This window comes from Streptomyces sp. NPDC033270 (assembly GCF_055576575.1).
This window is the reverse complement of record NZ_JBVIRA010000011.1, coordinates 156,950-214,212: the sequence shown is the minus strand read 5'-3', so window position 1 is coordinate 214,212 and position 57,263 is coordinate 156,950. Positions and strand designations below refer to the sequence as shown.

The 57,263-nt window shown below is 71.5% G+C and carries 46 protein-coding genes and 1 pseudogene (1 of these 47 cut by a window edge); 21 read left to right on the top strand and 26 right to left on the bottom strand.

Annotation, left to right across the window (positions count from 1 at the left end; translation table 11 throughout):
- The 3 genes from uraD to ACZ5XZ_RS18030 form a co-directional block, all read right to left on the bottom strand.
- Positions 1-390, bottom strand: the 5' portion of a protein-coding gene (gene uraD / locus ACZ5XZ_RS18040; RefSeq protein WP_468978988.1) for a 2-oxo-4-hydroxy-4-carboxy-5-ureidoimidazoline decarboxylase. Its footprint begins 132 nt before the window's first position; only the first 390 of its 522 coding nucleotides appear in the window; it begins with the start codon at positions 388-390; its stop codon lies off the left edge, out of view.
- Between the two features lie 171 nt (positions 391-561).
- Entirely contained in the window at positions 562-942 is a 381-nt protein-coding gene (locus ACZ5XZ_RS18035) for a helix-turn-helix domain-containing protein (protein ID WP_468978986.1), read from the bottom strand.
- A complete protein-coding gene (locus ACZ5XZ_RS18030; RefSeq protein WP_468978984.1) occupies positions 939-1,208 on the bottom strand; it encodes a YkoF family thiamine-binding protein in 270 nt (89 codons plus the stop codon). The genes ACZ5XZ_RS18035 and ACZ5XZ_RS18030 overlap by 4 nt, the downstream gene beginning before the upstream one ends.
- Before the next feature lie 136 nt (positions 1,209-1,344).
- On the opposite strand from ACZ5XZ_RS18030, the gene ACZ5XZ_RS18025 reads away from it, so the two are divergent.
- From ACZ5XZ_RS18025 to ACZ5XZ_RS17995, 7 genes are all read left to right on the top strand, one after another.
- The gene (locus ACZ5XZ_RS18025) at positions 1,345-2,193 is read left to right on the top strand and encodes a TIM barrel protein (RefSeq protein WP_468978981.1); all 849 of its coding nucleotides are present in this window, start codon (positions 1,345-1,347) and stop codon (positions 2,191-2,193) included.
- 42 nt (positions 2,194-2,235) lie between these two features.
- A complete protein-coding gene (locus tag ACZ5XZ_RS18020; protein WP_468978979.1) occupies positions 2,236-3,132 on the top strand; it encodes a 2-hydroxy-3-oxopropionate reductase in 897 nt (298 codons plus the stop codon).
- A 4-nt stretch (positions 3,133-3,136) separates the two neighbouring features.
- On the top strand, positions 3,137-4,219 hold the full coding sequence (locus ACZ5XZ_RS18015; protein ID WP_468978976.1) for a thiamine pyrophosphate-binding protein: 1,083 nt from the start codon (positions 3,137-3,139) through the stop codon (positions 4,217-4,219).
- A 193-nt stretch (positions 4,220-4,412) separates the two neighbouring features.
- Positions 4,413-5,870: a catalase gene (locus ACZ5XZ_RS18010; RefSeq protein ID WP_468978975.1), complete on the top strand. Its 1,458-nt coding sequence runs from the start codon at positions 4,413-4,415 to the stop codon at positions 5,868-5,870.
- Between the two features lie 602 nt (positions 5,871-6,472).
- The gene (locus tag ACZ5XZ_RS18005; protein ID WP_468978974.1) at positions 6,473-7,222 is read left to right on the top strand and encodes a hypothetical protein; all 750 of its coding nucleotides are present in this window, start codon (positions 6,473-6,475) and stop codon (positions 7,220-7,222) included.
- A gap of 115 nt (positions 7,223-7,337) precedes the next feature.
- Positions 7,338-7,853, top strand: coding sequence for a GNAT family N-acetyltransferase (locus ACZ5XZ_RS18000; RefSeq protein ID WP_468978971.1), 516 nt, complete (start codon positions 7,338-7,340; stop codon positions 7,851-7,853).
- Positions 7,854-7,950: 97 nt separating this feature from the next.
- Entirely contained in the window at positions 7,951-8,331 is a 381-nt protein-coding gene (locus ACZ5XZ_RS17995; protein WP_468978970.1) for an MmcQ/YjbR family DNA-binding protein, read from the top strand.
- Between the two features lie 46 nt (positions 8,332-8,377).
- Here the strand turns inward: ACZ5XZ_RS17995 and ACZ5XZ_RS17990 are convergent, their stop codons facing one another.
- On the bottom strand, positions 8,378-9,418 hold the full coding sequence (locus ACZ5XZ_RS17990; protein WP_468978968.1) for a hypothetical protein: 1,041 nt from the start codon (positions 9,416-9,418) through the stop codon (positions 8,378-8,380).
- A gap of 161 nt (positions 9,419-9,579) precedes the next feature.
- On the opposite strand from ACZ5XZ_RS17990, the pseudogene ACZ5XZ_RS17985 reads away from it, so the two are divergent.
- Positions 9,580-9,658 (top strand): annotated as a pseudogene (locus tag ACZ5XZ_RS17985) (NUDIX hydrolase); the annotation flags it as partial.
- Positions 9,659-9,848: 190 nt separating this feature from the next.
- Here ACZ5XZ_RS17985 and ACZ5XZ_RS17980 read toward each other — a convergent pair.
- The 6 genes from ACZ5XZ_RS17980 to ACZ5XZ_RS17955 all read right to left on the bottom strand — a co-directional run bounded on the left by ACZ5XZ_RS17980 (position 9,849) and on the right by ACZ5XZ_RS17955 (position 18,644).
- Entirely contained in the window at positions 9,849-11,489 is a 1,641-nt protein-coding gene (locus ACZ5XZ_RS17980) for an AMP-binding protein (protein ID WP_468978966.1), read from the bottom strand.
- Entirely contained in the window at positions 11,486-11,704 is a 219-nt protein-coding gene (locus ACZ5XZ_RS17975; RefSeq protein ID WP_468979061.1) for a hypothetical protein, read from the bottom strand. Before ACZ5XZ_RS17975 ends, ACZ5XZ_RS17980 begins: the two co-directional genes overlap by 4 nt.
- Before the next feature lie 398 nt (positions 11,705-12,102).
- The gene (locus ACZ5XZ_RS17970) at positions 12,103-13,230 is read right to left on the bottom strand and encodes a tetratricopeptide repeat protein (RefSeq protein WP_468978965.1); all 1,128 of its coding nucleotides are present in this window, start codon (positions 13,228-13,230) and stop codon (positions 12,103-12,105) included.
- Entirely contained in the window at positions 13,227-14,612 is a 1,386-nt protein-coding gene (locus ACZ5XZ_RS17965; RefSeq protein WP_468978963.1) for an ATP-binding protein, read from the bottom strand. The genes ACZ5XZ_RS17970 and ACZ5XZ_RS17965 overlap by 4 nt, the downstream gene beginning before the upstream one ends.
- Before the next feature lie 163 nt (positions 14,613-14,775).
- On the bottom strand, positions 14,776-15,225 hold the full coding sequence (locus ACZ5XZ_RS17960) for a hypothetical protein (RefSeq protein ID WP_468978961.1): 450 nt from the start codon (positions 15,223-15,225) through the stop codon (positions 14,776-14,778).
- Positions 15,226-15,257: 32 nt separating this feature from the next.
- Positions 15,258-18,644: a hypothetical protein gene (locus ACZ5XZ_RS17955; RefSeq protein WP_468978959.1), complete on the bottom strand. Its 3,387-nt coding sequence runs from the start codon at positions 18,642-18,644 to the stop codon at positions 15,258-15,260.
- A gap of 379 nt (positions 18,645-19,023) precedes the next feature.
- Here ACZ5XZ_RS17955 and ACZ5XZ_RS17950 point away from each other — a divergent pair, with 379 nt between their 5' ends.
- Both ACZ5XZ_RS17950 and ACZ5XZ_RS17945 read left to right on the top strand, forming a co-directional pair.
- Positions 19,024-19,533, top strand: coding sequence for a hypothetical protein (locus ACZ5XZ_RS17950; RefSeq protein ID WP_468978957.1), 510 nt, complete (start codon positions 19,024-19,026; stop codon positions 19,531-19,533).
- Between the two features lie 413 nt (positions 19,534-19,946).
- A complete protein-coding gene (locus ACZ5XZ_RS17945; protein ID WP_468978954.1) occupies positions 19,947-21,485 on the top strand; it encodes an FG-GAP-like repeat-containing protein in 1,539 nt (512 codons plus the stop codon).
- Between the two features lie 104 nt (positions 21,486-21,589).
- Here the strand turns inward: ACZ5XZ_RS17945 and ACZ5XZ_RS17940 are convergent, their stop codons facing one another.
- The 3 genes from ACZ5XZ_RS17940 to ACZ5XZ_RS17930 form a co-directional block, all read right to left on the bottom strand.
- Entirely contained in the window at positions 21,590-23,131 is a 1,542-nt protein-coding gene (locus tag ACZ5XZ_RS17940) for an AMP-binding protein (protein ID WP_468978951.1), read from the bottom strand.
- A 171-nt stretch (positions 23,132-23,302) separates the two neighbouring features.
- Complete coding sequence (dmpI, locus tag ACZ5XZ_RS17935; protein ID WP_093486277.1) at positions 23,303-23,485, bottom strand: 4-oxalocrotonate tautomerase DmpI; 183 nt, start codon at positions 23,483-23,485, stop codon at positions 23,303-23,305.
- 255 nt (positions 23,486-23,740) lie between these two features.
- Positions 23,741-24,664: a LysR family transcriptional regulator gene (locus tag ACZ5XZ_RS17930; RefSeq protein WP_468978947.1), complete on the bottom strand. Its 924-nt coding sequence runs from the start codon at positions 24,662-24,664 to the stop codon at positions 23,741-23,743.
- A gap of 79 nt (positions 24,665-24,743) precedes the next feature.
- Between ACZ5XZ_RS17930 and ACZ5XZ_RS17925 the strand changes: the two genes are divergently transcribed.
- Positions 24,744-25,292 (top strand): GNAT family N-acetyltransferase, encoded by a 549-nt coding sequence (locus ACZ5XZ_RS17925; protein WP_468978945.1) that lies wholly within the window; start codon positions 24,744-24,746, stop codon positions 25,290-25,292.
- A 27-nt stretch (positions 25,293-25,319) separates the two neighbouring features.
- On the opposite strand, the gene ACZ5XZ_RS17920 is transcribed toward ACZ5XZ_RS17925, so the two are convergent.
- The 7 genes from ACZ5XZ_RS17920 to ACZ5XZ_RS17890 form a co-directional block, all read right to left on the bottom strand.
- Entirely contained in the window at positions 25,320-26,576 is a 1,257-nt protein-coding gene (locus ACZ5XZ_RS17920; RefSeq protein WP_468979059.1) for a GNAT family N-acetyltransferase, read from the bottom strand.
- A gap of 15 nt (positions 26,577-26,591) precedes the next feature.
- Positions 26,592-27,788: a winged helix DNA-binding domain-containing protein gene (locus ACZ5XZ_RS17915; protein ID WP_468978942.1), complete on the bottom strand. Its 1,197-nt coding sequence runs from the start codon at positions 27,786-27,788 to the stop codon at positions 26,592-26,594.
- 144 nt (positions 27,789-27,932) lie between these two features.
- Positions 27,933-29,126 (bottom strand): XdhC family protein, encoded by a 1,194-nt coding sequence (locus ACZ5XZ_RS17910; protein ID WP_468978939.1) that lies wholly within the window; start codon positions 29,124-29,126, stop codon positions 27,933-27,935.
- 40 nt (positions 29,127-29,166) lie between these two features.
- Complete coding sequence (locus ACZ5XZ_RS17905) at positions 29,167-30,654, bottom strand: NCS2 family permease (RefSeq protein ID WP_468978937.1); 1,488 nt, start codon at positions 30,652-30,654, stop codon at positions 29,167-29,169.
- 246 nt (positions 30,655-30,900) lie between these two features.
- Positions 30,901-33,291, bottom strand: coding sequence for a xanthine dehydrogenase family protein molybdopterin-binding subunit (locus tag ACZ5XZ_RS17900; RefSeq protein WP_468978935.1), 2,391 nt, complete (start codon positions 33,289-33,291; stop codon positions 30,901-30,903).
- A gap of 2 nt (positions 33,292-33,293) precedes the next feature.
- The gene (locus ACZ5XZ_RS17895) at positions 33,294-33,914 is read right to left on the bottom strand and encodes a (2Fe-2S)-binding protein (protein WP_468978933.1); all 621 of its coding nucleotides are present in this window, start codon (positions 33,912-33,914) and stop codon (positions 33,294-33,296) included.
- A complete protein-coding gene (locus ACZ5XZ_RS17890; RefSeq protein WP_468978931.1) occupies positions 33,905-34,792 on the bottom strand; it encodes an FAD binding domain-containing protein in 888 nt (295 codons plus the stop codon). The genes ACZ5XZ_RS17895 and ACZ5XZ_RS17890 overlap by 10 nt, the downstream gene beginning before the upstream one ends.
- Before the next feature lie 260 nt (positions 34,793-35,052).
- On the opposite strand from ACZ5XZ_RS17890, the gene ACZ5XZ_RS17885 reads away from it, so the two are divergent.
- The 3 genes from ACZ5XZ_RS17885 (at position 35,053) to ACZ5XZ_RS17875 (ending at position 39,160) form a co-directional block, all read left to right on the top strand.
- On the top strand, positions 35,053-36,714 hold the full coding sequence (locus ACZ5XZ_RS17885; RefSeq protein WP_468978929.1) for a PucR family transcriptional regulator: 1,662 nt from the start codon (positions 35,053-35,055) through the stop codon (positions 36,712-36,714).
- A 321-nt stretch (positions 36,715-37,035) separates the two neighbouring features.
- Entirely contained in the window at positions 37,036-37,890 is an 855-nt protein-coding gene (locus ACZ5XZ_RS17880) for a hypothetical protein (protein ID WP_468978926.1), read from the top strand.
- 394 nt (positions 37,891-38,284) lie between these two features.
- Positions 38,285-39,160 carry a hypothetical protein gene (locus ACZ5XZ_RS17875; RefSeq protein ID WP_468978924.1) on the top strand — a complete coding sequence of 292 codons (876 nt, stop codon included), beginning with the start codon at positions 38,285-38,287 and terminating at the stop codon, positions 39,158-39,160.
- Between the two features lie 114 nt (positions 39,161-39,274).
- Here the strand turns inward: ACZ5XZ_RS17875 and ACZ5XZ_RS17870 are convergent, their stop codons facing one another.
- On the bottom strand, positions 39,275-39,973 hold the full coding sequence (locus tag ACZ5XZ_RS17870; RefSeq protein WP_468978921.1) for a GntR family transcriptional regulator: 699 nt from the start codon (positions 39,971-39,973) through the stop codon (positions 39,275-39,277).
- Positions 39,974-40,134: 161 nt separating this feature from the next.
- Here ACZ5XZ_RS17870 and ACZ5XZ_RS17865 point away from each other — a divergent pair, with 161 nt between their 5' ends.
- Together ACZ5XZ_RS17865 and ACZ5XZ_RS17860 are read left to right on the top strand one after the other, a co-directional pair.
- Positions 40,135-40,974, top strand: a complete 840-nt coding sequence (locus ACZ5XZ_RS17865) for a (2Fe-2S)-binding protein (protein ID WP_468978918.1) — start codon at positions 40,135-40,137, stop codon at positions 40,972-40,974.
- A gap of 195 nt (positions 40,975-41,169) precedes the next feature.
- Positions 41,170-42,261 carry a DUF2637 domain-containing protein gene (locus tag ACZ5XZ_RS17860; protein WP_468978915.1) on the top strand — a complete coding sequence of 364 codons (1,092 nt, stop codon included), beginning with the start codon at positions 41,170-41,172 and terminating at the stop codon, positions 42,259-42,261.
- Between the two features lie 40 nt (positions 42,262-42,301).
- Here the strand turns inward: ACZ5XZ_RS17860 and ACZ5XZ_RS17855 are convergent, their stop codons facing one another.
- Positions 42,302-42,661 carry an ATP-binding protein gene (locus ACZ5XZ_RS17855; protein WP_468978912.1) on the bottom strand — a complete coding sequence of 120 codons (360 nt, stop codon included), beginning with the start codon at positions 42,659-42,661 and terminating at the stop codon, positions 42,302-42,304.
- A 325-nt stretch (positions 42,662-42,986) separates the two neighbouring features.
- On the opposite strand from ACZ5XZ_RS17855, the gene ACZ5XZ_RS17850 reads away from it, so the two are divergent.
- A complete protein-coding gene (locus ACZ5XZ_RS17850) occupies positions 42,987-46,154 on the top strand; it encodes an alpha-mannosidase (protein ID WP_468978910.1) in 3,168 nt (1,055 codons plus the stop codon).
- A 14-nt stretch (positions 46,155-46,168) separates the two neighbouring features.
- On the opposite strand, the gene ACZ5XZ_RS17845 is transcribed toward ACZ5XZ_RS17850, so the two are convergent.
- Both ACZ5XZ_RS17845 and ACZ5XZ_RS17840 read right to left on the bottom strand, forming a co-directional pair.
- A complete protein-coding gene (locus tag ACZ5XZ_RS17845; RefSeq protein WP_468978908.1) occupies positions 46,169-47,911 on the bottom strand; it encodes a pyruvate dehydrogenase in 1,743 nt (580 codons plus the stop codon).
- Positions 47,912-48,022: 111 nt separating this feature from the next.
- Positions 48,023-49,162: a protein phosphatase 2C domain-containing protein gene (locus ACZ5XZ_RS17840; protein WP_468978905.1), complete on the bottom strand. Its 1,140-nt coding sequence runs from the start codon at positions 49,160-49,162 to the stop codon at positions 48,023-48,025.
- A 147-nt stretch (positions 49,163-49,309) separates the two neighbouring features.
- Between ACZ5XZ_RS17840 and ACZ5XZ_RS17835 the strand changes: the two genes are divergently transcribed.
- Positions 49,310-49,792, top strand: coding sequence for a DUF456 domain-containing protein (locus ACZ5XZ_RS17835; RefSeq protein WP_468978902.1), 483 nt, complete (start codon positions 49,310-49,312; stop codon positions 49,790-49,792).
- A gap of 41 nt (positions 49,793-49,833) precedes the next feature.
- On the opposite strand, the gene ACZ5XZ_RS17830 is transcribed toward ACZ5XZ_RS17835, so the two are convergent.
- Both ACZ5XZ_RS17830 and rsgA read right to left on the bottom strand, forming a co-directional pair.
- Positions 49,834-51,417, bottom strand: a complete 1,584-nt coding sequence (locus ACZ5XZ_RS17830) for a DNA-3-methyladenine glycosylase 2 family protein (RefSeq protein WP_468979057.1) — start codon at positions 51,415-51,417, stop codon at positions 49,834-49,836.
- A gap of 142 nt (positions 51,418-51,559) precedes the next feature.
- A complete protein-coding gene (gene rsgA / locus ACZ5XZ_RS17825; RefSeq protein ID WP_468978900.1) occupies positions 51,560-52,687 on the bottom strand; it encodes a ribosome small subunit-dependent GTPase A in 1,128 nt (375 codons plus the stop codon).
- Between the two features lie 365 nt (positions 52,688-53,052).
- Here rsgA and ACZ5XZ_RS17820 point away from each other — a divergent pair, with 365 nt between their 5' ends.
- The 3 genes from ACZ5XZ_RS17820 to ACZ5XZ_RS17810 all read left to right on the top strand — a co-directional run bounded on the left by ACZ5XZ_RS17820 (position 53,053) and on the right by ACZ5XZ_RS17810 (position 57,048).
- The gene (locus ACZ5XZ_RS17820) at positions 53,053-53,745 is read left to right on the top strand and encodes a Crp/Fnr family transcriptional regulator (protein WP_468978899.1); all 693 of its coding nucleotides are present in this window, start codon (positions 53,053-53,055) and stop codon (positions 53,743-53,745) included.
- 142 nt (positions 53,746-53,887) lie between these two features.
- Positions 53,888-54,829 (top strand): hypothetical protein, encoded by a 942-nt coding sequence (locus ACZ5XZ_RS17815; protein ID WP_468978897.1) that lies wholly within the window; start codon positions 53,888-53,890, stop codon positions 54,827-54,829.
- Positions 54,826-57,048, top strand: a complete 2,223-nt coding sequence (locus tag ACZ5XZ_RS17810) for a hypothetical protein (protein ID WP_468978895.1) — start codon at positions 54,826-54,828, stop codon at positions 57,046-57,048. The genes ACZ5XZ_RS17815 and ACZ5XZ_RS17810 overlap by 4 nt, the downstream gene beginning before the upstream one ends.
- Positions 57,049-57,263: the final 215 nt, after the last annotated feature.

Sequence of the window (57,263 nt, the reverse complement as noted above, 5' to 3'; positions counted from 1 at the left end):
CATCTGCTCTCCGGTACGGCCGGAGGCGCAGATCAGGAAGACATGGCCGAACTTCTCCTGGTAGGCCAGGTTGAGTTCGAGCATCTCCGCCTTGAGCTCGTCGGAGGCGCCGGCCATCCCGCTCTGCTCGCGGTTCGAGGTCGGGTCCCCCGGCTTCGGCCGGCCGATGGGCGGGTGCCCGGCCATCGCCTCGGCCAGGTCCTGTGCGGTCAGCTCGGCCATGGCGGCGTCGCTGGCGGCGAACAGGGCGTCGGTGGTGGCGTAGGGGCGCTGGGCGAGAACCTTGTCGCCCCATGCCCGGCTGGCACACACCTCGTGCAGTGCGGCCCGAGCCGTACTGTCGTCGGCGGTGTTGAACCGGGTGAGCCCCGGGGTCTTGCTCGAAGACACGGGAAGCCTCCGTGGCCTGGTGCTGGACAGCTCTGGTTGGCTGGAAACAGCTAAGACCCCCGGCAACATCACGTCAACACTTTGTTGAAAAGTCGGTGACACAAAAGCCGCCGTCCGGGGGATGCGGGACGGCGGCTTCGGCGGTCGGGACGGTTCTTCGTCCGGATCGCCTCAGTCGGCGCCCTTCGCGGCATTCTCCCTGTTCAGATAGTTGTAGACGGTGAAGCGGCTGACGCCAAGGGCGCCCGCGACCGTCTCGACTCCGTGCCGGACCGAGAAGGCGCCGCGGGTCTCCAGGATCCGCACCACCGACTGCTTGGTCCTGCGGTCCAGATCGGCCAGCGGCATGCCGTGCCGGCGCTCCAGCTCGGCCAGGATGTGGTCGAGCGAATCCGACAGATGCGGGAGCCGCACGGCCACCCGGTCCTGCCCCTCCCAGGCCAGCACGACATCGTCGCCCTGGGCAAGGTCCGGCGCGACCATCTGTCCACCCATGGCGTCCACCAGCGGCTTGACCGCCTGGACGAACGGGTGGTCGGCGGGCTCGGTCACGTCGCGTCCCCCTCGCCCCGCCCGGCTTCCCCGATCACGTTGACCTGCAGGGAGACCCGGGTGGCGCCCGCCCGCAGGGTCTCGCGCAGCAGCGCGGACACCGCACCGAGCACCTGCTCGGCGTCGCCTTCGGCCGTATTGCCGAACGGACCGACATCGACGGCGTCCAGCTCGGCGCCGGTGACGATGTCGCGCGCCACCACCGCATGCGCAGGCGCCTCGTCCAGGTCGAACGGCTCCGTCGTGAACTCCACTCTCAATCGCACGCCGCTCAACCTACGCGCGGTTCGCCCCGACCACCAGAAATTGCCCCGGGGCCCCCTTGACAGCCTCGGAACGCGCCAGGCAATGTTCCATTAAGCAGAAAAACAGTTCCACTATCCGGAAGGAGCGCCGGCCTTTATGGGTTTCACGGACACGCGCTTCAACGTCAATCTGTCGATCCTGTTCACCGAGCTTCCGTTGCTGGAGCGGCCGGCGGCCGCGCGGGCGGCGGGTTTCACGGCGGTGGAGCTGTGGTGGCCGTGGGTGGACGCCCCGGTTCCGGAGCAGGCGGAGCTGGATGCGCTGCGGGCGGCGCTGGAGGATGCCGGGACGCGGCTGGTGGGGTTGAACTTCTACGCCGGTCAGCTGCCGGGCCCCGATCGCGGTGCGCTGTCGGTGCCGGGTGCGGAGTCGGAGCGGTTTCGGGCCAATGTGCCGGTGGCGATCGCTTTTGCCACGTCGCTGGGGTGCACCACGTTCAACGCCCTGTACGGCAACCGCGTCGAGGGCGTGGAGGCGGCGGAGCAGGACCGGCTGGCGCTGGAGAATCTGGTCTTCGCCGCCCGTGCGGTGGGGGAGGTCGGCGGGACGCTGCTGATCGAGGCGCTCAACGCGCCCGAGTCGCCCCTGTGCCCGATCGTCTCGGCCCCCAGGGCCATCGAGGTGATCGACGCGGTGAACGCGGCGACCGGGCTGGACAACGCCCGGTTCCTGATGGACCTCTACCACCTGTCGATGAACGGCGAGGACCTCGATGAGGTCATCGACCGCTACACGGCCAAGACCGCGCATGTGCAGATCGCCGACAACCCCGGCCGCGGTGCCCCCGGCACCGGCGAACTCGACTTCGACGACCTGCTCGACCACCTGAAGAAGGCCGGCTACGACGGCCTGGTGGGCCTGGAGTACAAGCCCGGCGACGGCCCCAGCGCCGGCGCCTTCGAATGGCTCCCGGCCCCGCTGCGCGCGGCCACCCCCTCCTCCTGACGCACCCGCTGACGCTCTCGTTTTGTTGAAAGAGGCTTTCCAATGAGCAACCTCCCCAAGATCGCGTGGATCGGGCTGGGCATCATGGGCTCGCCCATGGCCGAGAACCTGATCAAGGCCGGCTACTCGGTCACCGGCTACACCCTGGAGGCCGACAAGCTCCAGCGTCTGGCCGACAACGGCGGCACCGCGGCCGGCTCCATCGCCGAGGCCGTGTCCGACGCCGACATCGTGATCACCATGGTCCCGGCCTCCCCGCACGTCGAGGCCATCGCCTACGGCCCCGACGGCATCCTGGACAACGCCAAGCGCGGCGCCCTGCTGATCGACATGTCCTCGATCACCCCCCAGACCTCCATCGACCTGGCCAAGGCCGCCGCCGACAAGGGCATCCGCGTCCTGGACGCCCCCGTCTCCGGCGGCGAGGCCGGCGCCGTCGAAGCCGTCCTGTCGATCATGGTCGGCGGTCAGCAGGACGACTTCGACACCGCCCGCCCCGTCCTGGAAGCCCTCGGCAAGACCATCGTGCTGTGCGGCCCGCACGGCTCCGGCCAGACCGTCAAGGCCGCCAACCAGCTCATCGTCGCCGTCAACATCCAAGCCTGCGCCGAAGCGGTGGTCTTCCTGGAGAAGTCCGGCGTCGACCTCGCCGCCGCCCTCGACGTCCTCAACGGCGGCCTGGCCGGCTCCACCGTCCTGACCCGCAAGAAGGACAACTTCAAAAACCGCGACTTCAAGCCCGGCTTCCGCATCGACCTGCACCACAAGGACATGGGCATCGTCACCGACGCCGCCCGCACCGTCGGCGCGGCCCTCCCCGTCGGCACCGTCGTCGCCTCCCTCGTCGCCTCCCTGCGCGCCCAAGGCGACGGCGGCCTGGACCACTCCGCCCTCCTGCGCGGCGTCGAACGCCTCTCCGGACACACCACCGAAAGCTGAGTCCATGGCGGCGCAACGGATGCCCGCCATACGGGCGGCCGTCCAGATCATGAAGGAGGAGGGCGTCGACATCGCCTTCGGCTGCCCCGGCGCCGCCCTCCTCCCGCTGTACACGGCGATGGAGGAGGTCGGCGGCATCGGGCATCTGCCGGTGCGCCGCGAAGAGGCGGCCGCACACATGGCGTACGGCTGGACCCGTACCAGCGAGCGGGCCGGCGTCGCCGCGGTACCCGCGGGCCCGGGGGCATCGCGGCTGGTCACCGGCCTGTACGCGGCCCAGCAGGACGCCGTACCCCTGGTCTGCATCACCGGCCGGACGGGGACCGGCCCGCTGCGCCACACGGCCTTCCGGCCGCCGGACCTGGTCCGGCTGGCCGGTCCGGTGACCAAGCGCGCCGAGCGGATCGAGGATCCCGAGCGGATCCCGGGAGCCTTTCGCGAGGCCTTCCGCATCGCGCGGGAGGGCCGCCCCGGACCGGTCCTGATCGATGTCCCGGCCGATCTGGCCGCGGCGGAGATCGCGTACGACGCCGAGCGCGGCGCCGGGACCGGCCCGCGGCCTTCGGAGGCCGGAGCCGTACGTGCAGCGGCGCCGCGACCGCCGGCATCGGCCGACCTCGGCGGGCTCCGCGCCCCGGCGTCCGGGGCCCTGGCATCCGGCGCCCTGGCGGAGATCGCCGGGCTCTTCGGGCCGAACCCGTACGTGGTCAGCGGTTCGACGGGCAGTTACGCCCGCAGCGGCCCTCCCGGCTGGGAGGTGCCCGCCGCGATCGGCGTCCGCAAGGCACTGGACTCCCGGGGCGAGCCGGATGCCGAGGTCGTGGCGGTCGTCGACGGCCAGGGCCTGCCGCACATGGCCGAGGAGCTGGCGGCCGCGGTGCGGCACGAGGTGCCGTTCGTACTGATCATGATCACCCCGCTCGACCACGAGGCGGACTTCACCGACCACGTGAAGCTCGCCGAGGCGTACGGCTGTGCGGGCCGTGACGTCCTCGATCCGGCGGAGCTCCGCTCGGCGGCCGAGTGGGCCCGCAAGGAAGCCGTCTCCACGCGGCGGCCGGTCCTCATCGAGGTCCGGGCCGCGTAGGGCTTCCCACCCGCTTCCGGGCGGTGGCCGCGCCGACACCTGTCCTGTCGCGCCCAGGCGCGGCCGCCGCCCGGAATACCCACCCGCACACCCACCCAGGTTTGTTTCAACAAACTGTTGACGTTTGGTCGGAGCTGTTCTTACGCTCCGACATGCGGAAGCCAACTTCCGCGCTCTCGTACGGAAGGTCACCATGTCGAAGCCCACGCTGACGACCGAGTCCGGCGCCCCGGTCGCCGACAACCAGAACTCCTCCACCGCCGGCGTCGGCGGCCCGATCATCCTCCAGGACCAGCACCTGCTGGAGAAGCTCGCGCGCTTCAACCGCGAGCGCATCCCGGAGCGTGTCGTGCACGCCCGTGGCTCCGGCGCGTACGGCTACTTCGAGGTGACCGACGACGTCACCGGCTTCACCCGGGCCGACTTCCTGAACACCGTCGGCAAGCGGACCGAGACGTTCATCCGCTTCTCGACCGTCGCCGACAACCTCGGCGGCCCGGACGCGGCCCGCGACCCGCGCGGCTTCGCCCTGAAGTTCTACACCGAAGAGGGCAACTACGACCTCGTCGGCAACAACACCCCGGTGTTCTTCATCAAGGACCCGATCAAGTTCCCCGACTTCATCCACTCGCAGAAGCGCGACCCCTTCACGGGCAAGCAGGAGGCGGACAACGTCTGGGACTTCTGGGCCCACGCCCCCGAGGCCACCCACCAGATCACCTGGCTCATGGGCGACCGCGGCATCCCGGCGTCCTACCGCCACATGAACGGCTACGGCTCGCACACCTACCAGTGGACGAACGCCAAGGGCGAAGCCTTCTTCGTCAAGTACCACTTCAAGACGAACCAGGGCATCCGCAGCCTGAGCAGCGAGCAGGGCGCCGAGCTGGCGGGCAAGGACCCCAACAGCCACCAGACCGACCTGCTGCAGTCCATCGAGCGGGGCGTGTACCCCTCCTGGACCCTGTACGTGCAGATCATGCCGGCGGCCGAGGCGGCGAACTACCGCTTCAACCCGTTCGACCTGACGAAGGTGTGGCCGCACGCCGACTACCCGCTGCAGCGGGTCGGCCGCCTGGTCCTGGACCGCAACCCCGACAACGTCTTCGCCGAGGTGGAGCAGTCGGCGTTCTCCCCGAACAACTTCGTGCCCGGCATCGGCCCGTCCCCGGACAAGATGCTCCAGGGCCGGCTGTTCGCCTACGCCGACGCGCACCGCTACCGGCTGGGCGTCAACCACACCCAGCTGCCGGTGAACGCCCCCAAGGCGACCCAGGCCAACAACTACGGCCGGGACGGCCTCATGGCGGCCAACGGCTACGACCGGCACGCCAAGAACTACGAGCCGAACTCCTACGGCGGCCCGGTCCAGACGAACGAGGCGCTCTCCGCCCCGCTCGCCGTCTCCGGCCACACCGGCACCCACGAGGCCCCGGCGCACACCAAGGACGACGACTTCTTCCAGGCCGGTGAGCTCTACCGCCTGATGTCGGAGGAAGAGAAGAACCGGCTGGTGAACAACATCGCCGGCGGTCTCTCGCAGGTCAGCCGGGACGACGTGATCGAGAAGAACCTCGCGCACTTCCACGCCGCCGACCCCGACTACGGCAAGCGCGTCGAGGCCAAGGTCCGCGAGCTGCGCGAGGACTGAGCCGCGCGCCACGAGCTGCGCGAGGGCTGACGGGAGGTCAGTTCCCTTGCGCATCCGTGCCGGCCGGCCCGTTGAGGGGTGGTCGGCCGGCACGGAGAGGCAGCGCGAGCTCCGCGGTACGCGGGGAGGTCCCAGTGCGGTGGCCGTGCTCGTCCAATAGGGAGGGCGAGCCACCTTCCCCACCGCGGAGCCCGCCTGCTCCCCCACCCCCACAAGACTCCGTCCGGCGGTGCGATGTCCTGTCGCGCCCAACCCTCGCGCTGTCGGACGGAAACCACTGCACAGGGCCTGGCATCCGTACGGTCACGGATTCCGGGCCCTGTGCGTCGTTGAGGCTGTACGTCGTTGAGGCTGTGCGTCATTGAGGCTGTGCGTCGTCGGGGACACGGCAGGACGCGGCACGGCCCCCGGCGTGCCCGGGGCACCGGATGCGGGCGGTGTGCGCCCGCCGCGCGCCCCGCGTGCGCCCTGGCTCCCCTCCCCGTTCTCTCTGCGACCTGGCGCCGTCCGCGGAATTCGTCCCCCGACGGCCGGCTTTGGAGAGACGATGGGGTCCGCAGCAGAATCGACCTGTCTGCCGTCCCAACCCGCCAGGAGCGACCATGGCCGACAGCGTGCCGGTGCGGTGCCCCACGTGCCGCCGCGAGAACGCGTTCACCCCGCCCACCTTCCCGTGTGCCTGCGGTGCCCCGCTGACCATGCCCGTGCTGCGCGGCGGCGTGCCCGTCGAGATACTCCACCGCACCTGGCAGTCCTCCTGGGTCGAGGTGCGCTGCGAGGTCTGCGGCCGGCAGGACGAGTGGCCGGCACCGGAGTCCGGCTGCGCCTGCGGCACGGTCGTCCGGGTCCCGGTGGTCCCGGCGCCGACCCCGCCCCCGCCGAACTTCCCCTCGCCCGGCAGGCCCGCGGCCACGTCCGTACCGGCCTCGGCCACCGACACCGACACCCCGCGCGCCGTCCTGCGGCCCGCCTTCCGCCCGGTCACGATCCGGACGGCCCGCGACTGCGTCACCGCAGCAGAGCAGTATCTGAAGTGGCTGGGGTACGCCGATGTCGCCCGTACCCAGGAGCGCACCGCCTCCGGCGTGGACCTGCGCGGCACCGGCGTCGTCGCCCAGGTCGACCCCTCGACCCGCTCCACCAGACTCCGCGAGATCGAATGCGTCTGGCTCAACGGTCTCAACGACTCGGCCATCGCGGTGTTCTTCTCCCTCGCCGGCTACGCCCGCGACGCCCGGGCCCGCGCCGACGATCTGCACATCCCGCTGTTCGTCATGGACCTCACCGGCACCCCGCAGCCGGTCAACGACCCGGCCGACGAACTGATCAAGTACGGCGCGGCAGGCCGGTGAGGGCCGCCCGCGGAGCCACGTCGCACCGCAGGTCCGCGGAACCGCGTCGCTCCGCCGCCGTACGGGGCCGGGAAATCCGGTCGCCGCGGCGGGCGGGACCGGCGACACTGGCCCGGTGAACATCGACGTACCGGCCCCCGCCGAGCTGACCGTGCTGCGCGCCGTCGAACGCGCCGCCGGGGAGGCGTTCCGGGCGCTGGGCATGGCCCCGGTCGCGGACGACGAGCCGCCTGCGTTGGCCCTGTTGGCGGAGTATCAGCGCGCCGGGCGGGTGCTGGTCGCCTACGAGGGCGCTCTGCCCGTCGGCTATCTGCTGTGGGAGCCGGTCGATGGCGCCACGCATATCGAGCAGGTGTCGGTACATCCGGACCACGCCCGCCGCGGCATCGGCCGCAGGCTCATCGACCGGGCGGAGCGGGCCGGCGGGCCGTGCGCGCTGACGCTGACCACGTTCACCGAGGTGCCGTGGAACGCGCCGTACTACGAGCGCATCGGCTTCCGCACGATGGCCGACGCCGACCTCACGCCCGGCCTGCGGGCGATTCGCGCTCAGGAGGCGGCACTCGGCCTGGATCGCTGGCCGCGGGTGTGCATGCGACGGGCGCCCGGCCGGCCGGGCTCCGGGAGCTGACCGGCCGCCGGCCGGGTCGGTCGGTCGCGGCCGGTGCGGCAGCAGCACCGCTGTGACGGCCGGTCAGGTCGCCGGGTGTGCCGCCTATATTGGCGGGATGATCAACGCCCGTGCGCTCCGCTCCGCCTGTCTGGACTTCAACGGCGCGATCGAGGAGTTCCCCTTCCCACGGCATCCGGACGTGTCGACCTTCAAGGTCGGCGGCAAGATCTTCGCGCTGTCCACGCTGACGGCTCTGCCGCTGACCGTGAGCCTCAAGTGCGAGCCCGAGCTGGCCGAACGGCTGCGCGCAGCACACCCGGAGGTGGTGCCGGGCTATCACCTCAACAAGCGGCACTGGAACACGGTGTCCCTGGAGGGCTCCCTTCCCGACCGGTTGATCCTCGACATGATCGAGGACTCCTACGACCTCGTGGTGGCCTCGCTCCCCCGCGCGCAGCGGCTGCTGCTCGACTGGCCTGGAGAGCGGCAGCACTGAGCGACGGGCCGGGGCGGCCGAGCCCGCGGGCGGGCTCCAGCCGGTGCTATCCGGTCTTCAGGCCCAGGCCGTAGAACGTGACGTGATATCCGTCCACGTACGTGGCCTCGCCACCGACTATCAGGTCGGCGGGCGTGCCCACCCCCGCGGCACGTGCGGTGGCCACCAGCGTCTCGGCCAGCGCCCGGCCCTTGGGCTCACCGGGGCCGCCGGCGTCGATACGCCAGCGCGGGTCATCGTCGTCGGGCCACAACTCCCCCGTCCCGGGGTACTCGGTGACGGTGCCCCACCCCAGGGCCGCCGGGTCCGCGGCGTCCGGCGCGAAGCAGCCCAGCGAGAGCCGTTCCTGGCAGGTGATGTCGAAGAGGATCGGGGCCCCGCCCTCGGCCAACCGCCCGTAGACCGGCATGGCCAGCGACGTGCCGAGCGCGGTCGTCTCGGCCGGCAGGGTGTCCAGGAAGTCGCCGAGCGCCCTGGTCACCGTCTCCCAGCTCTGGGCATACCAGCCGCCGGGGAAGCCCAGGCCCGCGTTGGACGCGTCGTTGCGGCTGCCGAAGAAGCCGGTGATGGAGTGCTCCTCGCCGACGCCCTGGCGCCAGAACCAGTTCTCCACCGGATCGGTGGGCTGGAGGACCAGCTCGGGGCCGGTCTTCGCGGCGCGGAGTTCGAGGGTGTCGGGCCGGTCGCGCCAGCGCACGAACGGGGTGCCCCACAGCGGCCCGGAGTCGTAGAACGGACCGACGTCACCGTGCACGCCCATGATCGACGGCTCGCCGAGCACCGCGGTCAGCTCCTCGCGCACCGCGCGGAAGGCGGCGGCCTGACCGGCCGCGTCCGGCTCCGCGGGCCGCACCGGCACGGCGAGTTCGAGATAAGTCTCCCCGCCGGCGTAGCGCTCCTCGATCGAGCCGACCGGGCGCAGCCGGGCGTCGCCCTCGGCGCGCCCCGTGCCGATGACCGGCCCCGCGCCGGAGTCCTGCCAGGTCCAGCCGAGCCCGGCGACCAGCGCCCGCGCGCCCTCCGGCGTCCAGCCGCCGGCATCCGCGCCCCTGAGCCGCCGCGCCAGCTCCGCCACACTCTCGGTCATCGTCTTGTCCCCGCTTCCCCGTGGTACGTGCCCAGCGGCGCTTCCCCGCTGTTCGTTCACCCCTTCATCTTGCCGGGTGGGTCTGACAATCGATCGAGGCGGCCTGCCCGTCCGGTCGTCCGCGGGCGCGGCGCACCCTGCTGCGATGCGAACTCCCCCGGCGCGAGGAGACCGGCTGGCGCGACCTCGAACCGGGCCCGCTGCTGTGCGCCTGGGAGCACGACTTCACCCTGCACTCCGCTGCCGGCTCCGCTCCCGCAGGGGGAACCCCGGCCGGCGTCCCCGTACGCCCTCTGGGCTCCGCGGCTGCCCGGTCTGCCGGCCCCGTGGCGCGGCACGGCCGGCGGGGCCGCGGTACCCGAGCCGGTCGATCTGGGCTACGTCCCGAACAGGGCGGTGCGGTGAGCCCGCCCACCGCACCGCCCGCCCCTCATCGCGGTACCGGCCCCAGCTCCTGGGCCAGCCGCTCGCGCAGCTCGACCTTGCGCACCTTGCCGCTGACGGTCATCGGGAACGCGTCGAGGATCTCCAGGTACCGCGGGACCTTGTAGTGGGCGAGCCGGGAGCGGCAGTAGCGGGCCAACTCGTCTCGGGTGAGGGGGTCTTCGGGGTCGCGGAGGATGACGCAGGCGGCGATCTCCTCGCCGTATTTGCCGTCGGGGACGCCGACGACCTGGACGTCGGCGATCTTGGGGTGGGAGTAGAGGAACTCCTCGATCTCACGCGGGTAGACGTTCTCGCCGCCCCTGATGATCATGTCCTTGATGCGGCCGACGATCCGGACGTAGCCGTCGTCGTTCATCACCGCGAGGTCGCCGGTGTGCATCCAGCGCGCGGAGTCGATGACCTCGGCGGTGCGCTCGGCATCCTCCCAGTAGCCGAGCATCACGCTGTAGCCGCGGGTGCACAGCTCGCCCGGCGTGCCACGGGGCACGGTCACCCCGCTCCCCGGGTCGACGACCTTGACCTCGATGTGCGGCAGCACCCGTCCGACCGTGGCGGTGCGGTGCTCCAGGTCGTCGTCGCGGCGGGTCTGGGTGGACACCGGTGAGGTCTCGGTCATGCCGTAGCAGATGGACACCTCGGCCATGTGCATCTCGGCGACCACCCGCTTCATCACCTCCTCCGGGCACGGCGAGCCCGCCATGATGCCCGTGCGGAGCGAGGAGAGGTCGTACGAGCCGAAGTCGGGGTGGTTGAGCTCGGCGATGAACATCGTGGGGACGCCGTAGAGGGCGGTGCAGCGCTCGTCCTGGACGGCCTGCAGGGTGGTGGCGGCGTCGAAGGCCGGGGCCGGGATGACGATGCAGGCGCCGTGCGAGGTGATGCCGAGGTTGCCCATCACCATGCCGAAGCAGTGGTAGAAGGGCACCGGCAGGCACACCCGGTCGTGCTCGGAGTAGGCGAGGGTCTCGGCGACCCAGTAGCCGTTGTTGAGGATGTTGTGGTGCGAGAGGGTGGCGCCCTTGGGGAAGCCGGTGGTGCCCGAGGTGTACTGGATGTTGACCGGGTCGTCGGCGGTCAGGGCCCGCTCGCACTCGCCGAGCCGGGCGTGCGGGACGGCCGCGCCGGCGGCCAGCAGTCCGCCCCAGGTCGGGTCGCCGATGTAGACCACATCGCGCAGCGCCGGGCTCTCGGCGCGCACCTGCTCGATCATCCGGCGGTAGTCGCTGGTCTTGTGGTGGATCGCGGAGACCAGGACGGTGATGCCGGCCTGTTGGAGGACATAGGCCAACTCATGTACCCGGTAAGCGGGGTTGACGTTGACGAGGATCGCACCGATCTTGGCGGTGGCGTACTGGACGAGGACCCATTCGGCGCAGTTGGGCGCCCAGATGCCGACCCGGTCGCCCTTGCCGACCCCCTTCGCGAGCAGGCCGAGGGCCACCTCGTCGACGGCACGGCCCAGTTCGGTGTAGGTCCAGCGGCGGCCGCTCGCCGCCTCCACCAGCGCCTCACGGTCGCCGAACCGGGCGATGGTGCGGGCCAGGTCGGCGCCGATGGTGTGCCCCAGCAGCGGCCGCTCGGCGGCCCCGCTGGCGTACGACAGCTCCTGGTGCGACGGGCTCATCGGTGGTTCTCCTCCAAGTACTCGGCACCGCCGTCGCCCCGCGCGGTGCGCTCGCGCGGTGCGCTACGGCGGATCTTGCCGGAGACGGTCTTCGGCAGCTCGGCGAACTCCGGCCGCCGGATGCGCTTGTGGGGGGCCAGGACTTCTCGGGAGATCTTGTAGTCGGACGCCTTGAACGGACCACCGGTTTCAGGGGACGTATCTCGGCTCGGCACGAGCCGGAGGCCGACCCGCCCGCGAACCTCAAGGGGCAAGAGCGCCACCCCACAGCCCGGGAACGACTCCCCCGGCATGTCAGTCAGTGTGTCCATGAGCCGCTCCCAGAAGCCCGCCTTCAGCCATCGCTACCACACGCAGGGAAGGTCGCCGGGCGGACAGGAGGGACCACTCCAGAGGCAACCCGTACGTGCCTTGTGCAGCATGGCATCCAGCGTGCCCGGAGGGTCCCTGGCGCGCCTACCCTTTCGCCCTGCGAAGATCGGCTCAACCGATCGCCCAGGCGTCGTCCGTCAGCAGGGGAACGTGGCGCGTCCGCCCGCGGAACCGCGCGCCCGCACCGTCCTCGCGCCGGCGCCAAGTGACCAGCGGACCCGGTCGCGGCTCGGGCAGTACTTCACCGGGTCTTCTTCCGGTCGAACCACATGGTGCCCAACGTCGGCGCGAGCCCTGCCCAGAACAGCACCTGCGGCAGCAGGCGGTCCGTCCAGGGGACTTCGGCGATCACAAGGGCGCACAGCATGGCCCAGGCCGCCTGGGCCAGCACTACGCGGGGCCACCGGCGGCGGCGTATCAGTGACTGCACGTTGAGCTGGACGCCGGCACGCCGTCGCCGGTAGCGCAGCAGGGCGCCGACGAGCCAGACGGCAGTCGCCACCACGAGGAACCACAGGCGCTGGCCAAGTGGCAGCGGCAGCTCCCTCTGCACCTTGCCCTCGACGGCGAACAGGTCCATCGCCGTCCCGGCGAAGGCGACGCAGAGCAGGGCGAGCCACCGCACCCCGCGCAGCATGCGGTACGTGGCCTGGTCGAGGCCGCGCTGCAGCTCGGTGGAGTCCGGTACGGCGGCAAGTCCGGTGGCGTAGAGGTCGGCTGCCCGGGTGGCCTTGACGCCCGGGGCCTGGGCAGCCTTCCGGGTCTGCGCGGCCAGTGCCTCTGCGTGGGTGGGGTCGAGCCGGAGGATGGCGCGCTCGAGCTGGTCGGCGAGGACGGTGTTGAGCGAGAAGGTGGCGATCTGGTGGGCGATCTCGTGGGCGTAGACCTCCTCGGGACCGAGCCGCAGCGCCTCCGCGGCCAGGTCGGCCGCCTCGCGCAGGACGTGGTCGCGCTCGTGGGCCGGGGGGAATTGGGAGCCGTTCGCCTGGACGTAACGGACCAGCGACATGCGGCATACGGCGTCCGCGAGCATCGCGTGGCCGTACCAGTGGTGCGGGTCGGCCCGGACCGCTTCACGCAGTACGGGCTCGGCCTCGCGCCATGCCCTGTCGGGTATGCGGGTGAGTGCCTTGGCACGCAGGATCAGTGCGAAGAACTCCTCGGGAGCCAGCTCGAGTGCCTCGTCGGCCGCGTGAAGGGCTTGTTCCGGCTGCTCCGTGTACAGGTGGCAGTAGCCGATCTTGATCCAGGCGCCCAGGTCGCCGGGGTCCTCGGCGAGGTGCTGCGACAGCAGGGCCCGGGCCTGGTCGTAGCGCTTGAAATCCATGAGGGCCTGGGCCTGTTCGACGGCCGAGTTCGGTTCGGTCACAGCTTGCGCTTCTTCTTCAGGTAGGCCACCAGGTCGTCGTACATCCCGCCGTCGTTCGCGTACATCGCCACGTTGCGGGCGGCCGCGAACCACGGCTCCGTCGAGGGCGCGATCTGCCCTGCCGCGGCCAGCAGGTCCTTCATCCCGATCAGGCGTACGGTCCCGGTACGGGCCGAGTCCAGCAGCGCCTGTTCCGCCGCCGCCTCGCAGACATGGGCCAGATCGGCACCGGACAGGCCCTCGGTGGCCTTGACGAGCTTGCCGAGGTCGACGTTCTCGATGGGCCGCTCACGGAGGTGATAACGGAGAATCGCCTCCCGGGCCGGTCCGTCGGGCGGCAGCACCAGCAAGGTCCGGTCCAGCCGGCCGGGGCGGCGCAGGGCGATGTCCACGTCCCAGGGCACATTGGTGGCGGCGAGCACGAACACGCCCTCGTTCGCCTCCGCCTCGACGCCGTCCAGCTCGGTCAGCAACTGGTTGACGGTGTTGCGCATGCCGCTGCTCTGGGTACGGCTGCGTTTCCCGCCGAGTGCGTCCAGCTCGTCCAGGAAGACCACGCACGGTGCCTGGCGGCGGGCGGTCCGGAAGAGCTCGTGCATGTTCCGCTCGGAGTTGCCGATCCACATGTCGAGCACGTCGTTGACCGACACGGACAGGAAGTTCGCCCCCAGCTCACCGGCGACGGCCCGCGCGATGAAGGTCTTGCCGCAGCCGGGCGGCCCGTACAGCAACAGGCCCCCGCGCAGACTCTTGCCGTACAGGCGACGCAGCTCCGGGTTGCGCAACGGCGCCAGAAAGGCAGCCTCCAGCCGCTCCTTGACCTCCTGCATGCCGCCCACATCCGCAAGGCGGACGGCTCCGGGCCGCTCCACATCCCAGGCGGTGGCATCCCCAGGGTCACCGCCACCCCCGTCAACGGTGAGCGGCGCCTCCACGAACCGGGGCGGCACGACATCGCCGACCTGATCCTCGGCGGCGATCCAGTCGAAGCCCGGCCCCGAGGCAGGGGCGGACACCGGAGAGTGCCCGGCGGCGGGGCCCTGCGGCCGTTCGCCGGCAGAGGCCGGAGGCGGCGCCGGAGCCGTCGGCGGCACGGCGGAGTGGGCGGGAGGTTCGCCGGGCACCGGGACCTGTGATGGCGCGGAGGGCGCGGCTTCGCCGGGCGGGGTTGCCGAAGTACCTGTCAGGGCCCGGACCATCAGCTCGCGTGCCTGGACATCACCGGGCGCGTGCTGCAACGCCACGGAAACCTCCCCCACCGCGGCGTCACCGTGCCCCGCGCTCAGCAGCAACTCGGCGAGGTGCAGCCGCAGTGGCACGTCATCGGGCGCCGCCGCTACGGCCGTACGCATGCTCTGTATAAGGGGGGATTCCGCCGACATGACCCACACTTTACGGAACCGAGGCGAGTGACCTGCGGGTACCCTCGACGTGCTCTGCGCGCAACCTGCTGACAGGTGGTCGCATGTCCCGCCCACGGCGAGGACAGGCTGCACCCCGCCTCCCGGAGGGAACGCCGGACTTCGCCGAGCGCGTGACGCTCCATCACCTCACAAGAATCGCACCCAAGAGGCCTGCGGCGATGACCGAAGAAACCGTTACCATCGGGCACCACTTGGGGAACTCATATCTCTCCCGCCTTATTCCTCTGCGCTGTTCGTCACGGTATTCGAGATAGGGCTTTCTGTAAGGAAGCAGACCGATCGCGAGCCCCGTCCACGCGAACGAGTACAGGACCAGCATCTGCTCGACGCTCCACTGCTGGGACTGGAGTCCCCCTACCGCGATCATGCCGATGCAGCACCCGACGGAAACCACAAAGCACAGCACTGTCGCCTTGCGCATCTTTACGTACCTGTCTACGACGAAGCAGAAGATGAAAGTGGCGAAAGATGCCATGAGCAGCAGGTAAGGGAGGGGGAGGCGAGCCAGCACGCCGGTCCTTTCGATCGCGCTCAAGGGTTGGCGGCGGGCACCCCGCAAACCCTTGAGCATTTTTTACAGCATACCCGTTTGATCCGAGCGGATCAGGATCCCAGCCAGCCGGTGATCGGCGATATGAGATCGTGCCCGAACTCCGTTATTTTGGAGCCGATCTTCGTGAGCCTTCCGGCTTCCTTGAAGTCGGCCAACGCCCCGATCCACTTGGACTGACCAAAGGTGATCAAGCCCAGAGCGGCGCTTCCGATGGATTGCCTGAATTCATGGCTGTCCACTCCGTAGCCAATTCCGGTGAACAGGACGTTGAGTCCGCTGGCGGCGAGGGAGGCGTATCCTGAGTACTTCGCGATGCCCGCGAAGACCGCTGCGGGAAGCTCGGCACCAAACACGCCGAGCGTTCCGGCGACGAGGCCGGAACCAGCAGCGACGAATCCGGTGATGATGCTGATCTGATTGGTGACGTCTGCCAGATCCCGAGCCGTCTGCTTCCACCAGGGAAGTTTCTTGGTCTCATCGTTCTCCGGGGTGTCAGCAGGGTTCTTTCCGGCCTTCTTGGCCTTGTGGGATTCCTGAGCTGCTTTCTTGGCCGCCGCCTCGATTTCGGCCTTTCGCTTGGCCATGACGATCTGGTGCGCCTTGGTCGCGGCCGCTGCCGCCGTCTTGGCGTCCTTGCCGGCCCGGAGGGCGGAAGCTCGGGCGGAAGCGGCCGAGGACTGGGCCGAATTGGCCGAAGCCACCGCGCGACGGGCGGCGTCCACAGCGCGGTTGGCGGAGTAATTGGCCGAGCGTCCGGCCAAGCGGGCGTGGGAGGCCGCCTGCTTAGCCTTGTCGGCCGAGGCTTGTGCGTCCTTGGCCGACTGCTCGGCCGCGTCCGCGTTGGCATCCGCCTGCCTCGCGTAATGGGCGGCCTGCTTGGCCGAATTCTTCGCCTTGTCCGCCCACTTCAGCGCATCAGTGGCGGCGTCACGGGCCTTCGCCGCCGTCTCCTGCGCACGGGCGGCATTCTCCTGCGCCTTGTGCGCGACCTTTGCGGCACCGGCGATCGCGCCCTGAACGGCGGCGATGTGGGTGGCAGAGTCGTGGTCGAGCTGCGCGGTCTTGTACTGGACCGAGTCGAGGAAGTTGCGGCGCATCCATGCCGGGCCTTCCAGCGCGGCCTGGGCATGGGCCTTGGTGTAGGGGCCCGCCTTGGCGAGGAGGGTTGCGGTGGCGACCGCGTCGTCCTCCCGCTGCGCCACCTCGAACGTGCCGCTGAGGAAGTCGTACACCGCCTTGGCGGTTCCAGCGTTCAGAGCATCGTTCGCCGCCTTCTTCACCGCGCGGCCGGGGTTGCCGGCCAGGATGCGGGCGATCGCCACGCGGTTGTCCATCGCGGCGGCCTCGATGACACCGGTCTTGAGGAACGTCGTCGCGGCTTCTGGAGCGTCGCTTTCCAGCGCCTTCGTCGCGGCATCGGCGACGTCCGGAGACGAGATCTGGGCGAGATAGAGGACGGTCTCCCTGTCGTCCTGCTGCTGCGCGATCTGCCGGTCGGTGTCGATCCAGGCATGGATGTCGGCGTCCGTGCCGGACAGGGCGAATCGCGCGGCCTCCCGCGACCAGGTGCCATGGGAGTTCATCAGGGCAATGGCCGCCTCGCGCCCGAGGGCGGCGGCGTGCCCCGCGTCGCCGGACTTCAGTGCCGACTCGGCTTGGGAGACGAGGTCCTTCGTGGCCTGCTCCGCCTGCTCGGCCTGCGTACGCCTGCCGGCGAATTCCGCCTTCTCCTGCTCTTCGAGCTGTGCGAGCAGGCGGGTCTCCTCGATCGCCTGCTTCCTGTCCTCGTCCAGACGCTGCCACTCGGCGTCCCGCGCCTGCTTCTCCACCTTCGTCGCCTTGGTGACGGCGTCGGTGGCGATGTTCGCGGCATCGGTGGCCGCGTTGGCGAAGTCGGTGGACTTCTTCGCGTACTCGACGGCCTTGCCCGCGTACTTGGCAGCCCACTCGACGGCCGCCGCAGACTTCTCCGCGTGCTCGGCCGCGTTGTTTGCGGAGTCGCGTGCGTCGCGGGCGGCCGAGGCTGCCGTGCCCGCGAGAGCTTGTGCCGTGCCGGCGGCGTTGGTGGCGATCGAGGCGTTGGCGCCGGCGATCCGGGCCTGCCGCTTGGCCTCCGCCGCCAGGGCCTGCGACTTGCCCGCGGCTGAGGCTGCCGTGGCGGAGGCGTTCGCGGCAGCGGCGGCGTTGCGGGCTGCCGAGGCGGCGGCGGACCCGGCGCTCGCGGCCTGGTCCGAGGCCGAGGCGGCGTAGTCGGCGGCCTTCGCCGCGCTGCGGGCCTTGGCGGCCGCATAGCGGGCCTTGACGGCGGCATCCTTGGCGGCGGATGCCTGGGAGGCGTCCTTGGAGGCAGCGATGGCCGCGCTGTATGCCTTGGCGGCGGTGGATCCGGCGATGGCTGCCGCCTGGCCGGCGGCGGTGGCGGCGTAGGCGGCGCGACGGGAGGCTTGGACGGCGGCATGGGAGGCGCGGATGGCGACGCGGGCCGAGTCGGCCGCACCTTGCGCGGCCCCGGCCGCCTTGCGCGCGGCCTTGCCGGACCTCTTCACGTCGTCCTGGGCCGCCTTGGCCTCCGCCGCGGCTTCCTCCGCGGCTTTCTTGGCCTCCTTGGCGGCCGACTTGGCACGGGCGGCAGCCTCCTCGGCAAGCTTCGTCTTCGCTTCGGCCTGCTTGCCTTCGCGTTCGACGACCGCGACGAGTTCCCCGATCGTCGCTGCTTCCTGATCGCGGGCGCGGGCGAGGTGCTGCCCGGTGTCGAGGAACCATGCGACGTCGCTGCCGGTGCCGTCCAGGGCCCGGGAGGCGTACTTCTTCACCTCCGGTCCCGCCTCCACCAGGATCTTGGACACCTCGAAGCGCATGTCTTCCAGGCGGGCGGTGTACTGGCCTTCGGTCAGGTATTTCTCCAGCGCGGGCCGGGTGCCCGCGTCCAGGGCGGCACTGCCCTCGCGGCGCACGGCCTTGGCGCCGGTCGCCATCACGGTCGCGGTGGCCACTCGCAGGTCTTCCATGATGCCCGTCTTGAAGCCGCCCTTGAGGTAGTCGGCTATGGCGGCGTCGCCGCCTTCGAGCGCTTGGGAGGCGTCGCGCCGGGTGCCCTTGCCTCCGCCTGCGAGGGAGGTGGCGACGGCGACGCGGTTGTCCTCCACCGTGGCCTTGGGAAGTTCGACGGTCAGGAAGGTGCGGACATCGGCATCGGACCCGACCAGCGCGGCCTCCGCGGCGGCGCGAGCGGCCTTGCCACCCAGCAGCCACGCCTTGACAGCCTTCGCCCGGTCCGTGTCGGGCAGGTTGAAGGGGTCACCGTCCTCACCGTTGGCCGGCGGGGTGTCAGCTCGGGCGGCTACGGGGTTCAAGACGAGGCTTGAGGCGGCGACGGCCGTGGTGGTGGCCGCCAGGGCGCCCAGAACACGCCGCCTGCTCCAAAAGGTGCTGTCCACAGTGGTCCTTCGGGATCGGTGCCTGGCGGGTGGCGCACCTGTGGCGGCATCCCCCAGGGCAGAGCGTTGTGCCAATCGCCGTCATGTCCCGGAACCGGGGTGCAAGTTCGACAGGACACGACAGGTGCGCCTCGTGACCATATGCACGTGAAGAGCACCTTTACCAATGGAAGATCCCTGTAAAAGGATGAGAAAGAACACAAAGCACTTTTGTCCCGTTTTAGCGGTTAATTTTCAGTTCTCAAGGTGGCATCAAGTGGGCCTACCTGTTTGAATTTGGCCCCTCCGTGACCAAACGGCGCATTGCATGCCAAGAACTGCGCATCTCGGGCAGGGCCCGCGGCACGGCTCAACTCACCTTTCGCACGAGGAACCTTGTATGAAGCTCTCACGGCGGATCATCGCCACTGGTGCGGCTGTCGCCGCTTGCGTTGCCGCGGTGGTCGCCACCACGTCCTCCTCCCATGCCGGCGACTCCGACGCACCGGTGTCGGTGGCCGACGGTCAGCCCGGCTATGTGGTCGAGCACTTCGGCTACCCGGGCGCCGACAAGATCAAGGAAGAGAAGGGGATCATCCTGAAACGCGGCGACGGCCACATCACCCTCGCCGACTGCTCCTCTGCCACCGGGCTGCTGGAAGTCTGGTCGCGCAAGAACGACAAGATCTGCTTCCGAACCACCGGCACCTCTGGCTATCTCACCCTGGAGGTCCCCTCGGTGTTCGTCATCAAGGGCTCGGCAGATCACGCCGCCGACGTCACCCTCACCGCGCCGAAGGCAAAGGCGCAAGAGGTGGAGGTCTCCAAGGGCGAGTGGAAGCCGGTCGGCGAGGCCGACGATCCGCAGGGTCGTGAACACGTCCTGGTCGAGATCCGCACCAGCAAGTAAGCGCATACCGAACTACGCGCACGCAATGCCCGGGTGGAGCAGCACATTGCGATTGCAGTCACCTGCGCTGCACGCGAGGTCGACGCACCGCACTTCCGCACCACCGGGGGGATCGCCCAGTTCGCGTCGCTGATCTCTCGCTCCGACTGGGCCGGCCGCTTCGGTACCGACCCGGCGCCTACGTCACGATATCGGCGCCTCCTCGACTGCTCCGTTTCGTCGACAGGCTCGGCACCCGGGCATGGGCTCAAGCCGCCCGCACATTTCCCGGTTCGCCAAAGCCGCCGATTGCCGGACTGTGCTCCGCAGCTCCTGGCGCGTTCGCGCCTTCCCCATCACTGACCGACGCGGCCTGGCACACCCCCGGGACCCAGCGGCCCTTCCCACACGCTTCACAACTTTCAAGGACCATCATGTCTGGAAAGAGCTCACGCACCGCGTGGACTGCAGGTCTTCTGGCCGCTGCAACGGCGGCGACCGGCCTGGTCACCGCATCGCCGGCCACCGCCCTCTCGGGCGCCGAAGTCCAGAACGCTGCATACGCGTTCACCGCGAAGATCAATGTCGCCGAGCAGCAGGCCTGTTCGGGAGTCCTGGTGGACCCGCAGTGGGTTCTCGCCTCCGCACGTTGCTTCGCCGACGGCGGCGAGCCTGCCCGAGCGGGCAAGCCCGCGCTCAAGACCACCGTCACGGTGGGCCGTACCGACCTCACCCAGTCCGAGGGGAAGGTCGTGGACGCGGTCGAACTCGTACCGCACGCCGACCGCGACGTCGTGATGGTCAAGCTCGCCCGCCGCGCCCTGGGGATCACACCGGCAAAGCTCGCCACCAGCGGCCCGACCGCGGGCGAGCAGCTGACAGTGACGGGTTTCGGCCGCACCAGGACCGAATGGGTCCCCGACAAGCTGCACTCCGCAACCTTCACCGTCTCCTCCGTAGCCGGAGGGGACGTCGACCTCGACGGCTCCGACCAGGCCGTGATCTGCCAGGGCGACGCCGGCGGCCCCGCCCTCCGCACGAACGACGGCACCCTGGAACTCGTCGCCGTCAACAGCCGGTCCTGGCAAGGCGGCTGCTCGGGAATGGATCCGAAGGAAACCCGTAGGGGCGCGGTCGACGTGCGCGTCGACGACCTTGCGGGCTGGATCCGCCAGACCGCCTTCCGCGTCCAGGACGACGTCACCGGGGACGGCATCGCCGACCTCGCCGCCCTCTGGAACGACGGCGCCCTGCACCTGTATCCAGGTGACGCCACCAAGGGACTGAGCGGCCAGAACATCGCCCAGCCCGGCGGAACCAGCTGGAAGACCATGAAGCAGCTCGCCAAGGGCGACTTCACCAACGACGGCATCGCCGACCTCATGGCGATCTGGAACGACGGGAGCCTCCACCTCTACAAGGGGGACGGCAAGGGCAAGTTCGCCACGGAGGCGATCGTCACCGAGGGCGGCAACACCTGGGGCACGGTGAAGCAGCTGACGGCCGGCGACTACGACGGCGACGGCATCGCCGACCTCATGGCGGTGTGGACCGACGGCACCCTGCACCTGTACGAGGGCAGGGGCGACGGGCAGCTCGCACCACAGGTCAAGGTGAACACCGGCGGCAACACCTGGGGCACGGTGAAGCTGCTGCCGGGCGGTGACTTCAACGGCGACGGCATCGCCGACCTCATGGCGGTCTGGACCGACGGCACCCTGCACTACTACCCCGGTGACGGCACCGGCCAAGTCGGCAAGCAGGCTCCCGTACCGGTCGGCGGCAACACCTGGGGCACGGTCCGCCAGCTGACCGCCGGTGACTACACCGGCGACGGCATCGCCGACCTCATGGCCATCTGGACCGACGGCACCCTGCACCTCTACAAGGGCGACGGAAAGGGCCGGGTCAACAGCGCCACCACCATCCCCTACGGCGGCAGCACCTGGAAGACCATGCTGCAGTTCGCCTGAACCACCCTCCGGCCCGCCGAAGCCCTCCGCTCGGGCCCGGCAGTGATGCCGGGCCCGGGCATACATGGGGAGGCAAGGGAGGCGTGACGTAAGGAGCAGGCCCGTCAGTTGACTCCCCGGTCGAGGTCGGCCCAGTACGGCTGGCGGAGTTTGAACTTCTGGATCTTGCCGGTGGCGGTGCGCGGGATCGTGTCGCGGAACTCGACCGACGTGGGGGCCTTGTAGCCGGCCAGGTGCTGCTTGCAGTGGGCGATGATGTCGGGCTCCTGAACCGTCGCGCCCTCTACGAGGACCACGAGAGCCTTGATGGTCTCGCCCCACTTCTCGTGCGGCACGCCGATGACGGCGACCTCGGCGACCGCCGGGTGGCTGAAGATCACGTCTTCCACCTCGATGGACGACACGTTCTCACCACCGGTGATGATCACGTCCTTCTTCCGGTCCGAGATCGTGAGGTGGCCGTCGGTCTCGTCGAGGTAGCCGCCGTCGCCGGTGTGGAACCAGCCGTCCTCGAGAGCGTCCTCGGTCTCCTCCGGCTTTTCCCAGTACCCGTCGAGCACCGTGTTCGAGCGGGCCAGGACCTCACCGGACGCGGAGACCTTGAGCTTCACCCCGAGCCCGGGCAGTCCCGCTCGGGACAGCTTGCGCGCCCGTTCCTCGGCGGGAAGGTCCACGTCGGCGGGCCGGGTGCGGTTGAAGGTGAGGAAGGGAGAGGTCTCGGTGAGGCCGTAGAGCTGTGTGAACTCCCAGCCCAGTTCCTCCTGCACACGCTGGATCGTCCTGGTCGGTGGCGGAGCGCCCGCGCAGACGATCCGCACACGGTCGCGGCCCGGGATCTCGCCCTCCCATGTCGCCGCCGCGTCGAGCACCATGTTCCACACGGCCGGCGCGCCGCACATGAGGGTGACGCCGTGCTCGTCGACCCGCCGCAGGATCTCCCTGCCGTCCACCTTGCGCAGCGCCACCTGCTTCGCGCCCAGGCCCGCCATGACGTACGGCATCCCCCAGCCGTTGCAGTGGAACATCGGCAGCGTGTGCATGTACACATCGCGCTCCCATGCCCGCGTGTGCAGGCCGAAGGTCAGACCGTTGACCCAGATGTTGCGGTGGGTCAGCTGCACGCCCTTGGGCCGGGCGGTCGTGCCCGAGGTGTAGTTGATGGTCGCGGTGGCGTCCTCGTCCGGGTGGGACCAGGGACGCGGCTCGACACCGAACCGCATCAGCTCGGTGTCGGTCTGCTCGCCCAGGACGAAGCGGTGGCGCGCCTTGACGCCGGAGAGGGCGTCGTCCAGCTCCGGGTCGACGAGGAGGACCGAGGAGCCGCTCTGCCGGACCACGTACTCGACTTCGTCGGGCTTGAGGCGGAAGTTCACCGGCACACAGATGCGGCCGCTCATGGGTACCGCGAACAGCAGCTCCAGCAGGCGCGCGGAGTTGTGGCCGACCACCGCCACTCGCTCGCCCTCGGCGATCCCGAGCGCATCCAGACCGGCCTGCCAGGCACGGACTCGTTCACCGAACCGCCCATACGTCGACACGGGCACCGGCGGCGCGGGCTGATCCGGCTCGTCGACCACCCCCGGACTGTCGCGGAAGCCCAGTTCGGCCCGGTCGAGGAAGTCCGCGATCGTCATCGGTGTCCGCATGCTCTCTCCTGTACCAGGAACCACCACGTCTGGAAGGGGGAGTCTGCCACTTGCCGCATCCGCCAGCAGCGAATTCGGCAGCTTCCGCGTCGGCGGCGGTCGGAGAGCGTGCGGGCACCGCCCCGCGAGCGGTGGGGCGGCCCTCCTCCGGGCCGGCCCCGCCGCGTCGTCCTACTTGTCGGCGGTCAGCGTGCCCGCCGCGCCCCAGCTGTCGGTGGGCACCTCCTGGATCCAGACCTGAACGGTCTCGGCGGGAATCTTGTACGCGTCCACGAACGCGTCGGTGATCTGCCTGACCAGCTCCCGCTTCAGCTCGACGCTGCGCGGACCCTGCTGGACGGTGACGATCGGCATGGCTGAACTCCCTTTTCGAGTAAGGCTTTCCGGTGCTTGACCGGCATGCGCTCAGTCCATCGCGAACGCGGCGCGCGACCAAGAAGCGGATCGCGCACACAGCGATCACCGATCGAGATCGAGCGGTCGAGGTCGAGCGGTCGAGGTCGAGCGGTCGAGGTCGAGCGGTCGAGGTCGAGCGGTCGGGGTGGGTTCTGCGGGTCTGAACGGCTCAGGGCGTGCCCCGCGGCCGTCCGGCCCCGGCCGATCCGGCCTTCAGCGGGTGCTCTGGCCGCGGCTCGTCGCCGCGCAGGCCCGCAGCAGCAGGTCGAGCCCGGCGGGCGGATCGGTGCGGCGTACCGCTAGGTAGGTCGTGAGCTCCATGCCCGGATTGCGGAACGGGAGGAAGGCGACCCTGGGGATGCTCAGCCGGGCGGCGTGCGAGGCGTAGACGACGGTCCACAGGCCGTGCTCCGGGCCGCCGGGCGCGCCGATCGCGGTGAGGGTGTCGTCCAGGGAGCCGTACCGGGGGCCCGGCACGGGGGCGAAGCCGACGTCGTGGCAGGCGTTGACGACCAGGTCGACCAGGGCACGGTTGTTGCGCCGCTCGGTCAGCACCAGCGGGACGGCCGCCAGGTCGGTGAGCGCGATCGTGCCGGGCCGGGCGGCGAGAGGATGGCGGGCCGGGACGACCGCGACCAGCGGGTCCTGCCACAGCGGGACGAAGCTCAGGCCGTCGCGGCCGGCGCCGTCCGGGTCGCCGCGCAGGAACGCCGCGTCCAACTCGCGGGCGGCCACCTGGTCGAGCCGCTGCTGGACCCGTGCGGACACCAGCTCCACCCCGATCTCCGGGGCGAGAGCGGCCAGTGTGTCGAGCACCCGGTCCAGATGGGCGCCCAGGCCCGTGCTCGTCCCCAGGCGCAGGGTGCGGGCGCGGCCGGCGGTCAGTTCCGCGACGACGGCACGGGCCCGCTCCTCGGCGGCCAGCAGCGCCCGCGCCTCGGGCAGGAACCGCTCGCCGACGGGCGTCAGCCGCACCTGGCGCGACGACCGGTCGAACAGCTCGGTCTGCAACTCGCGCTCCAGCCGGCGGATCTGCTGGCTCACCGCCGACTGCACGATGTGCAGCCGCTCCGCCGCCCGCCCGAAGTGCAGCTCCTGCGCGACGGTGACGAAGTACCGCACCTGCCGCAGCTCCACGCCTTCCCCTTTCCGGCCGGCTCTTCCCAGCCGGTCAATTCGCTTGCCGCACGCCCCGCGGCCTCGGCATCATCCCCCCATGATCGATGCCCGCGCACTCTCCGAGAAGCCGGTCCTCACAGGTGACCGGATCCGGCTGGCGCCGCTCGCCTCCCGGCATGCGGCCGCCTTCCACGCCACCTTCCTGGACGACGAGACCCGCCGGCTGACCGGCACGCACCACGACTGGACCCTGGCGGAGCTCCAGGCCTGGTGCGCGGGGGCCGCGGAGCGCGCGGAGCGCCTCGACCTGGCCATCGAGGACCGCGAGACCGGTGCGTTCCTGGGGGACCTCGCGCTGAGCCAGATCGACCGGGACAACGCGAACGGCAGCTTCCGCATCGCCCTCGCCGCGGAGGCCACCGGCCGCGGCCTCGGCAGCGAGGCGACCCGTCTGCTCCTGGACTACGCCTTCGAGCGCGTCGGCCTGCACCGCGTCCAGCTGGAGGTCTTCGCCTTCAACGCACGGGCCCGACGGGCGTACGAGAAGTGCGGCTTCGAGGTGGAGGGCCGGATGCGGGAGGCGCTCCACTGGGACGGCGAGTGGCACGACGTACTGGTGATGGCGGCACTGGCCCCGCGGCCCTAGGCGGTGTCAGCGCGGCGCGTCGACGGATCAGTAGTTCTCCCCCGTGAACGGCAGCCACTCGGTCTCCAGCGCGGCATCCAGTCGGCGGACCGCGCCCGGGGTGTGCTCGGTGGCCAGACCGGTGTGCACGAACCGCCGCAGCGGGCTGCCGCCCAGGTAGCAGGCGGCCAACTCCCTTACGTCCAGGGCGAGATCGGGGGTGTCGGTGGTGGCGGTCCAGGTCGTGGACCGGCCGGGCCCCGCGGTCAGCCGGAAGCGGCCGGCGTTGGCGGGCAGCGCGGCGTCGCCGAGGTCGATGACGAGGTCGACGGGGGACGCCCAGGAGCGGGCGGTCAGGGCGGCGCGGACGTCCACCAACCGGACCCACAGGGACGGTTCCTGGCCGGTGACGCGTACCTGGTCGCGGTCGGCGACGAGGTACAGCAGCGGGTCGTCGGCGGGGCGGGCGTCGATCTGGACCTTCGTGGTGAGGTCGATGGAGCAGAGGTAGGACCACAGGGCCGCGGCGGCCGGTGCGCCCTCCGCTTCCAGCTCGTCGACACGGACCGCGCCGGGGCGGCCGTCTCCCGGCCCACGGGTGCGGTAGACCGCATAGCCGCCGGGCGCCTCGCCGGGCGCGCCCAGCACGACCACCCGCAGGGCGCCGAAGCCGTCCAGATCCTCGGCGCTGCGGGCGCCGTCGAGGTCCAGCACCTCATTGCGCCACCACGCCTCGTCGCGGGTGAACCGGCCCGCGCGGTGGGCCAGGCTCGCGTCGTAGCGCGGCGCGAGCACCTCGGCCGCCTCGGCCGGGGCGATCAGCCGCAGCGGTCGGGAGTCAGGGGCCAGGCGCAGTGCCAGCGGGCGGGACGAGTCGATCTCGACGCGGTACGCCTCGGTCGCGGCGCCGAACCCGAAGCGGCCGTAGATGGCGCTCTCGGACGCCCAGAGGCAGGCGATCGGCCGACCCTCGTCGGCGCAGCGGCGCCAGAGCCCGGCCAGCATCGAGGTGAGCACTCCGCGACGGCGGTGCGTGGGCGACACGGAGACGAAGTCCACTGCGGCGCAGGGGAGTCGACCGCCGGGGACGGAGAGGGTGAGGCGGTGCGCACCGACCAGGCCGGCCAGCCGCCCACCGTCGTACGCCCCGACCCGGGCGCAGGCCCGCAGCAGGTCGTGGTGGTGCCGGCGGGTCTTGTCGGCCGGCTTCAGGTGGAAGGCGAGGTAGGCCAGGTCCAGGGCCTGGCCGAGGTCGGACTCGGGGAGGTCCCGGATGTCCGTGGCGGCGTGGGGGTGGTCGTCGATGGTCACCCGGGGACGCTAACCCGCCGCGCTGGGAGGTTCATCCGTTTTTTCCCGCGCCGCCCCGCTCCGGGCGACCCGGCCGTAGCGGATGTCGTGGGTGGCGTCCGGGGACGTCATCCGCAGTACGCCGGCCGCCTCGTCCTCCACCGCGGCCCGCTCGGGGCGGGTCAGCGTGTCGAAGGGCTCGATGGTCAGCCACGCGGCGCCGCCCGCCGTGTCGGTCCGCCACAGCCCGCGGATGGTTCCGTCGACGAGGAGGACGCGGTAGGCCACATTGCGGTCCCAGGTGCGGCCCTGGTACTGGGGCGCGAGGATGCGGGTGCGGTCGGCGTGCGAGAGCGCGACGTTGTCGAACTCCGGGAGGAAGCGGACCGGCGCCTCGGTGTCCGGGTCCGGCAGTGGCGCGTCGGGCAGGTCGAAGAGCTCGACGTCGTGCTCGTCGCGGAAGGTGCGCAGCCGCGGCCGCAGCGGCTCGACCACCTCGCGGAGCCGGGTCAGCCCGCACCAGGTCTGGATGTCCTTGACGGACGCCGGTCCGAATGCGGCGAGGTAGCGCAGGAGGACGGCGGGCAGGTCCCGTTGCGGATCGGGGTCGGCGGGAGCCGGGCGCCGGGCCCCTTCCGGCGCGGTGGCCAGCCAGTGGTCGAGGGTGGTGTGCGCCGCCCGGCCGGCACGCCCCCACAGGCCGCGCGGGGTGACCTGGACCAGGGGGAGCAGCTGGCGGGCGGCGAGGGCCAGCGACCGGCCCTCGTGCCGCGGCCACTCCTCCTGGAGCCGCTCCCCCAGCTCCTGGAAGGTCAGCGGCTGCTGGTCGACGAGCGTGCGGGCGAGGTCGGCCAGCCGGTCCAGGTCGACGCCGGCCAGCTGCCGGGCGAAGTTGCCGCGCAGGACGCGGTCGTGCACCGGCTGGTGCAGCGGGCGCAGCAGCCGGGCGTCGCGGGCGCTGACCAGGTGGATGGTGGAGCGCATCGCGGAGATGCGGACGGCCTGCCGGGTCTCCAGGAGGTCGGACAGCTGGTGCGGCCGGAAGTCGGCCAGCCGGGCGGCGAGCGCGTGGTACGGCGGGCGCGGTGCCTGGGCCTGGAGTCCGAGCAGCCGCTCGACGGCGTCGAGTACCCCCATCTCGCTGCGGCGGAGCAGGAGTTGGCGGTCCAGGGTGGCCCGGCCGAGGGCGCGGGCGGTGAGCCGGGGGGAGGTGGGGCGCTGCGTCATGGCGACGACGGTAGCGGCCCTTGCGGACGGGTTCGGTCCGCAAAGGGGGGCCGGTATCCCCCGCCGCCCTCACAGCGACGGAGGGCGCCGCCCGCGGCGACGCCCTCCGATGGTCCGGGGCGGTGGAGATCCCCGGTATGGCCCTCAGGCCACCGACCCGATCCGCCCCACCGGCCGGGCCGTGTCGTGGTGGATGGGCGTGTGGGCACCGGTCAGCGGAGCACCGGTGCCGCCGCGGCGGTTGGCGACGATCTCGGCGGCGATGGACAGGGCGGTCTCCTCGGGGGTGCGCGCGCCGAGGTCGAGGCCTATGGGCGAGCGCAGGCGGTTGACCTCCAGCTCGGTCAGGCCGACGTCGCGCAGCCGCTGCTGACGGTCCAGGTGGGTGCGGCGCGAGCCCATGGCGCCGACGTAGGCGACCGGGAGTCTGAGGGCGCGCTCCAGCAGCGGGACGTCGAACTTGGCGTCGTGGGTGAGCACGCACAGCACGGTGCGGGAGTCGAGTTCCTGCGAGTCCAGATAGCGGTGCGGCCAGTCGACGACGATCTCGTCGGCGTCGGGGAAGCGGGTCCGGGTGGCGAACACGGGCCGGGCGTCGCAGACCGTGACGTGGTAGTTGAGGAACTTGCCGACCTTGACCAGCGCGGAGGCGAAGTCGATGGCGCCGAAGACGATCATGCGGGGCGCGGGCACGGAGGATTCGACGAGGAGGACGACGGGGCTGCCGCACCGCGAGCCCTCCGCGCCGATCTCCAGGGTGGTGGTGCGCCCGGCGTCGAGCAGGGCGCGGGTCTCCTCGACCACGGTGTGGTCGAGCCCCGGGTGGCCGCCGAGGGTGCCGGTGTGGCTGCCGTCGGGGCGGACGAGCAGGGCTTTGCCGAGGAGCTCGGCGGGGCCCTGGACGACCCGGGCGAGCGCCGAGGCCTCGCCCGATGCGGCAGCGGTCAGCGCGGCGGCGAGCGGGTCGGCGGTGCGCTCCGCCGACTTCCCCGCGCCGCCGCTGTCGCCTGCGGGGCGCGGGACGCTCGTCCGTACCGGCTGGACGAGGATGTCGATGATGCCGCCGCAGGTCAGGCCGACGGCGAAGGCGTCCTCGTCGCTGTACCCGAAGCGCTCCACGACCGGCTCACCGGTGCGCAGCGCCTCCTGGCACAGTTCGTAGACCGCGCCCTCCACGCATCCTCCGGAGACCGACCCGATCGCCGTACCGTCGGCGTCGACGGCGAGGGCGGCTCCGGGCTGGCGGGGTGCGCTGCCGTTGGTGGCCACCACGGTGGCCACCGCGAACTCGCGGCCCTGCTCGACCCACCGGTGCAGCTCTTCGGCGATGTCCAGCATGTCGGTCTCCTTACGGATTGCGGATGAGTGGAGGGGCGGGTCAGTGGTGCACGCCCAGCCAGCTCTCGATCGGGTTGAGCGAGAAGTAGGCCAGGAACACCAGGGAGAGCACCCACATCAGCCAGCCGGGCTCGCGCCACTTGCCCTGTACGGCCTTGATCGCGACGTGTGCGATGACGCCGGCCGCGATGCCCGCGGTGATGGAGTACGTGAACGGCATCAGGACCGTCGTCAGGAACACCGGGATGGAGGTCGCCGGGTCGTCCCAGTTGATGTGCTTGGCGTTGGTCAGCATCATCGAGCCGATCACCACCAGTGCGGCGGCCGCCACCTGAGTGGGGATGACCTGCGCCAGTGGGGTGAAGAACAGGCACAGCGCGAAGCCCAGACCGGTGATGACGCTGGCGAAGCCGGTGCGTGCGCCGTCGCCGACACCCGCGGTGGACTCGACGAACACGGTCTGGCCCGAGGCGCCGGTCAGACCGCCGACCATGCCGCCGGCGCCGTCGATGGCCAGGGCCTTGTTCAGGCCCGGCATCTTGCCGTCCTTGTCGGCGAGGTTGGCCTGCTGACCGATGCCGATGATCGTGCCCATGGCGTCGAAGAAGCCGGCCAGGACGAGGGTGAAGACGATGACGCCGATGGTGATCCCGCCGACGTCGCCCAGCCCGCTGAAGGAGACATGGCCCAGCAGTCCGAAGTCGGGGGTGGAGACGACGGAACCGGAGATCACCGGGGCGTTGCGGCCGCCCCAGTCCTTGACCGTCAGCCCGGCGAACTGGTGGACGAGCGCGGCGAAGACCGTACCGCCGACGATGCCGATGAGTATCGCGCCGGGGACCTTGCGGACCTGCAGCAGGAAGATCAGCAGCACGGTGAAGGCGAAGCACAGGACGGGCCAGCCGGTGAGCATGTCGGCGGTGCCGAGCTGGATCGGCTTGGCGCCGGCGAGGCCGCCCGGGCCGGGCATGGAGGTGACGAAGCCCGCCTGGACCAGGCCGATCAGGCAGACGAACAGGCCGATGCCCATGGTGATCGCGTGCTTGAGCGGCAAGGGGATGGCGTTCATGATCAGCTCACGCAGGCCGGTGACGACCAGCAGTACGATCACGCCGCCGTAGATGATGCACATCGCCCAGGCGTTGTCCCAGGTCATCTGCGGGGCGACCTGGAACGACATCACCGCGGAGACGCTCAGGCCGGCGGCCAGCGCCAGGGGCACATTGCCCAGGAAGCCCATGACGATCGTGGTGACGGCGGCGGCGAGGGCGGTCGCCGTGGTCACCTGGGCGGCGCTGAGCGTGGCGCCGGTGATGTCCTTGGTCGTGGTCAGGATGACCGGGTTCAGGAGGACGATGTACGCCATCGCCATGAAGGTGGTGACGCCGCCACGCACCTCGCGGCCGACGGTGGATCCTCTGTCGGAGATGTGGAAGTACCGGTCGAGCCAGGACCGGCCGGCGGGCTGACGCGAGCCGTCGCCCGCCTCTTCCGCCGTGGTCCTCGGCTCAGTGGACTGCTGGGTCATGGTGCCTAACTCCCAAGGTTCACAGGGGCACTCGCGAGGGGGATGCGAGATTTGGGATGGATCTTCGGCTGCACGACCCGGGGGACGGCCCGAGACGAACGGGGTGCTGGCTGTGTGGGGGACAGCAGCGACTGCGTGGTGCGGGGTGGGGCTCCGGGCGGTACACGGAGGAGGACGGACAGGGACACCCCTGACGCACACCGCCCGGAGGCCGGGGTACGGGGGGATGGCCCCCCGGACGGCTCCTTATGTGCCGGTGAGGTGTTCGGGACGCACCGGCGTCTTGTTGAGCTCCAGCCCCGTCGCGTTCCGGATCGCCGCGAGGACGGCCGGAGTGGACGACAGGGTCGGGGCCTCGCCGATGCCGCGCAGCCCGTAGGGGGCGTGCTCGTCGGCGAGTTCGAGCACATCGACCGGGATGGTCGGGGTGTCGAGGATCGTGGGGATGAGGTAGTCCGTGAAGGAGGGGTTGCGCACCTTCGCGGTCTTGGGGTCGACGATGATCTCCTCCATGACCGCCACGCCCAGGCCCTGGGTGGTACCACCCTGGATCTGGCCGACGACGGACAGCGGGTTGAGCGCCTTGCCGACGTCCTGGGCCACGGCGAGCTCGATGACCTTGACCAGGCCCAGCTCGGTGTCCACCTCCACGACCGCGCGGTGGGCCGCGAAGGAGTACTGGACGTGGCCGTTGCCCTGGCCGGTGACCAGGTCGAAGGCCTCGGTGGGCCGGTGGCGCCACTCGGCCTCGATCTCGACGGTCTCGCCTTCGAGCACGTCCACCAGGTCGGCGAGGACCTCGCCGCCGTCGGTGACGACCTTGCCGCCCTCCAGGAGGAGCTCGGCGGTGGCCCACGCCGGGTGGTAGGTGCCCATCTTGCGGCGGCCGATCTCCAGGACCTTCTCGCGGACCAGCTCGCAGGAGTGCTTGACGGCGCCGCCGGTGACGTAGGTCTGCCGCGACGCGGACGTCGAACCGGCGCTGCCCACCTGGGTGTCGGCGGGGTGGATGGTCACCTGCGTGACGCCCAGCTCCGTGCGGGCGATCTGCGCGTGGACGGTGACGCCGCCCTGGCCGACCTCCGCCATCGCGGTGTGCACCGTGGCGACCGGCTCGCCGCCGATGACCTCCATGCGCACCTTGGCGGTGGAGTAGTCGTCGAAGCCCTCGGAGAAGCCGACGTTCTTGATGCCGACCGCGTAGCCGACGCCGCGTACGACGCCCTCGCCGTGGGTGGTGTTGGACAGGCCGCCGGGCAGCTGACGGACGTCGGCGCCCTCGCTGGACTCCCACTGGCGCTCGGGCGGCAGCGGGCGGGCCTTGATGCGGCGCAGGATCTCGGCGACCGGCGCCGGCGAGTCGACCGGCTGCCCGGTCGGCATGATCGTGCCCTGCTCCATGGCGTTGCGCTGGCGCAGCTCGACCGGGTCGATGCCCAGCTTGGCGGCCAGCTTGTCCATCTGCGCCTCGTAGGCGAAGCACGCCTGGACCGCGCCGAAGCCGCGCATCGCGCCGCAGGGCGGGTTGTTGGTGTAGAGGGCGACGGCCTCGATCTCCACGTCGTCGATCACGTACGGACCCACCGACAGCGAGGCGGCGTTGCCGACCACGGCCGGGGACGCGGAGGCGTAGGCCCCGCCGTCCAGCACGATCCGGCACTTCATGTGCGTGAGCTTGCCGTCCTTGGTGGCGCCGTGCTCGTACCAGAGCTTCGCCGGGTGCCGGTGGACGTGCCCGAAGAAGGACTCGAAGCGGTTGTAGACGATCTTGACCGGCTTGTTCGTGCGCAGCGCGAGCAGGCAGGCGTGGATCTGCATCGACAGGTCCTCGCGGCCGCCGAAGGCGCCGCCGACGCCGGAGAGCGTCATCCGTACCTTGTCCTCGGGCAGGCCGAGGACCGGGGCGATCTGGCGCAGGTCGGAGTGCAGCCACTGGGTGGCGATGTAGAGGTCCACCCCGCCGTCCTCGGCGGGCACCGCGAGGCCGGACTCCGGGCCGAGGAAGGCCTGGTCCTGCATGCCGAAGACGTACTCGCCGGAGACGATGACATCGGCCTTCTTGGCGGCCTCGTCGGCGTCGCCGCGGACGATCGGCTGGCGGTGGACGATGTTGGGGTGCGGGACGTGCCCGGCGTGGTGGTCGTCGCGGCCCTCGTGGAGCAGCGGCGCGCCGTCGGCGGTCGCGGAGGCCTCGTCGGTGACGACGGGCAGCTCCTTGTACTCGATCTTGATCTTGGCGGCCGCGCGCCGCGCCGTCTCCGGGTGGTCGGCCGCGACCAGGGCCACCGGCTCACCGTGGTGGCGGACCTTGCCGTGCGCGAGCACCGGGGTGTCCTGGATCTCCAGGCCGTAGTTCTTGATCGAGGTCGGCAGGTCGTCGTACGTCAGCACCGCGTAGACGCCGGACTGGGCCAGCGCCTCGGAGGTGTCGATGGAGACGATCTCGGCGTGCGCGACGGTGGAGCGGAGCGTGAAGCCCCACAGCATGTCCTCGTGCCACATGTCCGAGGAGTACGCGAACTCGCCGGTGACCTTCAGGGTGCCGTCGGGGCGCAGCGTCGACTCGCCGATGCCGCCCTTGGTCTGGGAGCCCTGGGTGATCTTGGTGGGGGCTCCGGTCGTACGGGTGGATCCCATGATCAGACCGCCTCTTCCTGACGGTCCTGGCGCGCGGCCGCGAGACGGACGGCGTCCAGGATCTTCTCGTAACCGGTGCAGCGGCAGAGGTTGCCGGACAGCGCCTCGCGGATGTCCGCGTCGGTCGGCTGCGGGTTGCGCTCCAGCATCTCGTCGGCCGCGACGAGCAGGCCGGGGGTGCAGAAGCCGCACTGGACGGCGCCGGCGTCGATGAACGCCTGCTGGATCGGGGAGAGTTCGCCGCCCTCGCCGGTCTGGGAGTCGGTTGCCCGCGGACGGAGCCCGCTGTCGGACCCGTGCGCCGACCACTGCTGGGCGTCCTGGAGTGTGGTGCCGCACGCGCCGGTGCCGCAGCCCCCGTGCTCCGCACGCTGCTTGGCGAAGTCCGCCAGACCCTCGACGGTCACCACCTCGCGACCCTCGACCTGGCCCGCGGCGACGAGGCAGGAACACACCGGCACGCCGTCCAGGCGAACCGTACAAGAACCGCACTCGCCCTGCTCACAGGCGTTCTTCGAACCCGGCAGGCCCATCCGCTCGCGGAGGACGTACAGCAGGCTCTCGCCTTCCCAGACGTCGTCGGCCTCCTGCTGACGGCCGTTGACGGTGAATGTCACGCGCACTGTGCGCTCCTCTCGTTTCCGCGGAAGGACTCCCAGGTCCAGCCGAGGGTGCGGCGCGCCATGATGCCGACGGCGTGCCGGCGGTACTTGGCGCTGCCACGCACATCGTCGATCGGGTTGCAGGCGCCGGAGGCGAGCTGCGCGAACTGCTTGGCGACGGACGGCGGGATGGGGGCGCCGGACTCCCAGAAGCCGCCCTCCTCCAGCGCCGCGGCGAGGAAGTCCTCCGCCTCGCGGGCCCGTACGGGGGTGGGCGCGGCCGAGCCGATGCCGGTGCGCACCGTACGGGTCTCGGGGTGCAGCGCGATACCGAACGCGCAGACCGCGATGACCATGGCGTTGCGGGTGCCGACCTTGGAGAACTGCTGCGGTCCGTCGGCCTTGGGCAGATGCACCGCGCGGATCAGCTCGTCGGGCTCCAGCGCGTTGCGCTTGACGCCGAGGTAGAAGTCGTCGATGGGGATCATGCGACGGCCGCGCACGGACTCGACCTCGACCTCGCAGCCGGAGGCGAGCAGCGCGGGGTGCGCGTCGCCGGCCGGGGAGGCGGTGCCGAGGTTGCCGCCGACGCCGCCGCGGTTGCGGATCTGCGGGGAGGCGACCGTGTGCGACGCCAGGGCCAGGCCCGGCAGCTCGGCCCGCAGGTTCTCCATGATCTGGGTGTAGGGAACGGAGGCGCCCAGGCGTACGGTCTTCTCTCCGACCTCCCACTCGCTCAGATCACCGATGCGGTTCAGGTCGAGCAGGTACTCGGGGCGGCGGTGGTCGAAATTGATCTCGACCATCACGTCCGTACCGCCCGCGATGGGCACAGCGGTGGGGTGCTCGGCCTTAGCGGCGAGCGCCTCCTCCCAGCTGGCGGGGCGAAGGAAGTCCATGGTTGGCCTCTTCTGCGAAATCGGTCATTCGTTGCTCGGGGAGCGGGCGCCGGCCCTGATCTCCGTCAAGCTGTTCATGTCTTGTTAACGCCGTTGGGCTTAGTGAACGCTCAGCGGCCCCACCCGGTGCAGTCACCGAAACCATGAAGCGGTTGGCTGGCCAAGCCACCCGTCTTGTAGATTCGAACGAAAGACGAGGCTCTGAAACCTCGCGGCATTCCACCGGCAACACCAGACAGCAAAGAACGGCGGGCGAGGTCATGCGGCTCCGCGCACTCCTGGACACCCACATTCTCGGCCTTCGGCTGCTCGGCGGCGAGGACGAACTGGATCGCACTGTCCGCGGCGTGATGACCACGGACCTGCGCGACCCCAGTCGCTACCTCTCCGGCGGGGAGCTGGTGCTGACCGGCCTGGCCTGGCGCCGCGAGCCGGAGGACTCCGAACGGTTCGTCCGCATCCTGGCCGCGGCCAACGTCGCCGGGCTCGCGGCCGGCGAGGCCGAGCTGGGCGCGATCCCGGACGACCTCGTACAGGCCTGCGCCCGGCACCGGCTGCCGCTGTTCTCGGTCGAGGAGGCGGTCTCGTTCGCCTCGATCACCGAGCACGTCGTACGCCAGGTCTCCAGCGAGCGGGCCGGCGACCTGGCCGCCGTGGTGGACCGCCACCGCCGCCTGATGACGTCGGGCCCCGCCGGCGGCGGCCCGGAGGTGGTGCTGGACCTGCTGGGCTCCGACCTGGACCTGCGGGCCTGGGTGCTCTCCCCCACGGGGCGGCAGATCGCCGGCTCCACACTGGCGGACTCCGGGCCCGAGCTGTCCGGTGAGCTGGCCGCCCGGCTCGCCGGTGAGCATCTGGCCGCCGCCCGCACCGGCCGCCGCGGCCCCCACCGGATCACCCTCGGCGGCGCCACCTACTCGCTCTTCCCGATCCGCTACGAGGGCCGTGACCTGCGCCAGACGCTGCTGAGCGACTGGCTGCTGGCCGTCGAGGCGGACGCCGGGGACTGGCCGGCGGAGCGGCTGGACCTGCTGCACGGCGTCACCCAGCTGATCGCCGTGGAACGCGACCGGCGCGACGCCGCCCGTACGGTCCGCCGGCGGCTCGCCCAGGAGGTGCTGGAGCTGGTCCAGACCGGCGCGCCGCCCGCCGAGATCGCGGCCCGGCTGCGGGTCGCGGCCCCGGTGCTGCTGCCCGGTCTGGGTACCGCCCCGCACTGGCAGATCGTGGTGGCCCGGGTCGAGTGGGAGGGCGGCGACGTCCCCGGCGGGCCGGTGGCGCAGACGCTGCTGGAGGAGATGCTGGTCGACCCGGGCACCTTCGGTCCCGAGCCCTCCGACCGGATCGCCGTGGCGCACACCGGCGACGAGGCGGTGGCGCTGGTGCCGCTGCCCGTCCCGGACGAGTCCGGGGACTCCTCGGCGGCCGGTCTGCACGCCGAGGAGCTGCTCCGTGCCGTTCAGGAGCCGCTGGGCCGCGGTCTGGCGGACGACGGGCGACTGACGGTCGGGGTGAGCGCCTCGGTGCACTCGGCGGAGGGGCTGCGCGGCGCCCTGGAGGAGGCCCGGCACGCCCGCCGGGTCGCCGCCGCCCGTCCGGGCCGGGTCTGCGCCGCCGGGCACGAGGAGCTGGCCTCGCACGTCCTGCTGCTGCCGTTCGTGCCGGACGACGTCCGCCGGGCCTTCACCGCCCGCCTCCTGGACCCGCTGCGCGATTACGACCGCCGGCACCGCGCCGAGCTGATCCCCACGCTGGAGGCGTTCTTGGACTGCGACGGCTCCTGGACCCGCTGCGCCACCCGTCTCCACCTGCACGTCAACACGCTCCGCTACCGGGTGGGCCGGATCGAGCAGCTCACCGGCCGCGATCTGTCCCGGCTGGAGGACAAGCTCGACTTCTTCCTCGCGCTGCGGATGAGCTGAGCACCCCACAGGACATCGCCCCGGGCGTCCCCCCGACGGAAGAGCGAGGCGGATCCCGTCGCCGGACGGCGGAGATCCGCCCTTCGCGTTCATCCGATCGGGCGGCATCGCGTCAACGGCGCGTACGGGGGCACCCGACGCGGCACGGCGCGGCACGGCCGATCAGCGCTGCGCGGGCGGCCTCGACCACCCCATGAGTGATTGTGAAAACATTCACCCACCCCCTTGGCCCCACTGCGGAATTCGTGCTGAGATGCGCGCACGGCTTCCAATTTCCAGCTCAATGGCGCGCTCGGGGAGGGCAACGTGGCGGATACCGCCATGCCAGGATTCGCGGAATCCACGGATCCGGTCAGTTCTGCGGATTCGGTGCCGACGGTGGTACCGGGACCGGCACCCGCACCGGAAGTACCGGCAGCCAGAACGGTCGAGGGGGACGACCCCCTCGACCGCGCCGTTTGGCGGCTGCGCTCCCGCGGCTGCTGGTGCGACGCGGCCGCGCTCCTGGAACCGCACTCCGTCCGGCACGCCCCCTCCGCACTGCGCCGCGCCGCGCTCCTGGTGGAGCGCTGCATGTTCACGGCCACCGGCTGGGCCGAGGCCGAGGACGCGCTGCGCACCGCCGAGGCACTGGCCGGTGACGACGACGAGCGGGGCGGCGCGGCCTGCGAGCGCGGCCACCTCGCGTACGCCGCCACGGTCCTGGGCGTACGGGACCGGGCCGACGAGGCACGTTCGGCGCTAGGCCGGGCCGCCGCGCTGCTCGCCCCCACCGCGGCCGGCCGGCCGCTGCTGGACTTCCGCCGCGGGCTGATGGCCGAGCACGTCGCCGACAGCCCGGACGCGGCCCGCGCCGCCTACCGCCGCGCACACGCCGGCGCCACCGCGCAGGGCGACGCGCTGCTGCTCTCCTTCACCTGGCGCCACCTGGCGGGACTCGCGCTGCGTGACGGCGAGCTGACGGAGGCCCGGCACGGCTTCGCCGAGTCGCTGCGGATCCGCGAGGAGCTGGGCTTCCTCGTCGGCACGGCACCGGCCCTGGCCGCGCTGGCCGACGCGGCGCCGGAGGGCGACGCGGTCCGGTTGCGCGCCGAGGCCGCCCGGCTCTTCCGCCTCATGGGCGGCGTCCCCACCTGGCTCGCCGACCATCTGTCCACGGCTGCGGCCGCGACCTGACGCGCCGCCGGCGGTCGCTCACCCACGCGGCCAACCACTCCCGCTCCGGGAGTGGTTGGCCGCGTTCGTGCGCTGGTCGCATGACGCCGCCAGCTGCGCGTCGTCAACCCCCCGCCGTCGGCCATGCCACGTCCTGCGTCGAATGGCCGGAAACCGACGGTCCCCACGGCGGATCGGCCGGGGCACGACGGTCCCCCCGCCGCCCCGGGTTCGACGCGCCGAGCGAACCGGGAGGTGGGACGATGAGCGGAGGCCCGAGGGCAGTGCCGCCCCATTACGCCCCACAGGCCCCGAGAATGGCCGCAAGTCGCACTGTGACGCGACGGTGGGCACTGGATGCTGGTCCGGGACCAGCGGGACCTCCCCCTTCACAGATTCTGTATGGAGGCGATCCATGACCGCAGGAGTGACCAAGACGACCGCCGGAACCGACTGGGGCAAGGCGGATTTCGAGGCGATCTACAACTGCCCTGATCCCCGTCGGTACTTCACCACACTGCAACCCCTGGACTACCAGATTCCGCACCACGGCCAGGCGGTGTTCCGCGCCGTGACCGAGATCCTGCAGCGGCACCGCAGCGACCGCCCCCCACTCAACGTGGTCGACCTGTGCTGCTCATACGGGGTCAACGCGGCCCTGCTCAACCACCGGCTGTCCCTCGCCGACCTCTACGGCCGCTACACGAGGTACCGCCCCGACGTCCCGACGACCCGCCAACTCATCGAAGCGGACCGCACGTTCTTCGCCACTCGGCGGCGCGCCGAAGCGGTGCGGGTGACCGGCCTCGACGCGGCCGAGAACGCGGTCGACTACGCCAAGGCGGTCGGCCTGCTCGACCACGGCTTCGCAGAGAACCTCGAAGTCGACGAGCCGAGCGCGGCACTGCGGCGTACCCTGGCCGGCACCGATCTGATCACCGTCACCGGCGGCGTCGGATACATCACCGCCCGCACCTTCGGGCGGCTCTTCGACTGCATGAGCTCGCCGCCCTGGGTCGCCGCGTTCGTCCTGCGCGAGGTGTCCTACCGGCCGGTCTCCGCGCTGCTGGCCCGCGCCGGTCTGGTGACGGAGAAACTCACCACGCGCACGTTCCGCCAGCGGCGGTTCGCGGACGGCGAGGAGCGCCGGGCGGCGTTCGAGGCGCTCGCCGGGCGCGGTCTGTCCATCGCGGGCAAGGAATCCGACGGCTACTACCACGCCGACCTGTACCTGTCCCGGCCCGCCGCCGAAGTGGCGGCGACCCCTCTGGCGGAGCTGCTGCCGCGCTGAGCCGCGGCCGCCGGGCCTCGTGGCCACCCGTACGCGTCACGCCGTGCGGGTGGTCTGCGTGCTGTGGCGCCGGGGCGGGCCGCCGGCTGCGGTGCGGGTGGCCTGCGGGCTGCTTCAGTGCGGGTGGCGCGCCGCCGAGACGTGCTCGCGGGCGATCCGTTCAGCCACCGCGTACTCCTGCGCGATCAGGGCGTCGAGCAGCGCCGTGTGCTCGGAGGCGTCGGCCAGCAGCTCGGCCGTGCGCCGCCGCAGCCCGCCGGGCCCCGCCCAGTGGGTGCGCCGCAGCAGATCACCGGTGACCTCGGTGAGCCGGCGGTTTCCGGTGAGCGAGATCACCGCGTGGTGGAAGGAGTGGTCGGCCTCGGCGTAGCCCGCCCGGTCCCCGCGGGCGGCGGCCGCGACACCCGCGGCGGCGAGCGGGCGCAGCTCCTCCCAGCGCTCCGGGGGCAGCGCCCGGGCCAGCCGGACGATCGCGGGCACCTCCAGCATGGCGCGGACCTCGGCCAGCTCGGCGAGGTCGCGGGCGCTGCGCTCGGCGACCCGGAAGCCGCGGTTGGGCACCACCTCGACGGCGCCCTCGCCGGCCAGCTGCTGCATCGCCTCGCGGACCGGGGTCGCGGAGACGCCGTAGCGCTCGGCGAGAGCGGGCGCGGAGTAGACCTCGCCGGGGTTCAGCTCCCCGCCGGCCAGCGCCTGGCGCAGCGCGGCCAGCACCTGGCCGCGGACGGAGTGCCGCCGGGGCGCGGCGGGGCCGGGCTGCGCGGGCACCCAGGCCCGTGCGCGCGGCTGCTGTTCCGCTGTGCCCTGCTCCATGACGGTCCCTCCTGACGTTCCCAGCACCATAGGCGGCCTCGGCCGCAGTTCAAATCCGGGCGCCGTCCGGGCGGGCAGGACTGGCTTTCCGCGGGCGCGGGTAAAGTCTTCGGATAAGGTAAGGCTTACCTGCTAACGATCGCGATTCGGTGGTCTCCCGCATGACTTCAGCCCTCGCCGCCCCGCTCGCCGCCCACCCCGTCGCCGCTGCCTACGCCCGGCTCTTCGAGGTCTTCCCCGGTCTGCAGGTGACCGCCTGGGAGTCCGCCCCGCCCACCGGCGACGGCTGGGTGAGCGCGGCCGGGCTCGCGGCCGGCGGTGAGGTCCTCGACACCTTCCTCGCCTGGGACGACGCCCAGATCCAGCGGGACTACGGACAGCGCGCCCGGAACGACGTGATCGCCAGCTTCGCGCTGCACCGCTACGCCTGGCCGGCGTGCCTGCTGATCACCGTCCCCTGGTTCCTGCACCGCCGGGTCCCGGTGCTCCCCGTACAGGACGTCTCCTTCCAGCGCGAGCTGGGCCGGATGGCGGTGCGCATCGGCTCCTTCGGGTGCCTTCCGGACGATCCCGCGGCGGCGCTGCCCGGTGCCCGGGTCGTCGCGGACGAGGAAGCGCTGCGCGCGCAGGTGCGGGCCGCGGTGGCCGGGCACCTCGAACCCGTACTGGAGGGTTTCCGCTCCCGGATGGGGCGCGGGCCGCGGGCGCTGTGGGGCATGGCGTCCGACGAGATCGTCGAGGGGCTCTGGTACCTGGGGCACCTGCTGGGCGAGGAGTCGCGGGCGGTGGCCGAACTGGAGCTGCTGCTGCCGGGCGCCACCGCCCCGTACGTGGGCGCCGCCGGGTTCCGCACGCTGACCGGCCCGAACGGCGAGGCGCTGCCGACCCGTGACCGCGCCAGCTGCTGCATGTTCTACACACTGCGCCCCGAGGACACCTGCGTCACCTGTCCGCGTACCTGCGACGCGGATCGCATCACGCGCCTCACGGCAACCAGCTGACCCCCACACCCCCCTTTCGGGGCACCGAATTCGAACTCGACTCGCCACTCCCACAAGGGAGTTCGACGAGACACACACGATCCGCCGGTCCCTGGACCTCCTTGGCGTTCTCTTGCTCCGAAACCCCCTGTACGAGGGGCCGACTCCGCCAGGATGTCGCGCGAAATCGCCTACCCCGAGGCAAGGGATCCCCACATGAGAAACACGGACATATCGCTGGACTGGATGGTTCCCGGCGCGCTGGCGCTCGGCGCCGTCATGGCCGCCGCGGCCCTGGTGGTACGCGGCAGGCGCGCCGCCGCCCAGGCCGGCGACGACTCCTGGGAGCGCAGCGAGGAGCGCCGCCGCCGCAAGGAGGCCGTCTTCGCCTCCGCCTCCTATCTGCTGCTGTTCTGCTGTGCCGCGGTCGCCGCCGCGCTGTCCTTCCACGGGCTGGTCGGCTTCGGTGTGCAAAACCTCAGCCTCTCCGGGGGCTGGGAGTATCTGGTGCCCTTCGGGCTCGACGGTGCGGCGATGTTCTGCTCCGTCCTGGCCGTACGGGAGGCCAGTCACGGCGACGCCGCGCTCGGCTCGCGCCTGTTGGTGTGGACGTTCGCGGGCGCCGCGGCCTGGTTCAACTGGGTGCACGCGCCGCGCGGCCTGGACCACGCGGGCGCCCCGCAGTTCTTCGCCGGCATGTCGCTGTCCGCCGCGGTCCTCTTCGACCGGGCGCTCAAACAGACCCGGCGAGCCGCGCTGCGCGAGCAGGGCCTGGTGCCCCGTCCGCTGCCGCAGATCCGGGTCGTACGCTGGCTGCGCGCGCCCCGCGAGACCTTCGCGGCCTGGTCGCTGATGCTGCTGGAAGGCGTGCGGTCGCTGGACGAGGCGGTCGAGGAGGTCCGTGAGGACCGACGCGAGAAGCACCTCAGCCGGCTGCGCAGACGCGAGCAGGGCAAGATCGACCGGGCCCGCATCAAGGCCATCAACCGGCAGCACCGGCACCGCTCCTGGAGCATCGGCCGGGGCGGCGGCCGCCAACTGGCAGTGACGTCCGCGTCGGCGGCCCCCGCGGAGGTCGCCGGCCCGGACTCCGCCATAGCCGGTGACTCGCCGTCACTTCCCACCGTAGAACTGCCCGTGCGCTCCCGCCCGGCCCTCAAGGCGGTATCGGGCGCTGACGCCGATGGCGTCGACGGCTCGGCCGGCCCGCGAGCCGTGGACCTCACCGCCGAGGACGACACCCAGACGCTGCCCCGCCTGGACTCCCTCGAGGAGAAACTCGCCGAGATCGAACGGCAGTTCGGCTGACCGGTGGCGGACCGCGCCGACCGACACCCCCGCATTCGGGTCAGGCCGGTCCGCCGCCCAGCTCGAACCACACGCACTTGCCCAGCCCCTCGGTGCGTATCCCCCAGGCGTCCGCCAAGGAGCGCACCAGCATCAGCCCCCGGCCGGACGTACCGTCCGCCGTCGCGGCGCGTACCTCGGGGCGCCCGGACGCACAGTCCCGCACCTCCACCCGCAGCCGGTCGCCGATCCGGGCCGTGACGACCGCTCCGCCCTCCGCGTGCACCAGGGCATTGGTGACCAATTCGCTGGTGAGCAGCGTCGCCACCTCCGTGAGCTCGCCACCGCCGGCCCAGCGGCTCAATAACTGCCGCAACTCCCGGCGCACCTCGCCGACCGCGCGCAGGTCCGCATGCCGCACCTTGCGCTCCAACACACCCGGCGCTCGCGCGGCGACTCCCCCGTTCCGGCCCCCCTCGGTCGTCCCCTGCTGTCTGTCCCGTTCCTCGCGCCGCACAGGCTGACGCATTCTCTCCCCCGCCCCCAACGAACATCGGCGCCCGGTCTCGAACAGCCTCACGGTCAGCATGCCCATCGGATCAGTCGCCATGCTTCCGCCCTCGCGCCCGCTCGCGGTACCCGGGCGCCGGGTGCGGCGGGCCGGGTTCCGGTGGGTATGCCTGAGCTGAGCCTGCCGTCGGTCCGGCCGGGCCCGGATGCGTCCACGACGAGCGTGAGGAGCCGCTGTGCACGACGACCGCCTGCTGGTGGAGGGGCGCCTGGAGCGGGCGCTGGGGCAGTTCATCCGGCCCGCGCAGTACGCCGCGCGGCTGCCGCTGCGGCTCGCCGTATGGCACGCGCCGGGAGTTGGGGTCTCCCCTGCTCGAGCGGATTCGAGAGCTTGGGGAACTGTGCCGGTGGAGGAGGCGTTGCGGGCCGGGTACGAGCCGTTCGCGGTCGGCGAAGCGTGGGGACCGCCGTGGTCGACGAGCTGGTTCCGGCTGGCGGGCGAGGTGCCGGACGACTGGGCGGGGCGCCGGGTGGAGGCCGTCATCGACCCCGGCTTCAGCGGCGACGGGCCGGGCTTCCAGGCGGAGGGCCTGGTGTACGACTCCGAGGGGGTGCCCCTCAAGGGCATCCATCCGCGCAACCGCCATGTCCCCGTCGGCTCCCCGGCCCGCGGCGGCGAGGAGGTGCGGCTGCTGCTGGAGGCCGCCGCGAACCCGGCGGTGCTGCGCGACTTTCGCCCCACCGACCTCGGCGACGTGCGCACCGCCCCCGACCGCCCGCTGTACCGCTTCGCCTCGGCCGATCTCGCGGTACTCGACGAAGGCGTCTGGCATCTGCTGCTCGACATCGAGGTGCTGTCGGAGCTGATGCACGAGCTGCCCCCCGACCGACCGCGCCGGCACGAGATCCTGCGGGCCCTGGAGGACATGCTGGACGCGCTGGATCTGCACGATGTCGGCGGCACCGCGGCCGCGGGCCGGGCCGCGCTCGGCGACGTACTGAGCCGGCCGGCCGCCGCCAGCGCCCACCGGGTGTCGGCCACCGGGCACGCCCACATCGACTCCGCCTGGCTCTGGCCGCTGCGCGAGACCGTGCGCAAGGCATCCCGCACCTTCGCCAATGTCACCCAACTCGCCGATGAGTACCCGGAGTTGCGGTTCTCCTGCTCCCAGGCGCAGCAGTACGCCTGGGTTCGGGACCACCAGCCGCACATCTGGGAACGCATCAAAGCGGCCGTCCGCGCCGGCAACTGGGTGCCGGTCGGTTCGATGTGGGTGGAGTCCGACGCCAACATGCCCGGCGGCGAGGCGCTGGCCCGGCAGCTCGTCCACGGCAAACGCTTCTTCCTGGAGGAGCTGGGGGTGGAGACCGAGGAGATCTGGCTGCCGGACTCCTTCGGCTACACCGCCGCCTTCCCCCAGCTGGCCCGGCTGGCCGGCGCGAAGTGGTTCCTCACCCAGAAGCTGTCGTGGAACCAGACCGACCGGATGCCGCACCACACCTTCTGGTGGGAGGGCATCGACGGCACCCGCGTCTTCACCCACTTCCCGCCGGTCGACACCTACAACGCCCAGTTCCACGCCCGTGAACTCGCCCACGCCGAACGGAACTTCGCCGACAAGGGCCGCGCCACCCGGTCCCTGGTCCCCTTCGGCTGGGGCGACGGCGGCGGCGGCCCGACCCGCGAGATGCTGGAGCGGGCCCGCCGGCTGCGCTCCCTGGAGGGCTCGCCCCGCGTCGAGATCGAGGCGCCGGCCCGGTTCTTCGCGTCCGCCCACGAGGAGTACGGGGCGGCAGCACCGGTCTGGTCGGGCGAGCTGTATCTGGAGTTCCACCGCGGTACGTACACCTCCCAGGCGAAGACCAAGCAGGGCAACCGGCGGTGCGAACACCTGCTGCGGGAGGCCGAGTTGTGGGCGGCGACGGCGGCGGTGCGCGCGGGCCACCCGTACCCGTACGACGCCCTCGACCGCCTCTGGAAGACCGTTCTGCTGCACCAGTTCCACGACATCCTGCCGGGCTCGTCCATCGCCTGGGTGCACCGCGAGGCCCGCGAGACCTACGCGGCGGTCGAGGCGGAGCTGACCGCGATCACCGAGGCCGCGATCGGGGCGCTGGGCGGGCCCGAGGAGGCGACCTGGCCGCCGACGGTGTTCAACGCCTCGCCCTACGACCGGGACGAGATCGTCGAACTGCCGGCCCGGGCAGCGGGCCCGGAGCCGGGCGGGCCCACCGCCGTCGCGGTGCACGTACCCGCGCTCGGATCCGCTGCCCTGCGCCCGCCCGGCCCCGACTCCCCCGCCCCGCCGCCCCCTCCCGTACGGACGAGCACCGACACCCACGGCACCCTCACCCTCGACAACGGCTTCCTCCGCGTCCGCGTCGACACCGACGGCCTGCTGGTCTCCGTACGCGATCTGCACGCCGGGCGGGAGATCCTGACGCCCGGCACGCGCGGCAATCTGCTGCAGCTGCACCCCGACCACCCCAACCAGTACGACGCCTGGGACCTGGACCGGCACTACCGCAACCGGCACACCGATCTGACCGACGCCGAGTCCGTCGAGCTGCAGCCGTGCGGGCCGCTGTCCGCCACGGTCCGGGTGACCAGGGCGTTCGGCGCGTCCCGCATCGTCCAGGACCTGACCCTGCGGGCCGGCTCGCGCCGTCTGGACATCCGCACCGACATCGACTGGCACGAGTCGGAGAAGGTCCTCAAGGCCGCGTTCCCCCTCGACGTGCACGCCGAACGGTCCACCGCCGAGATCCAGTTCGGGCATGTCCACCGCCCCACCCACACCAACACCAGCTGGGACGCCGCCCGCTTCGAGATCTGCGCCCACCGCTGGCTGTCCGTCGCCGAGCCCGGCTACGGCATCGCCCTGCTCAACGACTCGACATACGGCCACGACGTCACCCGCACCCCGCACCCGGACGGCCTGGGCACCACCGTCCGGCTGACCCTGCTGCGCGCACCGCGCAGCCCCGACCCCGAGACCGACCAGGGCCACCATCGCTTCGCCTACGCGCTGCTGCCGGGCGCCGGGCCCGGCGAGGCGGTCGCCGAGGGCCTGGCCCTCAACCTGCCGCTCCGCACCGCCACCACCGCACCGCCCGTCCCGCCGCTGATCCGCGTCGACCACCCGGCGATCACCGTCGAGTCGGTCAAGCTCGCCGAGGACCGCAGCGGGGATGTCGTGGTGCGGCTGTACGAGTCCCGCGGCGGCCGCGCCACCGGCACGCTCTCCCCCGGCTTCCCGCTCGCACGCGTCACCGTGACCGACCTGTTGGAGCGCCCCCTGCACGACGAGGAGGAGGGACCGACCTCGGATGTGACGCTCGCCCTGCGCCCCTTCCAGATCCTGACGCTACGGCTCCGCCCCCACCCGCCGACCCACGACTGACCTGGGGAAACGCCCTACATCCGGGGGATGTTGCGCAGGTTGGAACGGGCCATCTGCAGCATCCGGCCGACCCCGCCGTCCAGCACCATCTTCCCGGCCGACAGCGCGAAGCCGGACACCATCTCCGCGCTGATCTTCGGGGGGATGGACAGCGCGTGCGGATCGGTGACGACGTCGACCAGCGCCGGCCCCTTGTGCGCGAAGGCCTCGCGCAGCGCACCGCGCAGCTGCTTGGGCTTCTCCACCCGCACGCCGTGCGCGCCGGCCGCGCGGGCGATGGCCGCGAAGTCGGGGTTGCGGTTGGTCGTGCCGTACGACGGCAGGCCGGAGACCAGCATCTCCAACTCCACCATGGCCAGTGCGGAGTTGTTGAACAGCACCACCTTCACCGGCAGGTCGTACTGGACCAGGGTGAGGAAGTCGCCCATCAGCATGGCGAATCCGCCGTCGCCGGACATCGAGACGACCTGCCGCCCGCGGTCGAGGAACTGGGCGCCGATCGCCTGCGGCAGGGCGTTGGCCATCGAGCCGTGGCTGAACGAGCCGATCACCCGGCGGCGCCCGTTGGGGGTGAGGTAGCGGGCCGCCCAGACGTTGCACATGCCCGTGTCGACGGTGAAGACCGCGTCGTCGGCGGCCTCCTCGTCCAGGACGGCGGCGACGAACTCGGGGTGGATCGGGGTGCGCTTGTCCACCTTGCGGGTGTAGGCCTTGACCACGCCCTCCAGCGCGTCCGCGTGCTTCTTCAGCATCCGGTCCAGGAACGTGCGGTCGGTCTTCAGCCGGACCTTGGGGACCAGACACCGCAGCGTCTCGCGGACATCGCCCCACACGGCGAGGTCGAGCTGGGAGCGGCGGCCCAGGTGTTCGGGCCGGACATCGACCTGGACGATCTTGACGTCGTCGGGCAGGAAGGCGTTGTACGGGAAGTCCGTGCCGAGCAGGAGCAGCAGATCGCATCCGTGGGTGGCCTCGTAGGCCGCGCCGTAGCCCAGCAGCCCGCTCATGCCGACGTCGTAGGGGTTGTCGTACTGGATCCATTCCTTGCCGCGCAGCGCGTGCCCGACCGGGGACTTCACCCGCTCGGCGAACTCCATCACCTCGGAGTGCGCCCCCGCCGTGCCGCTGCCGCAGAACAGCGTGACCTTGCCCGCCTCGTCGATCAGGCGGGCCAGCCTGTCGATCTCGGCGTCTCCGGGACGTACCGAGGGGCGCGCGGTGACCAGGGCGTGCTCGATGGCGCGCTCGGGGGCCTGCTCGGCGGCGATGTCGCCGGGGAGGGAGACCACCGCGACGCCGCTTTGCCCGATGGCGTGCTGGATCGCGGTCTGCAGCACCCGCGGCATCTGCTGGGGGTTGGAGATCAGTTCGCTGTAGTGGCTGCACTCGGTGAACAGCCGGTCGGGGTGGGTCTCCTGGAAGAAGCTCGTGCCGATCTCGCTGGAGGGGATGTGCGAGGCCAGGGCGAGGACCGGGGCCATGGAGCGGTGCGCGTCGAAGAGGCCGTTGATCAGGTGGAGATTGCCCGGGCCGCAGGAACCCGCGCAGGCCGCGAGCGTGCCGGTGAGCTGCGCCTCCGCGCCGGCGGCGAACGCCGCGACCTCCTCGTGCCGGACCTGGATCCAGTCGATCGCGGAGTGTCGGCGGACGGCGTCCACCACCGGGTTCAGGCTGTCGCCGACGACCCCGTAGAGCCGCCGCACCCCCGCCCGCGACAGGATGTCCACGAACTGCTCGGCCACGGTCTGCTTCGCCATGTCGCGCTCGCTCCTTCGGCGGGGTGCGGGGTCGGGGCTCGGCTCCCGGGTCCCTCCCATGAACCCACGCGGGGCCCGGATGCGCCTCCGGGAGGGTCCGTGCCGAGGGCCCTACGACTCCCAGACCCCGACCGCCGTCCGGTCCTTCGTATGGCCCCTGGCGCGCAGTTGTGCGGTGGTGGTGAGGAAGGGGACCAGGCCCGGGGGCTCGGGGGCGGACCACTGGGCCGCCAGGCGGGCGGCGAGGTCGGGCTCCTGCTGGAGGGGTTCCGCCAGGCCGGCGCTGCACAGCAGCAGGGTGTCCCCCGGACGGCCGAACTCCGCCCGGAAGCGGAAGGGATCCGGCCGGTCGGTCGCGGCCGGCTCCAGGTCCTGCCAGGCGCCGTCGCGCAGCCGGAACAGTCCGCCCGCGCCGGCGCCGAAGAACACCCGGGTACGGCACTCCGGGTCGGCGGGCAGCAGGAGGCACCGCAGGGCCGCCGTGTAGTTCTCCGGCGCGGAGCCCAGGTCCAACGCCCGGGCGCGCAGCTTGCCGTAGGTACGGTCGGTGAGCCGCTGCAGGCCGGAGACGAGAGCGCCGCGATGGTCCGTACGGATGTCCTGGGCCAGTCGGGTGCAACTGCGACCGACCGCGCCGCCGATCCAGGCGCAGGCGTCGTGTGCGGCACGGTGGGCGCCTTCGACGGCCGGCGAACCGGTGGCGACGGCCACCAGGATCAGGGTGTGCCGGCCGGTGCCGAAGCGGGCGGTGAGCAGCGCGTCGCGGCGTGCCTCACCGCGGTAGCGGGCGGAGGCGCCGCGCTGCGAGGCGGCACGCAGGGTCAGCGAGCCGTATCGGGCGCCGTCCAGCACCGTGTCGGGCACCAGTTCGTCGAGCGCGCCGGGGTCGGCCGCGGGCAGCGCGACCGGCTCGGCGGCGGGCGACGACGGCACGCCCCAAGTGGGGGCGGGTGGGCGCGATCCCGGGCCGGTGGCCCGGAGCGGGATCGGCGCGGAGGGTTCGGGCGGCGGCGGGAGCGTCCTCGCGGGCGGTTCGGACCGCGCGGGCGGGACCGCCCGCCCCGGTGCCCCGACCGCCCGCAGCGCCGACTCCACCCGGTCGTCGAGGGTGTCCGAGGCGTCGGCCGGACCCGCGTCGCCCACGGCGCCGCGCCCCGGGGCCTCGCCGGCCGCGCCCTCCCCGCCTCCCTCTCCGTACAACTGCCGCCACCAGTCGTCCTCTTGGCCGCGTCGTGCCCCCTGCTGATTCATGGGCCGTATTGTTCCTGGGCGGTGGTCGCCGAAACAGGGCGCGCATCGGCGTGCGCACCCCCGGCAAGCGCTTCGGGGCCGCATCCGGCAGGCTTGGGCCATGGAAGAGCGCCACGTACGGCACGTCACGGGGGGTGCGGTCGGCGCATGAGTGCCTGGCAGCTGGTCGCGGTGGGGGCGGTCATGCTGCTCGGACTGTTCGGTGTGCTGGTACCCGGCATCCCGGGGCCGCTGATCGTGTGGGCCGGTGTGCTGTGGTGGGCGCTGACCGAGACGACCACCGCGGCCTGGACGGTGCTGTTCGGCGCCACCGTCCTCCTGCTCCTCAACCAGGCGGTGAAATGGCTGCTGCCGGCCCGCGATCTGCGGGCCGCGGGCGCGCCGTACCGCACGCTGTTCCTGGCCGGCACCGCCGGCATCGTGGGCTTCTTCGTGGTCCCGGTCATCGGCGGTCCGCTGGGCGCGATCGGCGGCCTCTACCTGCTGGAACGGGTCCGGCTCGGCGGCCACGGCGACGCCTGGGCCTCGACGCGTACGGCCATGCGCGCCATCGGGCTGAGCGTACTGATCGAGTTGTTCGCCTGTCTGCTGGTGGTCGGGGCGTGGACCGGGGCGGTGGTCACGGGCTGAGGGACGGCCGCCGAGGCCACTGCACGACCGGTGGCGAGGGGTCACCCGGCCCGGACGGCGGCGGCGTACCCGGCCGGCTCGGGCACCGCGTCCGGCTGCGCGCCCCCTGGTGCTCCGCCCCCGGGCAGCTCACCCACCGGGAGCAGCTCGGCGCTCCACAGATGGTGCAGGGCGTACGCCCCCCAGGGCCGCCACGCCGCGGCCGCCTCCGCACCCATCCGCTCCCGCGCCGCCCCGGTCCCCACGTCCGGGTCCCCCAGGGCCCGCATCCTGATGTACGCGGCCGCGCGCGGGCCGACCGCGGGCAGTGCGGCCAGTGTCCGCTCGGCCGCGTCCCGGTCGGCGCCCGCGTCCAGCACGACCACCCCGTCGGCGAGCGCCGCGCACAGTGTCCGCACCGGCTCCGCGACCTCCCCGCCCGTCAGCTCCGCGGGCGTCGGGAAGAGGTGGGTCAGGCCGCCGTCCGCGGCGTCCAGCGGCTTTCCGTACGCCCGCACCAGAGCGGCGGCGCGCGTCGGCGGACCGCCGAGCACGATCCGTACGGCCAGCTCCTCGGGGTCCGCGGCACCGGGCGCACGCAGCCCCGGGCGCGCGGTCACCAGCGGCCCGAGCAGCGGATCGGGGCCGAGCCGCTCGGCGACGGCGTACGGATCGGCGTCCAGGTCGAACAGCCGGCGCATCCGCTGGACGGCCGTCGGCAGGTCCCGCAGGTCGGTCAGCCGCAGCCGGCACTCCAGCCACCCCCCGTCCGTCCCCCGCGCGGCCGGGCACACCAGGCCGGCCGGCGGCCGGCGCCGCCCGCGCGGCCCGGCGGGCTCGTCGACCTCGGCGATCGCGCTGCCGTAGTCGAGCCGCAGCGTGCGGCGGTACGTGCGCGAGCCGCGGCCGCCGCGGATCTCCTCGACCCCCGGTACCGCCCGTACCTGCAGGAAGTCGAAGACCTCGGCCGCCGCGTACGGCCCGCGGTGGGCGAGTCGCAGCGGAATGCCGCCGAGCGCCGCCGGGCTCCCGGGCTCTGCTCCGACCCCGGCGCCTGCCCCGGCACCTGCCCCGCCGCTGCCGCGCCCGCGCCCGACCGCGGCCCGCAGCTCGCTCGGCGTCCCCGCGTAGATCTCCCGCATCGTGTCGTTGAACTGGCGGATGCTGGCGAATCCGGCCGCGAACGCCAGCTCGGTGACCGGCAGCCGGGTGGTCTGCAGCAGCACCCGCGCGGTGTACGCCCGGCGGGCCCGGGCCAGCGCCACCGGTCCGGCGCCGAGCTCGGCCGTCAGCTGCCGCTGCACCTGACGCGGGCTGTAGCCCAGCCGCCGGGCAAGCCCTCCGACGCCCTCCCGGTCGACCACGCCGTCCCCGATGAACCGCATGGCCCGGCCCACCAGATCGGCCCGCACGTTCCACTCCGCCGAACCGGGCACGGCGTCCGGCCGGCACCTGCGGCAGGCCCGGAACCCCGCCGCCTGCGCGGCGGCGGCCGACGGGAGGAACCGCACGTTCACCCGTTTGGGCGTGACCGCCGGGCAACTCGGCCGGCAGTAGATACCGGTCGTCACCACCGCGAAGAAGAACTCCCCGTCGAACCGCCCGTCCCGACTGGACACCGCTTCGTACCTGGCCTCATCGTCCATCACACCCCCAGTGTCCGCCGCGCCGGGCGCCATGACTGGCGGGAATCGGACATGGCGTTCGGGGGGCGGCCGGCCCCACCGACCGGCCCCACCGGCCGGCCCCCCGAAGGCGACAGCGGGAGGCCGCTCACCTCACCTCACCTCACCTCCGCGCTCCCCGCTTCCGCTCGCCCATGTGCCGCCCCAGCGCCTGCTTCTGCTTCCAGTCCCGCCGGATCTCGGCGCGCAGCCGGGCGTCCGTCTTCGCCACGATGCGCTGGTTCTCGCGCAGCAGCTTCCGGTAACTCTCCAGCCGCCGGACGGGCAACTCCCCGTGCTCCACCGCCTCTTGTACGGCGCAGCCGGGCTCGGCCTGATGGGCGCAGTCCTGGAAGCGGCACTCCTGGGCCAGCTCCTCGACGTCCGCGAAGGTCCGGGCGAGCCCACCTTGCGCGTCCCACATCCCGACGCCGCGCAGACCGGGCGTATCGATCAGCACCCCGCCGCCGGGCAGCGCATGCAGATCCCGGGTGGTCGTGGTGTGCCGCCCCTTGCCGTCCCGGTCGCGGATCGCCTGGACGACCTGCACGTCCTCGCCGACCAGGCCGTTGGCCAGCGTGGACTTGCCCGCGCCGGACTGCCCCAGCAGCACGGACGTCCCCCCGGAGAGCACGGCGGACAGCACGTCCAGCCCCTCCCCTGTCGCCGAACTGACCGCCAGCACCTGCACACCGGGCGCCACCGACTCGGCATCCGCCACGAGGTGCGCCAGTCCGTCCGGCTCCCCGGCCAGATCCGCCTTGGTCAGCGCCACGAGCGGCTCGGCACCGCTCTCCCAGGCCAGTGAGACGAACCGTTCGATACGCCCGAGATCCAGCGCATCGGCCAGCGACACCGCGATCACCGCGTGATCGACGTTCGCGGCCAGGATCTGCCCGTCGGAACGCTTGGACGAGGCAGACCGCACAAACGACGTACGCCGCGGCAGCAACGCCCGCACCACACCGTCGACATGGTCGCCCACCCGGCCGTTCTCCAGGTCGATGACGGCCCAGTCGCCGGTGCACGGCACCCGCAGGGGATCACTGGTCGCCACCAGCGCGGTGTCGGCGAGCACGGTACGGACGCCGGCCCCCTCGGCCACGACGGCGTCCACCCGCCCGCGGTCCACGCGGACGATCCGGCCGGGCACGAACCCCTGCCCGGCGAAGGGGGTGAAGCTCTCCGCGAACCCCTCGTCCCAGCCGTAGCCGGTCAGCGGGTGCGCAGCGGAAAGGTTGAACTCGAACAACGGGATGACCCTTCGAGAGGAAGCGGCCCCGGCTCCGTGCACAGCACACCACGCACAGCGCGCAACGCACGGAAAATGCAGTGAGGTGACGTGAAGTCAGCCGGAGACCGCGGGGATGAGAGTGATGGTCTTCTGAATGCGGGCAGCGCCCACCGCAATGACAGTCATCAGTACTCACCTCCGGGATTCCTCAACGGCCGAACAACGGCAGCTTCGGGCCGCCGTCAAGAACGTCTCCGAGCCTAGAGCAGCGGCCGGCAGCGGCGCCAACCCTTTTCCCCACGCCCCTTGCACAGCCTTCCTTCGTCGGCCTCATCCCGGCCGCATGCTGGGCAGATGGAGTCGCCCTCTTCTAAGGTCATCGCATGAACGATCGCGTAGGCGGAGCGCCGGATCCGTTAGCTCGGACGCTGCGTCGCCTCGTGGGTGACGCAGTCTGGACAGACATGCTGGAGCAGTCATTCGAGCGTCGGCATCCCGCCGGTGGCACATTGCTACGGCAGGGTGAGCCCGGCACTCATGTGCTCGCGCTGCGTAGTGGGGTCGCCAAGGTGATCCGGCGAGAGCGGAGCGGAGATCTCACCCTGCTAGCGTTTCGCGGTCCCGGCGAACTGCTTGGTGAAGTGGCGGTGTTGGACGACGAGGTGCGTTCGGCAAGCGTCCAGGCGATCTCGCACTGCTCGGTCGCCGTCCTGAGCAAGACGCAATTCCTGCGGCTCGCCACTGACCGTGACCTGTTTCCCGTGCTGGTGCGTTACGCCCTTGGCAGGCTGAGGGAGTCGGACCGCGATCGCGGTGGTGGTGACGTCCTCACGCGCCTGACGGCGTCCTTGGTGAACCTGGCTGATATCTCCGGGCATTCCGCCATCCCGCGGGGGCGGCGTCTGGAGCTTGCCGTGACTCGGGGCGAACTCGCCCAGCACCTGCGAGTGTCGCGCAACACGGTCACCGCGTGCCTCTCCGAACTCGAGCCCCTCCACGTTCATACAGGGCGCAAGCGCATCTTCATCGATGATCTGCCCGCTCTGCGGCAGGCGGCCGCGGGTCTCCACAACTGAGGCCACAACGTCTGGTCAACGGGGACCACGCACCTCCTGTGATGCCCGTCACTGTCTTTCCGCACTGAGTGGGCACACCTCGATACGCATCCCCGCGAAGCTCGGATGCACACAGTCCGTAGGGGAAAGCCAAGGAGTCCTGATGTCGCAGTTCCGCCAGCCTCTGCCCGAAGCCAGTGTCATGCCCCACACCCGGAGCCGCCGCCTTCCGCCCTACCGAGGGATCGTGGCCGTCGACGCCAAGGACTTCACCGGCTATCCCGCCATCGAGCATGGAGCGATCAGCCAGGCCATCCCGCAACTGCTCCAGCGGGCGTTCGAGCGCGCTGGAATCGCGGACGTCTGGAAGGATCAGAGGTTCCCCGCGTCCACGGGCGACGGGTACGTTTTTGGCTTCGATCCGGCGTGGATGCCGTTCGTGATCCATCCATGGCTCCACACTCTCCAGGACGTGCTCGCCGAATTCACCGTGCACTCGACGGGGGCGGTGCGTATCCGGCTCCGGGTCAGCCTCCATATCGGGCCGCTGCCCGACTCGGGAGGTGAGTTCGACGGCAACGGAACACCGCGCAACGACACCCACCGGCTGCTCGACTCCCGCCCGGTCAAGGCCATGCTGGCCGCCTCCAACGAGAACATCACCCAAGTCGCCGCCATCCTCTCCGACCGCTGCTACCAGGACGCGGTGGCGAGCGGATACACCGGGCGGCACCCCGACCACTTCATCGAGGTGCCAGCGACCGTCGAGGGCAAGCGATTCGATCAGCGGGCCTGGTTGTACGTGCCAGCCCCCTCAGGCAATCTCTACGACCGCCGCATCCTGGGGGACCGGGTGGTGGAGGACCAGGAGGCTCGGCGTGAAGATGACGGCGGTGACCGTCGAACGGCCCGGCGCACGGCGGTATACCGATCGATGACGAACCGGGCTGACGGGGGGAACCTGAATACCGGCACCGTGCACGGCGGTCAGAGTGTCAGCAACATCGACGTCGGCGGCGATTACGTCGGCGGCAATAAGGCAGGCACGGTCCACGGCAACCAGGGGGACACGGTCCAGGGCGACAAGAACGAAGGCCATCGGTGAGCGCCCAGGAGCGCTCGCCCGATGCGGCCAATGCTCAGAGTGAGCCCTCCCTCCGAGATGGTCCCAAGGGCCCGACTGCGCCCGTGGAAGAGAGCGACCTCGACTACGAGGACTTCGAAGACGGATTCGCCGACCCGACCGGCACCCGCGTGACCACGGCACGGCGCTACGCCATCTACGCCCCGGGCGCGAACATCAATGCCGGTTCCGTGCACGGCAATCAACACGTGGAGAACGTCGGTGGGGTGACCGGCCCTGGCGGGCGGCGCGTGGAGGCGCACGAGGGGCCCATCTCCGCACTGGAAATCCTGAACGCCCAGGCGGGATTCGCGGAACCCGACTGGTTCCCCAGCGCGCTGGCGGAACTCGGCACCGGCGTCCTGTTCCTCGTCGGAGAGCCCGGTACCGGACGCCGAACGGCGGCACTGAACCTGTTGTGCCCTAGTAGCAGCGACAGCATGAATCTGCGAGCGCTCGACAGCGATGTGGACCTGTCGTCTTGGCGCCCGACCCACGCCGGAACCCGCGGCTATCTCGTATACGGTCTGCTGCCCAAGCACCCTCTTGGGCCTGCGGTGATCGCCAACCTGCGCCGCCTGTTGAGCGACTCCGGCGCCCGCATGGTGATCGTGCTGCCCGACGAACCAGAGCTTGTGCGCAGCCTGTCGCGTGACCTCCATGTGTCCCCTGTGCGGTGTGTGCCCCCGCCGCCCCGCGCCGTCTTCCACTCTCGTTTCGAGTCTGCCGTACCGAGTCCGACAGAGCGTGACCGGCTGCTGGCCCAGCTGGAGCCGGGCCTGCTGGACGAGTTGCTGACTTCTGAGTTGGTCCCGGCGCAGGTTGCCGAACTGGTCACCACGGTGAGCAGAGCAGAGGACGATGGGCCGGGCTTCGCCGACCTTCGAGAACGCCTGAGTTTCCTCGCGGAGGGCGAGGCACCGGACCTGATCAAGAAGCTCCGTGACGACCCTGACGGACTCGCCTTCCTCCTGGCGACCTGCGTCTTCGAGGGGCTGGACCACAGGATTGTCAGGGAAGAAGCGGAACGGCTCCTCCTACTCGCGGAGGGGCGCCTGGATTCCGTGCTGCCGGAGAGCGACGATCGCGAGAGCAGTCACGGTCCATCACGTCGCCAGGGCGGTCCGCGGCCCAATCCACAGTTCGTCTTCCGGCGGTCGCTGGACGACCTGCTACGGATGGTGCGGGCGCAGTGTGCGCCTAAGGAGGTGAGGGCGGGCTCCGGCTACACCTACGCGGTGGAACCGGTGAGGTTCACCCGGCACCGGCAGGGGGAGGCCGTGCTGCGGCATGTCTGGCGGCAGTACGGCCAGTTGTCCGGTCTGCTGACGGACTGGATGAACAACCTTCCAGTGAACGACCGCGAGTTGGCAGAGCCCGTGGGCCGGGCCATGGGCATGGCTGCGGGGTGGGGCGGCGGCCGCCGGGCATTCCGGCATATCCGCAAGCTGGCCGACTCCGATCGTGTGACCAGCCGCACAACCGCCGCGTACGCACTGGGCATGGCGGCGCAGGATCCGGTCCTGGCGAGCGAGGTCAAGCATCACCTCAGCGATTGGAGTACGAGGGCCAGCTGGCGACTGCGCTCCACGGTTGCGTATGCCTGCGGGACGGACTTCGGAGCTTCCCGGCCCGATTTGGCGCTGCGACTGCTGCAAAGTGCCTACCGGGGACTTGAGGGTAACGAGTACACCGTCGGTACGGCCGTCCGCCGTGCTCTGCGCGAACTCTTCGCAGCAGGCAGTCAGCAGACAGTCTTCCGCCACCTCGCCACATGGTCCGATCGTGAGGGACCCGAAGCGCAGCTGTCGCTCTGGGCCTTTCCGTATCTGCTACGGGAGCCCACATGGTTCCAGGAACAGCTGCTCACCGTAGGAGGGTTCACCGAGAAGTTCATCGACCTCGTCCACCGGGCGCTGAACGACGACGGGCTGTTCGATGCCACGTGCAGCGCACTGATCAGCTGGTGCCGCCTGGCCGCCTGGGACGAGCGGCAGCGTACGGCCGTGGAGACATTGCTCACCGCACTCGCGCAGGAGATGCGACACGGTGTCCTGCGTCTCTTCGTCGTAATGGACCGGGACGACACCCCCGAACTCGCCGGACGGCACATCGCCCGCCACGCGTTGGACGCCTGGCGGAAGGGCGAGTCGCGACAGTCCAGCGCCACATCCCCGCATGGAGGAAGAGATGAACACTGACAGCAACAAGCCTGTCTATGCCCATGCTGCGCACGCGCCTTGGCGAGAGATCCTGAAGCAGCGCTGGTCGGGTCGACTGGACCGTGCCCTGGTGCTGCGGGACCCGAGCGGCGGCTACCACCTGGTGGTGGGGGGGGGGGGGGGGGGGGGGGGGGGGGGGGGGGGGGGGAGGGGGGGGGGAGGGGGGGGGAAAAAAGGAGAGGAAGGAGAAGAGA

Excerpts from the sequence above, each read along its gene's own strand:
- ACZ5XZ_RS17910 (WP_468978939.1), bottom strand. The coding sequence starts at position 29,126 with ATGCTGGACATCGCCGAAGAGCTGCACCGGTGGGTCGAGCAGGGCCGC.
- ACZ5XZ_RS18015 (WP_468978976.1), top strand. The coding sequence starts at position 3,137 with ATGGCGGCGCAACGGATGCCCGCCATACGGGCGGCCGTCCAGATCATG.
- ACZ5XZ_RS17830 (WP_468979057.1), bottom strand. The coding sequence starts at position 51,417 with ATGGACGATGAGGCCAGGTACGAAGCGGTGTCCAGTCGGGACGGGCGG.
- ACZ5XZ_RS17965 (WP_468978963.1), bottom strand. The coding sequence starts at position 14,612 with ATGTCGGCGGAATCCCCCCTTATACAGAGCATGCGTACGGCCGTAGCG.
- ACZ5XZ_RS18005 (WP_468978974.1), top strand. The coding sequence starts at position 6,473 with ATGGCCGACAGCGTGCCGGTGCGGTGCCCCACGTGCCGCCGCGAGAAC.
- ACZ5XZ_RS17845 (WP_468978908.1), bottom strand. The coding sequence starts at position 47,911 with ATGGCGAAGCAGACCGTGGCCGAGCAGTTCGTGGACATCCTGTCGCGG.
- ACZ5XZ_RS17990 (WP_468978968.1), bottom strand. The coding sequence starts at position 9,418 with ATGACCGAGAGTGTGGCGGAGCTGGCGCGGCGGCTCAGGGGCGCGGAT.
- ACZ5XZ_RS17885 (WP_468978929.1), top strand. The coding sequence starts at position 35,053 with ATGCGGCTCCGCGCACTCCTGGACACCCACATTCTCGGCCTTCGGCTG.
- ACZ5XZ_RS17995 (WP_468978970.1), top strand. The coding sequence starts at position 7,951 with ATGATCAACGCCCGTGCGCTCCGCTCCGCCTGTCTGGACTTCAACGGC.
- ACZ5XZ_RS17915 (WP_468978942.1), bottom strand. The coding sequence starts at position 27,788 with ATGACGCAGCGCCCCACCTCCCCCCGGCTCACCGCCCGCGCCCTCGGC.
- ACZ5XZ_RS17890 (WP_468978931.1), bottom strand. The coding sequence starts at position 34,792 with ATGGACTTCCTTCGCCCCGCCAGCTGGGAGGAGGCGCTCGCCGCTAAG.
- ACZ5XZ_RS18025 (WP_468978981.1), top strand. The coding sequence starts at position 1,345 with ATGGGTTTCACGGACACGCGCTTCAACGTCAATCTGTCGATCCTGTTC.
- ACZ5XZ_RS17880 (WP_468978926.1), top strand. The coding sequence starts at position 37,036 with ATGCCAGGATTCGCGGAATCCACGGATCCGGTCAGTTCTGCGGATTCG.
- ACZ5XZ_RS17900 (WP_468978935.1), bottom strand. The coding sequence starts at position 33,291 with ATGGGATCCACCCGTACGACCGGAGCCCCCACCAAGATCACCCAGGGC.
- ACZ5XZ_RS17865 (WP_468978918.1), top strand. The coding sequence starts at position 40,135 with ATGACTTCAGCCCTCGCCGCCCCGCTCGCCGCCCACCCCGTCGCCGCT.
- ACZ5XZ_RS17905 (WP_468978937.1), bottom strand. The coding sequence starts at position 30,654 with ATGACCCAGCAGTCCACTGAGCCGAGGACCACGGCGGAAGAGGCGGGC.
- ACZ5XZ_RS17820 (WP_468978899.1), top strand. The coding sequence starts at position 53,053 with ATGAACGATCGCGTAGGCGGAGCGCCGGATCCGTTAGCTCGGACGCTG.
- dmpI (WP_093486277.1), bottom strand. The coding sequence starts at position 23,485 with ATGCCGATCGTCACCGTCCAGCAGGGTCCGCGCAGCGTCGAGCTGAAG.
- ACZ5XZ_RS17870 (WP_468978921.1), bottom strand. The coding sequence starts at position 39,973 with ATGGAGCAGGGCACAGCGGAACAGCAGCCGCGCGCACGGGCCTGGGTG.
- ACZ5XZ_RS17875 (WP_468978924.1), top strand. The coding sequence starts at position 38,285 with ATGACCGCAGGAGTGACCAAGACGACCGCCGGAACCGACTGGGGCAAG.
- ACZ5XZ_RS17840 (WP_468978905.1), bottom strand. The coding sequence starts at position 49,162 with ATGAATCAGCAGGGGGCACGACGCGGCCAAGAGGACGACTGGTGGCGG.
- ACZ5XZ_RS17815 (WP_468978897.1), top strand. The coding sequence starts at position 53,888 with ATGTCGCAGTTCCGCCAGCCTCTGCCCGAAGCCAGTGTCATGCCCCAC.
- ACZ5XZ_RS17925 (WP_468978945.1), top strand. The coding sequence starts at position 24,744 with ATGATCGATGCCCGCGCACTCTCCGAGAAGCCGGTCCTCACAGGTGAC.
- ACZ5XZ_RS18010 (WP_468978975.1), top strand. The coding sequence starts at position 4,413 with ATGTCGAAGCCCACGCTGACGACCGAGTCCGGCGCCCCGGTCGCCGAC.
- ACZ5XZ_RS17980 (WP_468978966.1), bottom strand. The coding sequence starts at position 11,489 with ATGAGCCCGTCGCACCAGGAGCTGTCGTACGCCAGCGGGGCCGCCGAG.
- ACZ5XZ_RS17835 (WP_468978902.1), top strand. The coding sequence starts at position 49,310 with ATGAGTGCCTGGCAGCTGGTCGCGGTGGGGGCGGTCATGCTGCTCGGA.
- ACZ5XZ_RS17950 (WP_468978957.1), top strand. The coding sequence starts at position 19,024 with ATGAAGCTCTCACGGCGGATCATCGCCACTGGTGCGGCTGTCGCCGCT.
- ACZ5XZ_RS17945 (WP_468978954.1), top strand. The coding sequence starts at position 19,947 with ATGTCTGGAAAGAGCTCACGCACCGCGTGGACTGCAGGTCTTCTGGCC.
- ACZ5XZ_RS18020 (WP_468978979.1), top strand. The coding sequence starts at position 2,236 with ATGAGCAACCTCCCCAAGATCGCGTGGATCGGGCTGGGCATCATGGGC.
- ACZ5XZ_RS17960 (WP_468978961.1), bottom strand. The coding sequence starts at position 15,225 with ATGCTCAAGGGTTTGCGGGGTGCCCGCCGCCAACCCTTGAGCGCGATC.
- ACZ5XZ_RS17940 (WP_468978951.1), bottom strand. The coding sequence starts at position 23,131 with ATGCGGACACCGATGACGATCGCGGACTTCCTCGACCGGGCCGAACTG.
- ACZ5XZ_RS17860 (WP_468978915.1), top strand. The coding sequence starts at position 41,170 with ATGAGAAACACGGACATATCGCTGGACTGGATGGTTCCCGGCGCGCTG.